The organism is Pseudomonas sp. AMR01 (assembly GCF_041946035.1).
GTDB lineage: Bacteria > Pseudomonadota > Gammaproteobacteria > Pseudomonadales > Pseudomonadaceae > Aquipseudomonas > Aquipseudomonas antarctica_B.
The window spans coordinates 1-55,609 of the sequence record NZ_JAUTYR010000020.1; the positions used below are offsets into that span (position 1 = coordinate 1).

Here is a 55,609-nt window from a genome sequence, read left to right on the forward strand (position 1 = left end):
GCAAGCCCGCTCCCACAGTTTTGACCGAGTACAACTTCAATAGCTGCACAAGTCTGCTCTTCTGTGGGAGCTGGCTTCCACACTGAACCGCGCTGTTGATCCACACCACTCAGGTCGGCTTTCAGGCCGCCGTGCTTTTGATCTGCTTTTGTTTTTGATCTAAGGCGCCCCGTTAACCACGATGGCCGAACGCAGGCTTTGGAGCGTGAGTAACCCGGCAGGACGCCGGGTTAGCCGCGCTGGGCCAAGGATGGCCCATCGCGGCGGCCCACGCTCCAAAGCCGGAGTGAGGGCACACCGAGCCTAAGCGAGGTGCCGAGTGGTGGGGCGAGGACCTTTTGGTTACTTTTGGCTGGGCCGGCTTCCGGTCCTTCCAAAAGTGACCCGCCGTAAGGGCGGAACCATAAGCAGCCGTTACCCCAACAACGGATATGTACGCGGTCTACAAGCTAGCTACCGCGCCCACAACCGCGACCCAACTCCATGCGAAACTGCGTCAGCAACACCCACGCCGCCACCGCCATCTCGCTGAATGCCGGCGCGGCGTATATCTACTCGCTGCGCGCGCTGGAAGCCTACGACACGCTCAACCCGGCGCCGCAAAATTAAGCCGGAATTGTTGCGGCGTCACGCCCAGCCGGCGGTTGAACACACTGCGCATATGCTGGGCGTCACGAAAGCCGCATTGATAGGCCACGGTCTTGAGTGGCGCGGGGCTGCTTTCGAGCATCACCCGCGCCGCGTCCAACCGCGCTCGCTCGACAAACTCCGCTGGCGTAACCCGCGCCTCTCGGGCAAACACCCGGGAGAAATTGCGTGCGCTCATATTGGCCGCCCTGGCCAGGTCGGCGATGGTCAAATCCCCGGTCAAGTTCGCCAGCACGTACAACTGCACCAGCGCTACCGCCGAGGTGGTTTCGGCGTGGGGTGTGAGAAACGGGCTGAACTGCGACTGCCCGCCCGAACGCTGGGTGAACACCACCAGGCGCTTGGCCACGCTTAGCGCGACTTCCGGGCCGTGGTCCTGGGCCAGCAAATACAGCGACAAATCGATGCCCGCCGTGACCCCGGCCGACGTGTAGAGGTTGCCATCCTGCACGTAAAGACGATCAGCTTCGACCTGCGCCGTGGGGCATACACGCGCCAGGGCGGCGGCGTCGTTCCAGTGGGTGGTGACGGTTTTTCCATCGAGCAGCCCGGCACGCGCCAGCATGAAGGCGCCGTTGCAGATTGAACCGAAGCGTTGCGCCCGGGCGGTTGCGCCGCGTAGCCAGTCATCGAACACGGCGCCGAAATTTTCGAAGGGCAATTGCGGGCCGCCGGCGACCAGCAGCAGGTCGTAGGCTTGCAGGGCTTCGCTGTAATGACGGTGGGCCTGGAGCGACAGACCATTGGAGGCCGCCATGCTGCCGTGGCCCAAGCCGATGACGTGCAGTGTGTAGTGATCCTGCGGCGGCAAAAAACGGTTGGCCTCGCAGAACACATCCATGGGGCCGGTCACGTCCAGCGACTGGACGCCGGGGAAGATCAAGATGGCGACGGTTTTGCCCATGGGTGATAAGCCTTGATTAACGGTGTGAACACAAATCCCCTGTGGGAGCGGGCTTGCTCGCGAATGCGGTTGTTCAGTCGACTCCTGTATTAACTGACATACCGCTTTCGCGAGCAAGCCCGCTCCCACATTTGATCTGCTCAGGCTTCAAGAGACTCATTCACTTGGCGCGATGTGAAGGCACATTGGCCGACATCGCACCCTCGCCGCGATAGCCGCTTCGCAGGTGCGCGACCAGACTGGACTCATCGGCGCCACCCCCGGCGCTTTGTTGAGGAGCACGACCATGAGCACCACCATCGCCGGCATCCAGATTCCGGACAGCGCCCTGGCCAAGGCCACCACCGAATACATCCGCGACGTCGAATCCGACCTGCTCTACCACCACTCCCGCCGGGTGTTTTTGTTCGGCGCGTTGAGCGGTGAGCGCAAGCAGCTCGCCTACAACCCGGACCTGCTTTACGTCGGCGCGATGTTCCATGACCTGGGCCTGGTGGAAGGCCATCGCAGTGACAACGAGCGTTTTGAGGTCGACGGCGCCAACGCGGCAGCAGCCTTTCTCAAGCAATACGGACTGAGCGATGACGATATCGAGCAAGTGTGGCTGTCGATTGCCCTGCACACCACGCCGGGCGTGCCGCAGCACTTGCGCCCGACCGTGGCGCTGGTGACCGCCGGCGTTGAAATGGACGTGCTGGGGATGGACTACGCTGCGTTTTCCACCGTGCAGCGCGAAGCCGTGGTGCATGCGCACCCACGCGGTGAAGGGTTCAAGGAGTGCATCATCTGCGCGTTTGCCGACGGCTTGCGCCATCGTCCGCAGACCACGTTTGGCAACGTGAAGACGGATGTGCTGGTAGATCAGGAGCCGGGGTTCAAGCCGATGAACTTTGTTGAAGTCATCCGCAAATCGCCGTGGGCTGCTTAATCAGCCTGAAATGCAATCAACTGTGGGAGCGGGCTTGCTCGCGAATGCGGTGTATCAGTCGCCAAAGATATTGGCTGACATACCGCATTCGCGAGCAAGCCCGCTCCCACATTTTGATCCGGTTTCTTCAGGTAGCCCTGATTAGACCAGTGCAGGCGCGCGGCGCTTGTCGGGCTGTTGCCAGCCATCCGCTGCCGCTTCTTCGATGGCTTGCTGGATGGCTTTCTTGCGCATTTCTTCGGCACGGCGGCTGAAGAACCACACCAGGAAGGTCACCAGCGACACCGCCAACAGAATCAAACTGGCCACGGCGTTGATCTCGGGTTTGACCCCAAGACGCACGGCCGAGAACACTTCCATCGGCAAGGTGGTCGAGCCTGGGCCCGACACGAAGCTGGCCAGAACCAGGTCATCCAGCGACAGCGCGAACGACATCATGCCGCCCGCCGCCAGTGACGGCGCGATCATCGGGATGGTGATCAGGAAGAACACCTTCCACGGCCGCGCGCCCAGGTCCATCGCTGCTTCTTCAATCGACAGGTCCAGCTCACGCAAGCGCGCCGACACCACCACTGCCACATACGCCGCACAGAAGGTGGTGTGGGCGATCCAGATGGTGACAATGCCACGCTCTTGCGGCCAGCCGATCATCTGCGCCATGGCCACGAACAGCAGCAATAACGACAGACCGGTGATCACTTCAGGCATCACCAACGGCGCCGTCACAAGGCCGCCAAACAGCGTGCGGCCCTTGAAGTGGCTGATGCGCGTCAGCACGAAGGCGGCCAGGGTACCCAGCGCCACCGCCGCAACGGCGGTGTAGCAGGCAATTTCCAGCGAGCGCGCCACCGAGCCCATCAACTGAGTGTTGTCCAGCAAGCCCACGTACCACTTGATCGACCAACCGCCCCACACCGTCACCAGTTTGGATTCGTTGAACGAATAGATCACCAGGATCAACATCGGCAGGTAGATGAACAGCAATCCTGCGACCAGCATGAAGCTGGAGAAACGAAAGCGCTTCATATCTTGCCCTCCAGCTCTTTGGCCTGGCTGCGGTTGAACAGGATGATCGGCACGATCAGGATCGCCAGCATCACCACGGCCAGGGCAGACGCCACCGGCCAGTCACGGTTGTTGAAGAATTCTTGCCACAACACTTTACCGATCATCAGGGTTTCCGGACCGCCGAGCAGTTCCGGGATCACGAACTCGCCCACCACCGGGATAAACACCAGCATGCAGCCGGCGATGATGCCGTTCTTGGACAGCGGCACAGTGATTTTCCAGAAGCTGTTGAAGGTGCTCGAACCCAGGTCCGATGCGGCTTCCAGCAGGCTCTGGTCGTGCTTCACCAGATTGGCGTACAGCGGCAGGATCATGAACGGCAGGTACGAATAGACCACACCGATGTACACCGCAATGTTGGTGTTGAGGATCTGCAGCGGTTCGTTGATCAGCCCCATCGACATCAGGAAGCCATTGAGCAACCCGTTGTTGCTGAGGATGCCCATCCACGCATACACGCGAATCAGGATCGCGGTCCAGGTCGGCATCATGATCAGCAGCACCAGCACGGTCTGCATCTCTTTGCGCGCGGTCGCAATGGCATAGGCCATCGGATAGCCGATCAGCAGGCACAGCAGCGTGCTGAAAAACGCCATTTTCAGCGAGCCCAAATACGCAGCGATGTACAACTCGTCGCCGGCCAGCAGCCCGTAGTTGGCCAGGTTCAGCACCAACTGCAGTTTCTGCTCAACGTAGGTGTAGATCTCGGTGTACGGCGGGATCGCTACGTCGGCTTCGGCAAAGCTGATTTTCAGAACGATGAAAAACGGCAGCGCGAAGAACAGAAACAGCCAAATGAATGGAATCCCTATAACAACCTGCTTGCCGCTCGGGACGAGCCGGTGCATGCGCCGCTTGAACTTCTTCATGTTCATGAGCGAAGTACCACGCCGCTGTCGTCTTCCCACCATACATAAACCTGGTCGCCCCAGGTCGGCCGCTGGCCACGGCGCTCGGCGTTGGCGACGAAGGACTGCACCAGCTTGCCGCTCGGCAGTTCGACGTAAAACACCGAGTGGCCGCCCAGGTAGGCGATGTCGTGCACCTTGCCCGTGGACCAGTTGTGTTCGCAGGTCGGCATTTCGGTGGTGACCAGCAGCTTTTCAGGGCGGATGGCGTAGGTCACCGACTTGTCTTCCACCGAGGTGGCGATGCCGTAACCCACGTAGATGTTGCGGTCGAGGTCCGGGCACTGGAGCACCGCGTGGCCTTCGGCGTCGTCGACTACCTGGGTATCGAAGATGTTGACGTTGCCGATGAACTCGCACACCAGGCGGCTGGTAGGCGTTTCGTAGATATCGATCGGGCTGCCGATCTGGGCGATCCAGCCCAGGTGCATGATCGCAATACGCTCGGCCATGGTCATGGCCTCTTCCTGGTCATGGGTCACCATCACGCAGGTCACGCCGACGCGCTCGATGATTTCGACCAGTTCAAGCTGCATCTGCGAACGCAGTTTTTTGTCGAGGGCGCCCATCGGCTCATCGAGCAGCAGCAGTTTCGGGCGTTTGGCCAGGGAACGCGCCAACGCCACGCGCTGGCGTTGCCCGCCGGAGAGTTGGTGCGGCTTGCGCCTGGCGTACTCGCTCATGCGTACCAGCTTGAGCATCTCGGCCACGCGGGCCTCGACCTCGGCCTTGGGAATCTTGTCCTGTTGCAGGCCGAAGGCGATGTTCTGCGCCACGGTCATGTGCGGGAACAAGGCGTAGGACTGGAACATCATGTTGATCGGCCGCTCGTATGGCGGCATGTCGGTGATGTCCACACCGTCGAGGTAAATGCGACCTTCCGTTGGGCGCTCGAAGCCTGCGAGCATGCGCAGCAGGGTGGATTTGCCCGAACCCGAACCGCCGAGCAAGGCGAAAATTTCGCCTTTCTTGATTTCCAGGGACACATCGTCCACGGCAATCGTCTCGTCGAATTTCTTCGTGACCCGGTCGATTTTGACCAGCACCTTTTTCGGTGTCTGGTCGCCCTCGAGGGCTTTCTTATAGGCGCCGGAGGCAACTGCCATTTACGAAACTCCCAAAAACAAAGAGTGCAGCCCGCCCAAAACGGGCAAACCCTGGATAATTTGAGCTTTAAGCCTTACATGCCCGTCTTGACCTTGGTCCAGCTACGGGTCATCAAGCGTTGCACTTTCGGGGGTAACTCGAAGTTGACGAATGTACGGTCGAGAACCGCCTGCGGTGGGTAAACCGCTGCGTTAGTGCGTATCGATTGCTCCATCAGTTTGTCCGCCCCTGGGTTGGGGTTGGCGTAACCGACGTAATCACTGACCTGAGCGATCACCTCAGGCTGCAGTAGATAGTTGATGTAGGCGTGGGCCTCTTTGACGTTGGTGGCGTCCGCCGGGATCGCCAGCACGTCAAACCACAGGTTGCCGCCTTCTTTGGGAATCGCATAGGCGATATTCACGCCTTTACCCGCCTCAGCCGCACGGGCCTTGGCCTGGAACACATCTCCGGAGAAACCGGCCGCCACGCAAATGTTGCCGTTGGCCAGGTCTGAGATGTATTTGGAGGAATGGAAGTAGGTCACGTAAGGCCGCACTTTCAGCAGTTTTTCTTCAGCCTTTTTGTAGTCGTCCGGGTTGGTGCTGTTGGGGTTCAGACCCATGTAGTTGAGCACCGCCGGCAGCATTTCATCCGCCGAGTCCATGAACGACACGCCGCACGTGGCGAGCTTCTTCATGTTTTCCGGTTCGAACAGCACCGCCCAGGAATCGATATGGTCGATGCCCAGCACTTCTTTGACTTTGTCGACGTTGTAACCAATGCCGTTGGTGCCCCACAGGTACGGCACGGAGTATTGGTTACCCGGGTCGTTCTTCTCCAGACGCTTGAGCAGCGCCGGGTCGAGGTTGGAATAGTTCGTCAGCAACGACTTGTCGAGCTTCTGGAACGCCCCGGCCTTGATCTGCTTGCCGAGGAAATGGTTGGACGGCACGACCACGTCGTAACCCGTACGCCCGGCGAGCAACTTGCCTTCCAGGGTTTCATTGGAATCAAACACGTCATAGACCGGCTTGATGCCCGTGGCCTTTTCGAAGTTGGCCAGCGTCTCGGGGCCGATGTAGTCCGACCAGTTATAAATATGCACCGTCGGTGCAGCCTGCACGCTGAGAGCCAGCGTGACACCTGCACCCACCAGCATGGCTTGGCGAAAAAAAGAAATTGGCACGTGGAGGTCCTTTTAACTAGTTGGGCCCGAAGTTGTCTCCCGGCAACAAAACCGGCGCGCAACTTACCCTCGATAAACCGATCCGGCAAAACTTTCTGTCATTTATTGTGTGTGAGGGGCAGTCAAACTGCCCCTCACACAGGTTTTAAGGCTTATTTGCCCGATTTGATTTTGGTCCAGCTGCGTGTCATTTCACGCTGGGTCGCAGCCGGCAAGTCAGCAATGGCGTAGAGCTTGGCCTGCACATCGGCTGGCGGGTAAATGCCCGGGTCGCTGGTGATGTCCTTGTCGACCAATGGAGTGGCTTTCTCGTTACCGTTCGGGAAACGCACGCTGTCGGTGATCGCGGCCATCACTTTTGGCTCAAGCAGGTAGTTCATGAACTTGTAGGCGGCTTCGACGTTTTCGGCATCTTTAGGGATGGCGACCATGTCATAGAAGCTGCCAGCACCTTCTTTCGGAATATCGTAGGCCACTTTGACCTTGCCACCGGCTTCAGCCGCGCGGGACTTGGCCTGCTGGATGTCACCCGAGTAACCCACGGCGACGCAGATGTTGCCGTTGGCCAGGTCGGAGATGTACTTGGACGAGTGGAAGTAGCCAATCGAAGGACGGATCTTGAGGAACAGCGCCTCGGCTTGCTTGAGGTCTTCTTTCTTCTGGCTGTCCGTCGGCAGGCCCAGGTAGTGCAGCGCGATGGGCAGCATTTCGGTTGGCGAATCGAGGAAGCTCACGCCACAGCTTTTCAGCTTGGCAATGTTCTCAGGCTTGAGCAGCACGTCCCACGAGTCGATCTTGTCCACGCCCAGCGCGGCCTTGACCTTTTCCGGGTTGTAGCCGATGCCGATCGAGCCCCACATGTACGGGAAGGCGTGCTTGTTGTCCGGGTCGCTGACCGACACGGCTTTAAGCAGGGATTTGTTCAGGTTGTCGTAGTTGGACAGCTTGGACCTGTCCAGCTCCTGATAGACACCGGCCTTGATCTGCTTGGCGAGAAAGTTGTTCGACGGCACGACAATGTCGTAACCGGACTTGCCTGCCAACAACTTGGCTTCCAGGGTCTCGTTGCTGTCGAACACGTCGTACACCACTTTGATGCCCGACTCTTTTTCAAAGTTGGCGATGGTGTCCGGTGCAATGTAGTCGGACCAGTTGTAGACGTGCAGCACTTTATCGTCTGCCTGGGCCGCGCCCGCCATTGCGCCCATCAGGGACAAGGCGAGGAGGGTCTTGCCAGCGTTCTTCAAACCTAATGCCTTCATTTGGTGATGCTCCAATTCTTTCTTTTTTTGGGCCACGTTCTTTACGTCGTCTCACGGCCCTTTCAAAGGGCAACAAAACAGGGCGACAGTCTGGCAAGTTCGCAGGCCGGCTTTCAACCAAAGCCTGCCTGTATACAACTGCCCGGACGCAGCGCCCGAAGCCGCTGCGCACTGAGCCTAGCATTTAGCCCTGCAATGCCGCCAAAGTAAGGTCCAGGCACTGGCGAGCCTTAGTCACCAGCTCGTCGATTTCAGCCTTGCTGATCACCAGCGGCGGCGAAATGATCATGGTGTCGCCCACGGCGCGCATGATCAGGCCATTCTCGAAGCAGAACGTGCGGCAGATCATGCCAGCGCCCTTCCCTTCGTAACGTTTGCGCGTGGCCTTGTCCTGCACCAGCTCAATCGCCCCAAGCATGCCTACGCCGCGAACTTCACCCACCAGCGGGTGATCAGCCAGTTCCCTCAGACGGTTCTGCAAATAAGGTGCCGTTTCGTCGTGAACGCGGCTGACGATCTTCTCATCGCGCAGAATTCGGATGTTTTCCAGGGCTACCGCTGCCGCCACCGGGTGACCGGAGTAGGTGAAGCCGTGGTTGAAATCCCCGCCTTCATTGAGCACGGCAACCACGTCGTCGCGCACGATCAGGCCACCCATTGGGATGTAGCCCGAAGTCAGGCCCTTGGCGATGGTCATCATGTGCGGCTTGAGGTCGTAGAAGTCGCTGCCGAACCACTCGCCGGTACGGCCGAAACCGCAGATCACTTCATCAGCGACGAACAGAATGTCGTACTTGGCGAGGATTTCCTTGATACGCGGCCAGTAGCTGTCGGGCGGCACGATCACACCACCGGCACCCTGGATAGGCTCGGCAATAAAGGCCCCGACGTTGTCCACGCCGACTTCCAGAATTTTCTCTTCAAGCTGGTTGGCCGCCCACACGCCGAACGCTTCGGGGCTCATGTCGCCACCTTCGCCGTACCAGTACGGCTGGGCAATATGGGTGATGCCCGGAATCGGCAGGTCGCCCTGTTCATGCATATACGTCATGCCGCCCAGGCTGGCGCCAGCCACGGTGGAGCCGTGGTAGCCATTCTTGCGGCTGATGATGGTTTTCTTGTTTGGCTGGCCCTTGATCGCCCAGTAGTGGCGGACCATGCGCAACATGGTGTCGTTGCCTTCGGAGCCGGAACCGGTGAAGAACACGTGGTTCATGCCTGCCGGTGCGACATCGGAAATAGCTTTTGCCAGTTCCAGCACCGGCGGGTGAGCGGTCTGGAAGAACAGGTTGTAATACGGCAGTTCTTTCATCTGTTTGGCGGCGGCGTCTGCCAGTTCATCGCGACCGTAACCGATCGCCACGCACCACAGGCCAGCCATGCCATCGAGGATCTTGTTGCCTTCGCTGTCCCACAGGTAAACGCCGTGGGCTTTGGTGATGATCCGTGGGCCCTTCTCTTTCAATTGCTTGAAATCGCTGAACGGCGCCAAGTGATGATCGCTGCTTAAGGCTTGCCATTCACGGGTTTGCGGGTTGTTGCTGGACATACCAATCTCCTAGATGTTTCAGGTGAGGGCGAGCCATTCCCACGGCCCGCCCGGCGCATCAGACGGCGAAGAGCAGGAATTCCCGCTCCCACGAACTGATCACGCGCTTGAAGTTTTCATGCTCGGCCCGCTTGACCGCGACATAGCCCGTGATGAATTTCTTACCCAGATACTTCTCGATGGTCTTGCTGTTTTCCATGCGTTCCAGCGCGTCTTCGATGGTCAACGGCAAGCGCAGGTTGCGGCGCTCGTAGCCACGGCCCACCACTGGCGCGCTCGGCTCATGGCCTTCAACCATGCCGATATAACCGCACAACAGGCTGGCGGCAATCGCCAGGTACGGGTTGGCATCGGCGCCCGGCAAGCGGTTTTCCACGCGACGGTTCTGCGGGCCGGCATCCGGTACGCGCAGGCCCACGGTGCGGTTTTCTTCGCCCCATTCCACGTTCACCGGCGCCGAGGTGTCGGGCAGGAAGCGGCGGAACGAGTTCACGTTGGGGGCAAACAACGGCAGCAATTCGGGGATGAATTTCTGCAGGCCGCCAATGTGATTAAGGAACAGCTGGCTCATGCTCCCGTCTTCATTGGAGAAGACGTTTTTGCCGGTGGCGATGTCGATGATGCTCTGGTGCAAGTGCATCGCACTGCCCGGCTCGCCGGTCATGGGCTTGGCCATGAAGGTGGCGGCCACGTTGTGCTTGAGCGCGGCTTCGCGCATGGTGCGTTTGAACACCAGAATCTGGTCGGCCAGGGACAAGGCATCGCCGTGACGGAAGTTGATTTCCATCTGCGCCGTGCCGTCCTCGTGGATCAGCGTGTCGAGGTCCAGCTCCTGCAGTTCGCACCAGTCGTAGACGTCTTCGAACAGCGGGTCGAATTCGTTGGCCGCTTCTATAGAGAAGGACTGGCGACCGGTCTCCGGGCGACCGGAACGGCCAATCGGCGGTTGCAGCGGGAAGTCCGGGTCTTCGCAGCGCTTGGTCAGGTAGAACTCCATCTCCGGCGCGACGATAGGCTGCCAGCCTTTCTCGGCGTAGAGCTTGAGCACTTTCTTGAGCACGTTGCGCGGCGACAGCTCGATCGGGTTGCCTTGCTTGTCGTAGGTGTCGTGGATCACCTGGGCGGTCGGCTCGATGGCCCACGGCACCAGGAACACCGCGTTCTGGTCGGGGCGGCAGATCATGTCGATGTCGGCCGGGTCGAGCAGTTCGTAATAGATGTCGTCTTCGACATAGTCGCCGGTCACGGTCTGCAACAGAACGCTCTCGGGCAGGCGCATGCCTTTTTCGGCGATGAACTTGTTGGTCGGCGAGATCTTGCCGCGGGTGATGCCCGTGAGGTCGCCAATCATGCATTCGACTTCTGTGATCTTGTGGTCTTTCAACCAATCGGTGAGCTGGTCGAGGTTGTTACTCATAAATGCCTCTGGGCTGTGTTTCCTGACATCCATTAAAGGTCAGGCGTAAGTTGACGCAGCATCCGCGTCGTTTTGTCGTTCAAGGCAGAAGCTTACCTGCCATTTGTGGTGGTGTTGCATTCATCAAGCAAAAGCCGTGCAGAATCATGAGCAACTGCCTGGACGGGCGCGCTTCGATGGGCAGGTTTGAGGAGGATGACGCGATAAAGAAACCATCGGCTGGGCCGTCAAGAATATTGACCGGTGCCGCAACGCGAATAGATGAGACGGGGACTGAAGGCGAGGCCCGTAAGGCACGGATCGAGACGCCGAGTGGCGGCAGGCGAGACATGAAGCACCCCGGTATTATTGCTGTTATGGGTTTGAATCGAGCTTAGCCTTGTTCATTTTTTTACACAACACCCCCGTAAAAAATACAACACGGCCCGCTCAAGCCTGCTAATCCCAAGGCCTTCAAACCCAAAAATTTGCCCCAAAAAGCCCCAAAAAAGGCCTCGCGGTGCTTTTTTAGGGCAAAAACGGCCTCGCTTGACTTCGGCATGCCGTTCGGGTTGACTGAAACCAGAAAAGATCAATGATTGATATTTTTAACAACAAAGGTGTTGCATCATGTCGGTACCCCCGCGTGCCGTTCAGCTTAACGAAGCGAACGCGTTCCTTAAGGATCATCCTGAGGTTCTGTACGTAGACCTTCTAATTGCGGATATGAATGGTGTGGTGCGCGGCAAGCGCATCGAACGCACCAGCCTCCACAAGGTTTACGAGAAGGGCATTAACCTGCCTGCCTCTTTATTTGCCCTGGATATCAACGGCTCGACGGTGGAAAGCACCGGCCTGGGTCTGGACATCGGCGATGCTGACCGAATCTGTTATCCAATCCCCGACACCCTGTGCAACGAGCCTTGGCAAAAGCGCCCAACCGCGCAACTGCTGATGACCATGCACGAACTGGAAGGTGAACCTTTCTTCGCCGATCCTCGCGAAGTCCTCCGCCAAGTTGTAAGCAAATTTGACGACCTTGGTCTGACCATTTGCGCCGCCTTTGAGCTTGAGTTCTACCTGATCGACCAGGAGAACGTGAACGGCCGCCCACAACCGCCCCGCTCGCCGATCTCCGGCAAACGCCCGCATTCGACTCAGGTTTACCTGATCGACGACCTCGACGAATACGTCGACTGCCTCCAGGACATTCTGGAAGGTGCCAAAGAGCAAGGTATCCCGGCCGACGCCATCGTGAAGGAAAGTGCCCCGGCGCAGTTCGAAGTGAACCTGCACCACGTCGCCGACCCGATCAAGGCCTGCGACTACGCGGTACTGCTCAAGCGCCTGATCAAGAACATCGCCTACGACCATGAGATGGACACCACCTTCATGGCCAAGCCTTACCCGGGCCAGGCAGGCAACGGTTTACACGTACACATTTCGATCCTGGACAAAGACGGCAAAAACATCTTTGCCAGCGAGGATCCCGAGCAGAACGCCGCATTGCGTCACGCGATCGGCGGTGTGCTCGAGACCCTGCCCGCCCAAATGGCGTTCCTGTGCCCCAACGTCAACTCCTACCGTCGTTTCGGCGCACAGTTCTACGTGCCGAACTCGCCGTGCTGGGGCCTGGACAACCGCACCGTGGCGATTCGCGTACCGACCGGCACAGCCGATTCGGTGCGTATCGAACACCGTGTGGCTGGCGCCGACGCCAACCCTTACCTGCTGATGGCTTCGGTGTTGGCAGGCGTGCATCACGGCCTGACCAACAAGATCGAGCCTGGCGCACCGGTAGAAGGCAACAGCTACGAGCAGAACGAACAAAGCCTGCCGAACAACCTGCGCGATGCCCTGCGCGAGTTGGACGACAGCGAGGTGATGGCCAAGTACATCGACCCTAAATACATCGATATCTTCGTCGCCTGTAAGGAAAGTGAGCTGGAAGAGTTCGAACACTCCATCTCCGACCTTGAGTACAACTGGTACCTGCATACCGTGTAAGCGGTTGCAGCATTGAAAAAACGCTACAGGCTTTTAGTCTGTGGCGTTTTTTTATGGGTTTACTCCGGGAGACCGAGGTGGCCCCTTCGCGAGCAAGCCCGCTCCCACATTTGACCGAGTTTTCCTGAAGAAACCGGTTCGAATGTGGGAGCGGGCTTGCTCGCGATGGCGGCCTGGCAGACAACACACCTTCCTGCTCATACAATGCCCGCTGCCTTGTAGGAGACTTCCATGACCACCCGCTCCGCCGCCCCTCGCAAACCCCGCGCTCGCAGCCAGGCCCGGATCGACGCGATCCTCGACGCCGCCCGCACTTTGCTGGCGGCCGAAGGCGTGGCGAGTTTGTCGATCTACAGCGTGGCGGAACGCGCGCAGATACCGCCGTCATCGGTGTACCACTTTTTCGCCAGCGTGCCGGCGTTGCTCGAGGCGCTGACGGCGGCTGTACACGCAGCGTTTCGCGCGGCGATTCAGGCGCCTATCGAGCATGATTCGCTCAAGCAATGGCGCGACCTGTCCTGCATCGTCGAACAGCGCATGCTCGCGATTTACGAGCACGACGCCGCCGCGCGGCAGTTGATCCTGGCGCAGCACGGGCTGACCGAAGTGACCCAGGCGGACCGTCAGCATGATCTGGAGTTGGGGGATTTAATGTTGGCCGTGTTCAGCCGCCACTTTGAAGTGCCGACGTTGCCAAGCGATGTGGATGTGTTTGCGTTGGCGCTGGAGTTGAGCGACCGCGTCTACGCGCGCTCGATACATCAGCACGGGCAGATCACAGCGCGCATGGCCGAGGAAGGCATGCGGGTGTTTGATGCGTATGTGGGGCTTTATTTACCGGCGTATCTGCCCAAGCGGGTGGCTGCGCGCTGAGTCTTGTGTTGACTGTACCGGCCTCTTCGCGAGCAAGCCCGCTCCCACATTTTGAATGTGTTCACACATCAAAATGTGGGAGCGGGCTTGCTCGCGAAGGCGATCTCAGAAGCAACAAAGATCTTCAATCACAACTTGGCAATCGACACCTCGGTGGACTTAACAAAGGCAATCACTTCACTGCCAATCACCAACTCCAACTCTTTCACCGAGCGGGTAGTAATTACCGAAGTCACGATACCGGACGCTGTCTGCACGTCGATTTCCGACAGCACGTCGCCTTCGACGATTTCCTTGATGGTGCCTTTGAATTGGTTACGCACGTTGATGGCTTTAATAGTCATGGTCTTCTTCCTTCAGGGACAAGTGAGTTATTGAGCCCAACGCAATTGCGTAGGCAGCGGTGAAACAGGTTCGGGTTCCGGCGGCGAGCCTGGCAACGACAGCACACGGTTGAGCACTTCAGATTCCAGCGCAGCCAGACGATGTGAGCCTCGGGCGCGTGGGCGCGGCAGGTCGACAGTGAGGTCCAGGCCAATTTCGCCGTCTTCGATCAGGATCACCCGGTCGGCGATGGCCACGGCCTCGCTGACGTCATGGGTGACCAGTAACACGGTGAAGCCGTGCTTCTGCCAGAGGTTTTCAATCAGTTGCTGCATCTCGATGCGGGTCAGGGCATCCAGCGCGCCCAGCGGCTCGTCGAGCAGCAGCAGGCGCGGCTGGTGAATCAATGCGCGCGCAAGCGCCACACGCTGCTTCTGACCACCGGACAAGGCCGCCGGCCACTCATTGGCGCGCTCGACCAGGCCCACCGCCTCCAAAGCTTCCAGCGCTTTTGGGCGCCAGTTGCCTTTAAGGCCCAGGCCGACGTTATCGATGATCTTTTTCCACGGCAGCAAACGCGCTTCCTGGAACATCAAGCGCGTGTCTTCAATTGCGTCACTCAGCGGCGCGGAACCCGCCAGCAACTCGCCGCCGCTGGCTTTGTCCAGGCCCGCCAGCAGGCGCAGCAAGGTACTTTTGCCGCAGCCACTGCGACCGACCACGGCCACGAACTGGCCCGCCGGAATATGCAGATCAATCTCTTTGAGCACTTCCCTCGCACCAAAGGCCTTGCGCAACTTGCGCACCGCCAGCGGGATGCCTTTAAGCAGGCGCGGAGGTTGTTGAGCGGTCATGCCGCACCTCCCTTGTTCACTTGGTAAGCCGGATGCCAGCGCAGCCACACACGCTCAAGGCCACGCGCGGCGAGGTCGGCGAGCTTGCCGAGGATGGCGTACATAACAATGGCGAGGACGACGACGTCGGTTTGCAGGAATTCCCGCGCGTTCATCGCCAGGTAACCGATGCCGGAGCTGGCCGAGATAGTTTCCGCCACGATCAGCGTCAGCCACATGAAGCCCAGCGCAAAGCGCACGCCCACCAGAATCGACGGCAGCGCGCCCGGCAGGATCACCTGACGGAACAGGCTGAAGCCGGACAAGCCGTAGCTGCGCGACATTTCCACCAGCGCCGGGTCGACGTTGCGGATGCCGTGGTAGGTGTTCAGGTAAATCGGGAACAGCGTGCCGAGGGCGACCAGGAAAATCTTTGCGGTTTCGTCGATGCCGAACCACAGGATCACCAGCGGAATCAGCGCCAGGTGCGGCACGTTGCGGATCATCTGCACCGAGCTGTCGAGCAGGCGTTCGCCCCACTTCGACAGGCCGGTGATAAAGCCCAGAATCAGACCAATGCTGCCACCAATCGCAAACCCCAGCCCGGCACGCCAGCCGCTGATGGCCAGGTGCGTCCAGATTTCGCCGGTGCGTACCAGGTTAACCCCGGCTTCAATCACGGCACTGGGCGCCGGCAGAATGCGCGTCGACAACCAGCCTGCCGACACCGACAACTGCCACACCGCCAGCAATAAAATCGGCAGCACCCAGGGCGCTACGCGATGGCTCAGTTTTTCAACATTCATGACAGCGCCTCAGCTCTGTGACGCAGCTTTGGGAAGGATGTCGTTGGCGACCATTTCGCCGAACGGGCTGACGTAGCCCGCGCCTTTTGGCAGCTCCGGGCGTTCGATATCAAGATGGGGGAACAGCAGCTCTGCAACCCGGTACGACTCTTCCAGGTGTGGGTAACCGGAGAAGATAAACGTGTCGATGCCCAGCGCTGCGTATTCATTGACGCGCGCAGCGACGGTTGGGCCATCGCCCACCAGCGCCGTGCCGGCACCGCCGCGCACCAGGCCAACGCCGGCCCACAGGTTGGGGCTGACTTCCAGGTTGTCGCGGCTACCGCCGTGCAAGGCAGCCATACGCTGCTGGCCCACCGAGTCAAAGCGCGACAGCGAGGCCTGGGCGCGGGCGATGGTTTCATCGTCCACATGGGAGATCAGTTTGTCGGCGGCTTGCCAGGCTTCGGCGTTGGTTTCACGCACGATCACGTGCAGGCGGATGCCGAAGCGCACAGTGCGCCCAAGATTTGCGGCCTTGGCGCGCACCTGTGCGATTTTCTCGGCGACGGCGGCCGGTGGCTCGCCCCAGGTCAGCACCATTTCCACCTGTTCGGCAGCCAGGTCCTGGGCCGCTTCGGAGGAACCGCCGAAGTACAGCGGCGGGCGCGGTTGCTGAATCGGCGGGTAGAGTAATTTGGCGCCTTTGACGCTGATGTGCTGGCCGTCGTAGTCCACGGTTTCGCCTTCGAGCACGCGGCGCCAGATGCGGGTGAATTCCACGGAGGCTTGATAACGCTCTTCGTGGCTCAGGAACAAGCCGTCGCCGGCCAGTTCTTCCGGGTCACCGCCGGTCACCAGGTTGAACAGCGCGCGGCCACCAGACAGACGATCAAGGGTCGCGGCCTGACGCGCGGCCACCGTCGGGGAAATGATCCCGGGGCGCAGGGCGACGAGGAATTTCAGACGCTGGGTCACCGGGATCAGCGACGCGGCCACCAGCCACGAGTCTTCGCAGGAGCGCCCGGTGGGGATCAGCACGCCGCCGAAGCCAACGCGGTCAGCCGCCTGGGCGACTTGCTGCAAATAGCCGTGATCGACGGCGCGAGCGCCCTCGGCGGTGCCAAGGTAGTGGCCGTCGCCATGGGTAGGCAGGAACCAGAAAATATTGAGGCTCATGGAGTTGTCTCCTGAAGAAGTCGGATTACGGCGCTGTGGCGACGGCGGCGGGTGGCGTCCAGATCACGTCCTTGATGCTCAAGGGCTTGGGGATCAATTTGAGTTGGTAAAAGCTGTCAGCGATTTTCTGTTGGGCGGCGACCACTTCCGGGGTCAGAAACAGCGCGCCGTAGCCTTGGCGTTTCACCGAGGTCAAAGTGATGTCAGCCGGCAGGCCGAGCAGCGGTGCAACTTGTTCGGTGACTTCCTGCGGATTGGCCTTGGACCATTCGCCCACCGCGCGCACTTCTTCCACCAACGCCTTGATCACTTCAGGGTGTTGTTCGGCGTACGGCTTGGTGGCCAGGTAGAACTGATGGTTGTCGGCGATGCCGGTGCCGTCACGCAGAGTGCGTGCCTGCAGTTGTTTCTCGGCGGCGGCCTGGTACGGGTCCCAGATTACCCACGCGTCGACGCTGCCGCGCTCAAACGCGGCACGGGCATCGGCGGGCGGCAGGAACACCTTCTGCACGTCGGTGTATTGCAGGCCGGCATCTTCCAGCGCACGCACCAGCAGGTAATGCACGTTGGAGCCTTTGTTCAGGACGACTTTCTTGCCTTTGAGCTCGGCCACCGATTTGATCGGCGAGTCTTTCGGCACCAGGATCGCTTCACTGGTCGGCGCTGGCGGCTCGTAGGCCACATACAGCAGGTCGGCGCCGGCGGCCTGGGCGAAGACCGGCGGGGTTTCGCCCGTCACGCCAAAATCGATTGAGCCGACGTTCAGGCCTTCGAGCAATTGCGGGCCGCCGGGGAATTCAGTCCACTGCACTTGCACACCCTGGGCGGCCAGGCGCTTTTCCAGCGAACCCTTGGCCTTGAGCAGCACCAGCGTGCCGTATTTCTGATAACCGATCCGCAGGGTTTCGGCGGCCTGGGCTTGAACAATGGCGCCGAAGGACACAGCCGCAGCAAACAGTGCGACCAGACCACGACGCAAGATGACAGTGCGCATGGCGCTCTCTCCAAATAGTGCGATGAGGGGGTTGGCTGCACCTGCTTGGCCGTTGGCGGCTGAGTAAGGTGAGTGTTTCTCGATGTAGGGGTAGCGCTTAAATGCTCCAGCGGGCACTCAACAAACGTTCATTCAATGCATGCGGGTCCAGCGGTTTCGGGCGACGGGCCATGGCGCTGTAGAAGGTTTCCAGGGCGTCGTGCAAACGGTGTTCAAGCACTGGCACCAGTTGCGCCTGGACACTGCCTTCGCCGTACGCGATCTGGGTGTCTTCGGCAAAAATGCCGTGGAGCAACTCCTCGGCTTTCAGCGCTGACAGCACCGGTTTCAAGGCGTAGTCCACCGCCAGCATGTGGGCGATGCTGCCGCCGGTGGCCATTGGCAGCACGATCTTGTGGGCCAGGGCGCGTTCGGGCAGCAAATCCAGCACGGTTTTCAGCGCCCCGGAAAACGAGGCCTTGTACACCGGCGTGGCGATGACCAGCCCGTCGGCGTTGGCCACTTGTTGCAGCAGGTCGATGACTTTGGGGCTGTCAAAGCGGGCGTGCAGCAAGTCTTCGGCCGGGAAGTCCCGTATCTGATAACTCACCACTTCCACGCCTTTGTCTTGCAGCCACTGACGGGATTTATCCAGCAAGACCCCGGAGCGCGAACGCTGGCTGGGGCTGCCTCCAAGTGTTACGACCAGCATGCAGGTATTCCTTGAGCAAGTGTCAGCGGTTCGCGGTGTGGCGATGGCGCCAGGATGGAGAGACCTTAGCAGCAGATTTATATATCTATAAATCTCATTTTTTCATTTGTTTATTCTTAAAAAGAATATGCGCTTTATAGATCTGCGGGCGAAAAAAAAGGCCGTCGAAACGGCCTGAAAACCCCTGCTGTGTGTCCGTCGAAATCCGCTCAAAAATGTGGGAGGGGGCTTGCTCCCGATTGCAGTGGATCAGCTAATCAGTTGGTGCCTGACACACCGCTACCGGGAGCAAGCCCCCTCCCACATGGATCGGTGTTAACGGTTGGGTTGTGGGGTAAGCCGCAGATACGGCTTCACCGCGCGATATCCCTTGGGAAAGCGCTTCTTGATCTCTTCCTCGTCCTTGAGCGACGGCACGATCACCACTTCATCACCGTCCTGCCAGTTGGCCGGCGTGGCTACCTTGTGGTTGTCGGTCAATTGCAGCGAATCAATGACCCGCAGAATTTCGTGGAAGTTACGGCCGGTGCTGGCCGGGTAGGTGATGGTCAGGCGAATCTTTTTGTTCGGGTCAATCACGAACAACGACCGCACCGTGAGGGTGTCACTGGCGTTCGGGTGGATCAGGTCGTAGAGGTCCGACACTTTGCGATCGGCATCGGCCAGGATCGGGAAGTTGACGACGGTGTTCTGGGTTTCGTTGATGTCTTCGATCCACTTGTGGTGCGAGTCCACCGGGTCGACCGACAGGGCGATCGCCTTGACGCCGCGCTTGGCGAATTCGTCCTTGAGCTTGGCGGTGAAGCCCAGCTCGGTGGTGCACACCGGGGTGAAGTCGGCCGGATGGGAAAACAACACGCCCCAGCTATCGCCCAGCCATTCGTGGAAACGAATGGTGCCGGCGCTGGAATCCTGTTCGAAGTCGGGGGCGATGTCGCCCAATCTTAGGCTCATGATGTGGCTCCTGATGAGTGCTTATGGAGCCCACTGTGCATGGGTTGGAGATTATTTAAAAAGAATAAATATCGATTTATTTAGACGATAAGGGAATATTAAAAATCTGTTCATTGGACGCCGCAACGGCCGAGGAGCACCATTGATTTCAAGGTTCGAGAAGGCCTTGAGACGCTGTACAAAGAGGGGATTCGGGGAGGGCTTGCGGGGGTTGAGCCTGACCTGAAAGCAACATACCTTGCCCGGCATTGCGCCGGGCAAGGCTTAACGCAGTTACTTGAACGCGTAGCTGTAGCTGACGATTACACGGTTTTCGTCTTGATCGCGCGCGGCAGCAACATCGTTGCGCCACATAGCGTTTTTCCAGGCGACACCGAGGTTTTTCAGCGGGCCTTCCGGGATCACGTAGGCAACAGTGATGTCACGTTCCCACTCGGACTGACCAGTGAACTCGGCACGGCTACCGTTGACGGTATCGATATCAGTACCTTTGAGGTACACGACACCGGCGGTCAAGCCAGGCACGCCAACCTTGGCGAAGTCATAAGCGTAACGAGCTTGCCAGGTGCGTTCGCCGGCACGGGCGAACTTGGCAATCTGCATGTCAGTGGTGATGTAGGCAGACGAACCGTCGCCCTGGTTCAACCAAGGGAAGTCGCTGCTACCGTTGCTGACTTGGTAACCGCCACCGAAGGTGTGGCCGGCAACGGTGTACAGGAACAGGCCGCTGTACAGGTTGTTATCGACCTTGCCGCGACCGGAGTTGACGCCGCTGTAGTTGCCCGAAGAGAAGTAGGCGGATTCGTGGCCGTTCTTACCGTCATCGGAGCTGTTGAAGTAACGCAGGTCAGATTTCAGTACACCCGGGCCGATAGCCCAGTTGTGGGTCAAGCCCAGGAAGTGCTGCTTGTAGAAATCTTCCAGGTTGCCGTAGTAGTACTGAGCCGTCAGGTCCTTGGTGATCTTGTAATCACCACCGGCGAAGTAGAACTTGTTGCTGTCACGCCAGTTGGCGCCACGGCTGTTTGCACCCGAAATGGACAGGTTGTCAACGTTGCTGGAGTTACGACCCTTGGCCTTTTCGATCTGACCGGCAACCAGCGTCAGGTCTTTGATATCGTTCGAAGTGATCTGGCCACCCTGGAAGGTCTGCGGCAGCAGACGACCATCGTTGGTCACGATAACCGGCAGCTTGGGTTGCAGAGTACCCAGCTTCAATTCGGTCTGAGAGATCTTGGCTTTGGCAGTCAGGCCCAGGCTCGAGTAGTTATCAACAGCTTCGCCGTTGGACTTGCTCGGGAACACGGTGCCGCCGTAGGAAGTGGCAGTGGCGCCGTTGGTGCCGCCGCCCGAATCCAGACGTACGCCCAACAGGCCGATAGCATCGAGACCGAAACCGACGGTGCCTTGGGTGAAACCGGAGATGAAGCGCAGATCGAAGCCTTGGCCCCATTCTTCTTGCTTGCTCTGAACACCGGCGCGCTTGTTGGCTGCAGTGCCAGCAGCGGAGTCACGGTTATCAGTGTTGATGTAAAAGTTACGCAGCCCCAGCGTAACCTTGCTGTCATCGATAAAACCGGCGGAGTTTGCCTGTTGGGCAATCGCAGCTACAGCCACGGCCAACGCCAATGTTGACTTCTTCATGTACCGCTCCTCTCATTTCTAATTTTTGTATTTCTTAGGTCCCGGGTCTGACGCCCTGGATCCACAGATGCGCGATTAGCGCCAGATAGTGGCTACCAAGTCAATCGTAACTTGGTTTGTCTACTACCTTGGTCTAATCGCAGTTGATTTGGTCCCTGCAGGGTAATGAGTTTTTCATACACCCAAAAAGAATTGTTTCGTCCTTTTTCATACGATTCAGGAATAAGCTTTTCCATGACACGAGCGGCTCAGCGTAGACCCACGCGCACCATAAGCTAATACCTAAACGATATTTGCTTGGCTTTTTTTAGATCGATTAGTGTGGCCGTACTGTTGCATACGTCACCCACGATCAAAAAGGCGACGCCATCATGGCCAGTGGCATATCCTCCCGTCAAATTGTTACAGTTTTTGTGTCACTAATTCTTTCTTTTGGTGTCAGAGCCGCCGGTTCAACAGTGGGCCAAAGGTTGTCACCGCCATCGTCTCCGGCGGAGTACAACTAGACAACCTGGGTTCCAGCCCCTCGCAGCGGCGGCTTCACGCAATCTACCGAGCATGGTGTTTATCGTATCGGCGCAGATCAATACTTCTGAAGCCTTGGTGGTGCGCAAAGATTTTGCGGAAAAACATCCTGACGTGGTGGCCAGGTTTGCCAACGTCACGCTGGATTCTTTTGCCGACTATGCCGCGCGCAAAAACAGCTGGACGGTGGATTCGAAGCCCGTGCAGAAAATCGCTAAATTGACAGACTCCAATGCTGAGCTGTTGGCAGCCACTACGTTCCCGGATGCTCAGGCACAGCAAACCGATGCTCTGCTTAAAGGCGGTACGGCGAAGGCGGTTGGGGAGACGGTGTTGCCGGATTACTCGGCCTTTGTGACCGACAAATTTATCCGCCAATAAAGGCAATCAACTGTGGGAGCTGGCTTGCCTGCGATGCTGACACCTCGGTTTTTCAGTAACACCGAGGTGATGCTATCGCAGGCAAGCCAGCTCCCACATAAGCCAGCTCTTTATTAGGCAGAAGGTTCGGGCTTAAAGCGCCTTTTCGAAGATTTTCGAATTACGCTGATAGTTGTACAGCGACGCCCGCGCCGATGGCAGGCGATCCACGCTGCTCGGCACAAACCCACGCTCGCGGAACCAGTGAGCGGTGCGGGTAGTCAGCACGAACAACGTCTTCAACCCCTGCGCCCGCGCGCGCGTTTCGATACGTTCCAGCAACTCATCACCGCGCCCGCCGTGACGGTATTCCGGGTTCACCGCCAGGCACGCCAACTCACCGGCGTCCGAATCAGCGATCTGGTACAGCGCCGCACAGGCGATGATCATGCCTTCGCGCTCGACCACGCTGAACTGCTCGACCTCGCGCTCCAGCACTTCCCGCGAACGGCGTACCAGAATGCCCTGCTCTTCCAATGGGCTGATCAGGTCGAGCAAGCCGCCGACGTCTTCAATCGCCGCCTCGCGCACCAGTTCGAATTGCTCCTGGGCCACCAGCGTACCGCCGCCGTCCCGGGTGAACAGTTCGGTGAGCAAGGCGCCGTTTTCGGCATAACTCACAATGTGGCTGCGCCCTACCCCGCCACGGCAAGCCTCGGCGGCAGCGTCCAACAGTTCCGCCTGGTAGTTGCTGCCCAGGCGCAACAGGTGCGCCGGCACTTGTTGCGGGCGCAGTTCACGCACCAGTCGGCCATGTTCATCAATCAGGCCAAGGTCGGCGCCAAACAGCAGCAGCTTGTCGGCGCCCAGGTCGATGGCGGCGCGGGTGGCGACGTCTTCGCAGGCCAGGTTGAAGATTTCACCGGTGGGCGAATAGCCCAGCGGCGACAGCAGCACGATGGAGCGCTCGTCCAACAGACGGTTGATGCCTTTGCGGTCGACGCGGCGCACTTCGCCGGTATGGTGATAGTCCACGCCTCCGAGCACGCCGATCGGACGCGCCGTCACCAGGTTGCCGCTGGTCACACGCAGGCGCGAACCCTGCATCGGCGAGGACGCCATGTCCATGGACAAGCGCGCTTCAATGGCGATACGCAAGTGGCCGACGGCGTCGATCACACACTCCAGCGTCGCGGCATCAGTGATGCGCATGCCTTCGTGGTAAACCGGGGTCAAGCCGCGCGCTTCAAGACGGGTTTCAATTTGAGGGCGCGAACCGTGCACCAGCACCAGCCGCACACCCAGGCTGTGCAGCAGCACCAGGTCGTGGACGATATTGCCGAAGTTGGGGTGTTCCACACCGTCGCCGGGCAGCATGACCACAAAGGTGCAGTCCCGGTGAGCATTGATGTAGGGCGAAGCGTGACGAAGCCAATTAACGTATTCGGGCATAAAACCTGGGCCTGTAATAAAAAGCAGCCGAAAAAGGATGATTCGTGAAAGCGCACAACGGGCTGATGGTTATCGTCGGAACAGGCTTGGCGACACGCTCGCTCTCCTTCTATGTACGAATGGGCAGGGGTTAATTTACGCGGGTTTCAGGCAGTAATGCTCAATCAGTTCGCGCAATAGACGCACTGTAGGCGTCAACCGTGACATTTCGAGGTACTCGCCCGGCTGATGGGCGCAGGCGATGTCGCCAGGGCCTAACACCAGGGTTTCGCAACCGAGGCGCTGAAGATAAGGCGCTTCGGTGCCGAACGCTACTGCTTCGGCACGATGACCGGTCAATCGTTCCGCAACCCGCACCAGTTCGGCGTCTTCGGCTTGCTCAAACGGCGGCACTTCGGGGAACAGCGGCGCGTAATCAATCTTCACTTTGTGCCGTTCGGCCAAGGGTTCGAGCTTCTGGCGAATGGCGTTGCGCAGCACCTGCGGGTCCATGCCCGGCAACGGCCGCAGGTCGAACTCCAGGGAACACTGGCCGCAGATGCGGTTGGGGTTATCGCCGCCATGGATGCAGCCGAAGTTCATGGTCGGTTGCGGCACGCTGAATTGCGGGTTGCGGTACTCGCGCTGCCAGGCCAGGCGCAGGCCACGCAGTTCGCCGATGGCGTCGTGCATGGCTTCAAGGGCGCTGTGGCCCAGGCTTGGATCCGATGAATGGCCGCTTTGACCGAGGATATCGATGCGCTCCATCATCACGCCTTTGTGCAGGCGAATCGGCTTGAGCCCGGTCGGCTCGCCGATGACTGCGGCGCGGCCCAACGGGCGCCCCGCTTCGGCCAGCGCACGGGCGCCGGACATCGAGCTTTCTTCATCGCAGGTAGCAAGAATAAGCAGCGGTTGCTTGAACGGTTGGTCCAGCAACGGCAACACAGCTTCAATCGCCAGCGCGAAAAAACCCTTCATGTCGCAGCTGCCCAGTCCTACCCAGCGGCCGTCGACTTCCGTCAACTTAAGCGGATCGGTCTTCCACAACGCGGCGTCATACGGAACGGTATCGCTATGCCCCGCCAGCACCAGCCCGCCGGGCCCGCTGCCGAAACTCGCGAGCAGGTTGAATTTGCCGGGGCTGACTTGTTGAATGTCGATGGCGAAACCCAAATCGCCCAGCCAACTGGCGAGCAAATCAATCACCGGGCGGTTGGTCTGGTCGAGAGACGCTTGGGTGCAACTGACCGAAGGCGCGGCAATCAATGCGGCGAACTGCTCTTTCATGGACGGTAATGGCATGCGCGGTCTCTCAACTTCACGGATGAGCCCCACTATAGAGCCATCTGCACGACACAATAAACCGTTGCGGCACGTTGCCGGGCTCAGTCCTGTACACTGCACGACCTTGGCAGCCACTCTTTTTCCCGGCTGCGCTCCCGATCCTGGATTTTCCGGCCATGCAGAAAGAAACCGAAATCAAGCTCCGCGTCAGCCGCGAAACACTCGCCGCGCTGCGTGAGCACCCGCTACTGAAAAAACGCAACAAAAGTGGCTGGGAACGCCGTGAGTTGATGAACCAGTATTTCGACACCCCCGAGCGCGACCTGGCCCAGGCCAAAGTCGCCCTGCGCCTGCGCAAGGACGGTGACGAGATCATCCAGACCCTCAAGACCCGCGGTCAAAGCATCGCCGGCTTGTCGGAACGTAACGAGTACAACTGGGACTTGCCCAAAGCCAAGCTCGACGTGAAAAAGCTCGACGGCGAATGCTGGCCCGAGCAACTGGCCGAGCTGGACAAAAAGACCCTCAAGCCAATTTTCACTACCGACTTTGTGCGTGAACGCGCTGAAATCGCCTGGGGCCGTGGCAAGGCCAAGGTAGTGATCGAAGCCGCTTTGGACCTGGGCCATGTAGTGGTCGGCAAGCAGAAAGAAGAAATCTGCGAGCTGGAGCTGGAGCTGCGTGAAGGTGAGCCGGCTGCCCTGCTGGAACTCGCCGCCGAACTGGCCGCGACCCTCGCGCTGATGCCCTGCGATATCAGCAAGGCCGAGCGCGGCTACCGCCTGTACGACGCCAGCAGCTACTCCCTGAGCCTGCCGGCACCCGACGTACACGCCGAAATGCCGTTGGACGATACCTTCGCCGCGATCATGTGGCACTTGCTCGGCAGCAGCCAGCGCCTGGCCGAACAGTATCGGTTCAACGGCCACTGGCGCTTGCTGCAAGATTGGGTCGACAACCTTGGCGAATTGCGCGCTCTGATCGGCAGCCTGGGCCAGGCCGCACCGCGTCAATCGACCAGTGAACTGCGCAGCGCACTCGATGCCTTGCTGGAAGACTGGCGCCCGCTGGTACAAGCCGGCGACGACGATGAAGACATCCGCAAAGCCGCGCCGGAACAGTTCATCGAAGAATTGGACGACGTGCGTTGGGGCTTGTTCTCACTGAACGCTTCGCGCTGGTTGCTGGCCCGCACCTGGACCGCCGACCGCAATGTGCGTGGCAACCGCCAGGGCGCCGCGCAAATCACCAACTGGCTGCCGCGCCTGCTGGCCGACGACGCCGTCGCCCTGCAACTGCAGCGCTACCAGCAGCAGCCGGAAGATTTGGCTGAGCAACTGCCGCGCATCGAGCGTATTCAGGCGTGGCTGCACCATGCACGTCAGGTGGTGGACATCCCGGAGCTGGACCGTCTGTACGGCGAGCTGAACAAGTTGGCGCAATTGGCCAACCAGCCGATCACCGATGAGTCGCTGGATGCGCGGATGCATCAGGCGATTGCGGTTTATCAGAACCGCGCCTGGAAGACTTTGCTGCGTCTGTAATCCAACTGACGCCTCGATCAAAATGTGGGAGCGGGCTTGCTCGCGAAAGCGGTGGATCAGACACACATTCAGTGACTGACACTACGCTTTCGCGAGCAAGCCCGCTCCCACACGGTCAGCGCAATACTGGCAGACTGGTGGTGGACTTGATCTCCGACAACGCCACAATCGAATTCACCTCCTGAATCCCCGGCACCATCGACAACTTCTCGAAGAAAAACCGCTCGTACGCCTCGATGTCCGACGTAACAATCCGCAGCAAAAAATCCACCGACCCCATCAACACATAACACTCCAGCACCTCCGGAAAGCCGCGAATCGCGTCGGTGAATTCCGTGAAGTTCGATCGGCCGTGGGCGTTGAGTTTTATCTCGGCAAAAATCTGCGTGTTGAGGCCGATTTTCTTGCGGTCCAGCAGGGTGACCTGCCCGCGAATCACACCCTCCTCCTTGAGCCGCTGGATGCGCCGCCAGCAGGGCGACTGCGACAGGCCAACCTGCTCGGCGATCTGCGCACTGGAGAGCGAGGCGTCTTCTTGCAGCAAGGCCAGAATACGGCGGTCGTAGGCATCTAACTCGCTGCGCATAAAATTACCTTTTTTCGTGTTTTTCTTGAATTGATTGATTCGATGATTCGCCAATCAGGCCCATCTTAGGTAAGAAATCTCCCCTGGCGAATGTAAAAATTTCTCCAGTCGAATCTGGAGAATCAGCATGCACGCCGTCGAAACCGCCCAACCCGCCTCCCGCGTCGATGCGTGGGCCGTCACCAACGCCCATTGTCAGGCGCATTATCGGATCGTCGCCGAGGCAGAACCGGATGTGCTGTGCCGAGTGCTTAACTATTTTGCCCTGCAGTTTTTGACGCCCCAGCACGTCTGCGTGAACCGCGAAGATGACCTGTTGAACATTGATATCGTGATGGACGGATTGAGCTGGCACCGCGCCCAGGTGATCGGTGAAAAGATTCGAAACCTGATCAGCGTGTGCTCGCTGGACCTGTGGCCGGCTGATGCTGCGCGGCCTGAGGCGGTAATGGCCGTCGCTCGGTAAAAGCCTGCAATACACGCCGGGAGGAGGAATGACAGGAGGTAGCTAGCCTGCGATCACACCCATGCTAATCAGGAATTCCAAATGCCCGCCGCCTTGCCAGATCGTCGACTGGACCTGCAACAATTGCTGCCTGTATTGGTCGAGCAAGGGTTGATTGCGGCGGATTTGGCGCGCCGGTTGTCGACGGTCGTCTCGACCCTGCACCCTCTGGAATGCATCGCGGCCGAGGGGCCTTGCCTGGAAACGCTGATGCAATGGCTTGCCCGTGACGCCGGGCAGCCCTATCTGCGCATCGACCCGCTGAAGATCGACGTGGCAACGGTCGTGCCCCTGATGTCCCAGGCATTCGCGCAGCGCCATGCCATTCTTGCGGTGGCCGTGGATGCGCAGACCGTTACCGTTGCCAGCGCACAGCCCTACATCACCGGCTGGGAAAGCGGGTTGGCGCAGGTGCTCAAACGCTCGATTACCCGCGTGGTCGCCAACCCACAGGACATTCAGCGTTGCACCGACGAGTTCTACCGGCTGGCCAAGTCGGTCAGCGGTGCTGATCGAAAGGCCGCGCCACCGGGCCATCCCGAACTGCTCAGCCTCGGCGCCAGCGATAAGGAGCCGGATGCCAATGACGCGCATATCGTCAATATTGTCGACTGGCTATTGCAGTACGCCTTCGGCCAGCGGGCCAGTGATATCCATATCGAGCCGTGTCGTGATCAGGGCCGCGTGCGTTTTCGCATTGATGGGCTGCTGCACGACGTTTATCAGTTTCCACCCCAGGTCACGATGGCGGTTGTCAGCCGCCTGAAAAGCCTGGGCCGGATGAATGTGGCGGAAAAACGCAAACCCCAGGACGGCCGGGTCAAGACCAAGAGCCCTTCCGGCGTCGAAGTGGAACTGCGCCTCTCCACTTTGCCGACGGCATTTGGCGAGAAACTGGTGATGCGAATTTTCGACCCCCAAGTGTTGCTAAAGGATTTTGACCAACTCGGCTTGTCTGCTGAAGACCAGCAGCGCTGGCATGCCATGACCCGTCACAGCAACGGCATCATCCTGGTCACAGGGCCGACCGGCTCGGGCAAAACAAGCACCCTCTACACCACGCTCAAGCAATTGGCGACCCGGGAGGTGAACCTGTGCACGGTGGAAGACCCGATTGAAATGGTCGAGCCCGCCTTCAACCAGATGCAGGTACAGCACAACATCGACCTGACCTTCGCCAGCGGCATTCGCGCACTGTTACGGCAAGATCCGGACATCATTATGATCGGCGAGATTCGCGACCAGGAAACCGCCGAAATGGCGATCCAGGCTGCGCTGACCGGCCACCTGGTGCTGTCGACCCTGCACACCAACGATGCGCCCGGAGCGATCAGCCGTTTGCAGGAACTGGGCATTGCGCATTATTTGATCAAAGCGACGCTGATAGGCGTGATGGCGCAGCGCCTGGTGCGGCTTTTGTGCCCTCACTGCAAACGCGCGGTGGATGCGCTGGAAACTGTCCACGAGGCTATCGGTTGCAACGAGTGTCGTGACAGTGGCTATAGAGGCCGCGCCGGGCTCTACGAAATCATGGTGGTCGACGAGGCGCTCAAGACGCTGATCATCCCCGGTGCGGATGCGCAGGCGTTACGCCATGCGGCGCGGGAGAACGGTATGTGCAGCCTGCGCGCCGCCGGGATCAGCAAAGTGCACGCAGGGCTGACAACCATGGCAGAGGTATTACGGGTGACACCTGGGGATTCAGAAACAAATGCTTTGGTCGTTGGGCCATGAAACCGTTCTTATCCCTGAGCAGACCGTTACACTCGGGCGAACGTCGTTTCACTGACACCATCAGATAGGGAATCGCTATGCAGATCGGAACCGTACTGCTTCTTTTCGTGGGGTTGGCCGTGGCCATCCTGTTCATGGGCTTCAAGGTGGTGCCTCAGGGCTACCAATGGACCGTCGAGCGTTTTGGCCGCTATACCAACACCCTCAAGCCCGGCCTCAACATCATCATTCCGGTCATGGACCGCATCGGTCGCAAGATCAACGTAATGGAAAGCGTGCTGGATATTCCGCCTCAGGAAGTCATCACCGCCGACAACGCCACCGTGCAGATCGACGCCGTGTGCTTCTTCCAGGTGGTCAACACCGCCCAGGCCGCCTATGAGGTGAACAACCTCGAACACGCCATCCGCAACCTGCTGCAAACCAATATTCGTACCGTGCTCGGTTCCATGGAGCTGGATGCCATGTTGAGCCAGCGCGACGGTATTAACGAAAAACTGTTGCGCACCGTCGATGAAGCCACGGCGCCGTGGGGCATCAAGATCACCCGCATCGAAATCAAGGACATCAGCCCGCCTGCCGACCTGATGGCTGCCATGTCCGGCCAGATGAAAGCCGAGCGCATCAAACGCGCGCAAATCCTCGAGGCCGAGGGCCTGCGAGCGTCGGCGATCCTGACGGCCGAGGGCAAGAAACAGGCGCAGATCCTTGAAGCTGAAGGTAGCCGTCAGGCGGCGTTCCTTGAATCCGAAGCCCGTGAGCGCCAAGCCGAAGCAGAGGCGCGTGCCACCAAAGTGGTTTCCGAGGCCATCGCGTCGGGTAACGTTCAGGCGGTCAACTACTTCGTCGCGCAAAAATACATCGATGCCCTGGGCAAACTCGCTTCCGCCAACAACAGCAAGGTCATCCTGATGCCGCTGGAAGCGAGTCAGATGATTGGCTCCATTGGTGGCATTGGCGAGATCGTCAAGGCCACCTTCGACAACAAGAAAGGCTGAGGCAGTCGCCATGTGGGAATTCCTGCAGCATCTGTCGTTCTGGGATTGGCTGGCACTGGGTACGGTGCTGTTGATTCTTGAAGTGTTCGGCGCCGGTGGTTACCTGTTGTGGATGGGCATCGCCGCAGCGGCTGTGGGCGTCATCAAATTCCTGGTGCCGCCACTTGGGCTGGAATGGCAACTGCTGCTGTTCGCCCTGTTGTCGATCCTCACAGCGGTGTACTGGTGGAGGCGCCAGCGCAGCAGCGCGAAGGTCAGCGACCAGCCCGGTTTGAACATGCGCGGGTCCGAGTTAATCGGGCGCACTTTTGTGGTACATCAGGCGATCGTTGATGGTCGGGGCAAGATAAAAGTCGGTGATGGCGTGTGGATGGCAACGGGGCCAGACAGCCCTGTAGGCGCCCAAGTCCGCGTAATTGGGCAGGCTGGGGTCATTTTGCAAGTCGAAACTGTTTAGTCAGGATTGAACTCGATTGGGTTAACTACAATCATAACGTACAGATAACCCACCCGGAGTCACCCATCATGCGTCTCAAATATGCTGTCGCAACCCTTGCTGTGCTTTCCCTCCCTGTCGGTTCAGCGATGGCCGACAGCTTCTGGCGCAATGTCATCTCATCGGGCGCCACCACCGGCTCGACGTACCTGACCTTCAAGGATCACAAGATGGTGGTTGCCGCCCAAGACGACGCGGGCAGTTTTGTCGCCAGCGACGGCGGCATCCGCGGCCCGTACCTTGAAGCTGCCATGCAGAAAGTCCGCGCCGACAACCCTGGCCTGCAGGCCACGGATATGGAACTGGCCAACGCCATTCTCGCGAAAAATGCTGTCACCGAGTAATACTCGGCCCGTAAAAAATGCCGCTGATACAGCGGCATTTTTTTGCCCGCAACATGACGATTCATTCACGGGCGACAGGCTATATTCAGTCGAGCCGTGCAACCATGCGGTACTGATACGTTTAACACTCATCGCCTAACTGAAACGGATGCCTTCGTCGTCATGAGCCAACAGCCTTTTCTGCCGTTCTCCAAACCTACCATTGATGAGGCCACCATCTCGGCGGTCGGCGATGTACTGCGCTCGGGCTGGATTACCAGCGGGCCAAAAGTGCAGGCGTTCGAAGCACAGCTCTCGGAATACTTTGGCGGCCGTCCGGTGCGCACGTTCAACTCCGGCACTTGCACCATGGAGATCGCGTTGCGCATCGCCGGCATCGGGCCTGGTGATGAAGTAATCACCACGCCGATCTCCTGGGTCGCAACGGCCAACGTGATTCTGGAAGTGGGCGCGACGCCGGTGTTTGCCGATATCGACCCGGTCACTCGCAACATTGATCTGGCCCAGGTCGAAGCTGCAATCACCCCGCGTACCAAAGCCATCATCCCGGTGTACCTGGCTGGCTTGCCACTGGACATGCCGATGCTTTACGCACTGGCCAACAAGTACAACCTGCGCATTGTCGAAGACGCCGCTCAGGCCTTGGGCTCCAGCTGGGATGGCGAGCGCATCGGCGCTACGGGTGACTTCGTGTCGTTCAGCTTCCAGGCCAACAAAAACATCACGTCGTCCGAAGGCGGTTGCCTGGTGTTGAACAACGCCGAGGAAGCACGCCTGGCCGAAAAGTATCGCCTGCAAGGCGTTACCCGTACCGGCTTCGACGGCCTGGATGTGGACGTGTTGGGCGGCAAGTTCAACATGACCGATATCGCTGCAGCCATTGGCCTGGGGCAATTTGCGCATATCGAGAAGATCACTGCACACCGCCAGAACCTGGCAAGGCACTACTTCAAGTGCTTCGGCAGTGACTTTGAAGCGCAATACGGCGCGCAACTGCCGCCGGCAGATTTCGAAAACAGTAACTGGCACTTGTTCCAGTTGGTGCTGCCGGAACGTCAGGATGGCCTGCCAGCACGCGCGACATTCATGGAGCAGATGCAGGCCCACGGCGTCGGCATCGGCTATCACTACCCGCCGATCCACTTGCTGAGCCTGTATCGGGCACAAGGGTTCAAGGAAGGCATGTTCCCGGTGGCGGAAAAGGTTGGGCGTTTGATCGTGTCGTTGCCGATGTTTACGGCGATGACAGAGGCGGACGTGGAGCGGTCTGTAGCGGCAGTGAAAGCCGTACTGAAACCCGAGTAAACCCAATCAACTGTGGGAGCTGGCAAGCCAGCTCCCACATTGGTTTGTGCTGTTACTGCTAGCTGCGTTTATTCGCCGATGGCGGCTTTGTAGCCGGCGGCGTCCAGCAGCTTTTCAAGATCAGCAGGGTTGCTTGGCTTGAGTTTGAAGATCCAGGCAGCGTACGGGTCGGAGTTCAGCAGCTCAGGGCTACCGCTCAGTTCCTCGTTGACAGCGATTACTTCGCCAGCAATTGGCGCATAGATATCCGAAGCAGCCTTCACCGACTCAACCACACCCGCCTGTCCTTCAGCCTCAAACTGAGCGCCGACTTCGGCCAACTCAACAAACACCACGTCACCCAAGGCTTCCTGGGCATGGTCGGAGATACCGACGGTCACGGTACCGTCAGCTTCCAGACGGGCCCATTCGTGACTTTGTGCAAAACGCAGGTCGGCAGGGATATTGCTCATAGTCTGTGTCCTCAAGAAGAAATGTCAGCGGCCGCTGGCCTGCCGGAACTGGGTTAGATCAAGGTTTTGCCATGGCGCACGAAGGTCGGTTTGACCACTCGAACCGGGTACCACTTGCCGCGAATTTCCACTTCGGCCCGGTCGGCAGTCGCCATCGGTACGCGTGCCAGGGCAATGGATTTGCTCAGCGTAGGAGAGAAACTACCACTGGTGATCTCCCCTTCGCCAACATTGGCGATACGAACCACCTGGTGAGCGCGCAAAACCCCGCGTTCTTCCAGTACCAGCCCCACCAGTTTGAACTGCACACCCGCCGCTTTTTCCGCTTCCAGCGCGGCGCGGCCGATGAAGTTGCGTTCGGCGGGCTCCCAGGCAATGCTCCAGGCCATATTGGCCGCAAGCGGTGAAACGTCCTGGTGGATATCCTGGCCGTACAGGTTCATGCCGGCTTCCAGGCGCAGGGTATCGCGGGCGCCGAGGCCAATGGGTGAAATGCCGGCACCGACCAGGTCGTTGAAAAAACCTGGGGCCTGATCGGCAGGCAGGACAATTTCCAGGCCGTCTTCGCCGGTGTAACCCGTGCGGGCGATAAACCAGTCGCCGTCGGTCTGGCCCTCAAAGGGCTTGAGCTGGTGGATCAAGGTGCCGCGAGACTGGGTGACCAACTCGGCGATTTTCTGCCGGGCAAGCGGGCCTTGGATGGCGAGCATGGCCAATTCGGACCGCTCAAGCATCTGTACCGAGTAGCCGCCCAGTTGCGCCTGCATCCAGGCCATATCCTGATCGCGCGTAGCGGCGTTGAACACCAGCCGGTACCCGGTCTCGGTACGGTAGACGATCATGTCGTCCACCACGCCGCCCTGCTCATTGAGCATGGCGCTGTAAAGCGCACGGCCGCAGCCATGCAAACGATCGACATCATTGGCCAGCAAGTGCTGGAGCCATTCCTTGGCCTGAAGGCCTGTGACGTCGATCACGGTCATATGAGATACGTCAAACACCCCGCAGTCGCGTCGCACCTGATGGTGTTCTTCAACTTGCGAGCCGTAATGCAGAGGCATATCCCAACCGCCAAAATCGACCATTTTCGCGCCTAGGGCGAGATGCAGGTCATACAGAGGCGTACGCTGTCCCATGGGTTTCTCCTTCCGGGCGTGGCGAAGGTGCGCGGAGCTGCTGTTTGCGGCTGAATGCCTTGAATTACAAGGCCTGCAGCAACGCCCAGCGACCCGCTCCGAAAGACGAAGCGCACCGAATGCCGCGCATTGTAGCCGCAAGCCGTAGGACTGGCACCTAAGCGATTGGCCGCGCGGAGCGTCGAATCAACCCGATCACTGGCAACAGGCCAACCAGCACCAGGGTCAGCGCCGGCAAAGACGCACGCGCCCACTCGCCTTCACTGGTCATTTCAAAGATGCGTACCGCCAGGGTGTCCCAGCCAAATGGGCGCATCAGCAAGGTCGCGGGCATTTCCTTGAGCACATCGACAAACACCAGCAGCGCCGCGCTCAGGGTGCCCGGCAACAACAACGGCAGATACACTTTGCAAAACAGTCGCGGCCCGCTCACGCCCAGGCTGCGCGCCGCTTCCGGCAACGATGGGCGGATTCGCGCCAGGCTGTTTTCCAGCGGCCCATAGGCCACCGCCAGAAAGCGCACCAGATAGGCCAGCACCAGTGCCGACAGGCTGCCCAACAGCAACGGTTTACCTGCGCCACCCAGCAAGCCTGACAGCGGCACCACCAGTTCACGGTCGAGATAACTGAATGCCAGCATGATCGACACCGCCAACACCGAGCCCGGCAAGGCATAGCCGACATTGGCCAGGCTGATGCCGGAGCGAATCGCCCGAGTCGGCGCCAAGCGGTTGGCGAAGGCCAGTATCAGCGCCACGCTGACCGTGATCAGCGCCGCGATACCGCCCAGATAGAGGGTGTGGACGATCAGGCCGGCGTAGCGCTCATCCAGATCGAAGCGACCGCGCTGCCAAAACCAAACGACCAACTGCAGCATCGGAATCACAAAGGCGCAGGCGAATACCAAACCACACCAGCCACTGGCTGCCGCCGCCTTGAACCCACGCAGGTGATACAGCGCCTTGCCCCGTGGCCGCTCATTGCTCGGGCGACTGGCACCGCGGGCGCGCCGCTCGCCGTAGAGCACCAGCATCACCACCAGCAGCAACAGGCTGGCCAACTGCGCAGCGCTCGACAGGCTGAAGAAACCGTACCAAGTCTTGTAGATGGCGGTGGTGAAGGTGTCGAAGTTGAACACCGAGACTGCGCCGAAATCGGCCAGGGTTTCCATCAAGGCCAGTGCCACTCCGGCGCCAATTGCAGGGCGCGCCATGGGCAGCGCCACACGCCAGAACGCTTGCCAGGGCGATTGGCCGAGTACCCGCGCCGCTTCCATCAGGCCTTTGCCCTGCGCCAGAAACGCGGTGCGCGCCAGCAGGTAAACGTAGGGATAGAACACCAGCACCAACACAACCACTACGCCAGCGGTGGAACGTACGCGAGGCAAACGCAGCCCTGTACCGAACCACTCACGCAGCAGGGTCTGCACCGGGCCTGCAAAGTCCAGCAGGCCGACAAACACAAAGGCCAGCACGTAGGCCGGGATAGCGAAGGGCAGCATCAATGCCCAGTCGAGCCAGCGCCGGCCAGGGAATTCGCAGAGGCTGGTCAGCCAGGCCAGGCTTACGCCCAACACGGTCACACCCACACCGACGCCAAGCACCAGCGTCAGGGTATTACCCAACAGACGCGGCATCTGGGTTTCCCAGAGGTGCGACCAGATTTGCGCGTCGATGCTTTGCCAGGACAGTAGCAGCACGCTCAGCGGAAGCAGCACCAGAGCGGCGACGGTGAAGACCGGCAGGTACCAGCGACGTTGGGCGGGATGGGCCAATGTTGTTTCTCAGTGAATGAGTATCTTGAAGTTGCCATAAATCAAGGTGGGAGCTGGCTTGCCTGCGATGGCATCACCTCGGTGTCTCAGTCATACCGAGGTGATGCCATCGCAGGCAAGCCAGCTCCCACATTGGGATTTGCGGCGCTTTTAGTTCCAGCCAGCGCGATCCATCAGGCGAATGGCTTCTGCCTGGCGCTTGCCCGCCACTTCCACCGGCAAGGTATCCGCCACAAACTTGCCCCAGGTCGCGACTTCAGCCGACGGCGGTACCGCCGGGTTGGCCGGGAACTCCTGATTCACATCAGCAAAGATCTTCTGCGCCTCAGGCGTGGTCATCCACTCCACCAATGCTTTGGCGGCTTCCGGGTGCGGTGCAAATTTGGTCAGGCCGATGCCCGAGAGGTTCACGTGCACGCCACGGTCGCCCTGGTTCGGCCAGAACAGCTTAACTGCCAGGTCCGGCTTCTGCTTGTGCAGGCGGCCGTAGTAGTAGGTGTTGACGATGCCCACGTCGCACTGCCCGGCATTGATGGCCTCGATAACCGCAATGTCATCGGAGAACACGTCGGTAGACAGGTTATTGACCCAGCCCTTGACGATTTCTTCGGTCCTGGCCGCGCCATGGGTTTCGATCAGGGTGGCCGTCAGCGATTGGTTGTAGACCTTTTTCGCCGTGCGCAGGCAAAGACGGCCTTCCCACTGTTTGTCGGCCAGGGCTTCGTAAGTGGTCAGGTCACCCGGTTTCACGCGGTCGGTGGAATAGGCAATGGTTCGTGCGCGCAGGCTCAAGCCAGTCCAGGCATGTTTCGAGGAGCGGTATTGCAGGGGAATGTTCTTGTTGATCACCTCGGAGGTGAATGGTTGCAGGATGCCCATTTGCTCGGCCTGCCAGAGGTTGCCGGCGTCGACGGTCAGCAGCAGGTCAGCAGTGGCGTTTTCGCCCTCGGCCTTGATGCGCTGCATCAGCGGGGCTTCCTTGTCGGTGATGAACTTCACCTGCACGCCGGTTTTTTTTGTGTAGGCGTCGAACACTGGCTTGATCAGTTCGTCGATGCGCGAGGAGTAGACCACGACCTCGTCGGCCGCCTGCACGGTGGTGGTGCCGATAAGGGTGAGTGCCAGGGCAGTCAGGAGGCGCTTGGGTGCCAACATGGGTGCGGTCTCTCATTTGCAAGAAGTGGGCAAATGATAAGGACTCACATTTGGTGGCGCTTGGTGGAGGCGTTACCAGATGTTGCATGGCCGAGGTTTGCAGTGGGGCGGCTGGCCCCATCGCGACATAGATATCTACACAATCTTTAGAGGCTGTCGAAACTCCCCGTGGCGAGCGGGCTTGCCCCGCGTTGGGCTGCGTAGCAGCCCCAGTGAAGAAGCATGCGATGTTTCGGACGCACCGTGGAGGCGGTTTGGGGGCTGCTTCGCAGCCCAACGCGGGGCAAGCCCGCTCGCCACAGAGGGGCTGTGTTTGAATCAGGGTTTGGCCAGCTCGGGGAGGTCGCCGGTCAGGCCCAGGGCTTGGCGCACGAATACGGCCTTGGCTTCGGGCATCTGGTTGACCAGCTTCAACCCGGCGTTGCGCAGCCAGCGCAGTGGCAGTTGATCGGCCTGGAACAGCCGCTCGAAACCTTCCATTGCGGCCATCAACGCCAGGTTGTGCGGCATGCGCCGACGCTCGTAACGGCTGAGCACTTTCACATCCGCCAGGCGCTCGCCGCGCTCGTTTGCAGACAACAGCACTTCGGCCAGTGTGGCCGCATCGAGAAAGCCCAAATTCACGCCCTGCCCCGCCAACGGGTGGATCACGTGAGCCGCGTCGCCGATCAACGCCAGGCCTTCAGCCACGTAGCGTTTGGAGTGGCGCTGACGCAACGGCACGCAAACGCGCGGGTCGGCGCTGACCACGGTGCCAAGGCGCCCTTCAAAGGCGCGCTCCAGTTCACGGCAGAAGCTCTCATCATCCAGTGCCATCAGGCGTTCGGACTCAGCCGGCGTGGTCGACCAGACGATCGAACACCAATCCTCCTGCCCGTCCCGTACCAACGGCAGAAACGCCAGCGGGCCGGTGTCGGTAAACCGTTGCCACGCCGTGCGCTGGTGCGGCTGGCTGCTGCGCACGCTGGTAACAATGGCGTTATGCAGGTAATCCCATTCGCGGGTGGCGGTGCCGGTCAGGCGGCGTACGGCAGAATGTGCACCGTCGGCGGCGACCACCAGCGGCGCGCGCAATTTGCGCCCATCCGCCAGGGTCAGCAGCCAATCGTCGCCGGAGCGACGCATCTGTTCCAGACGCGCGTTGGCCAGCAGGCCCAAATCGCAGTCGTGCAGGCGATCCAGCAAGGCATCCTGAACCACACGGTTTTCGACGATATGCCCGAGCACTTCGGCGTGCACACTGGCCGCCGAAAAGTGGATCTGGCCGGTGCCGCTGCCGTCCCACACCTGCATCTCGCCGTACGGGCTGGCGCGCCGTTCGACGATGCCGTCCCATACGCCGAGGCGCTCAAGAATGCGCTGACTGGCCGTCGACAAGGCGCTCACGCGGGGTTCGAACGCCGCATCACGGTCGAACGGCTTGACGCTCAGCGGGCTGCCGTCGAGCAGCAGCACGTGCAGGCCACTGCCCTGCAATGCCAGCGCCAAGGCGCTTCCGACCATTCCGGCCCCGACAATCAGCACATCTGCGCGCATGTCCATGCTTTAAGCCTGCTTTGCTGGCGGCTTGCGCCGCACGTAAAGGGTTTTGTCGACTCGCGCCACCAGAGTGCCGGAGCCGTCATGAATCTCGACCTGGAGCTGGGGCAAATACTTCTCGCCCCCTTCGGTCTGGCGACGCACCTCATCGAGCAAGGCGTCGTCGATGGAAAATTCGGCGTACACCGGGCCTTTGCCCGGCGAGATGAAGTCAATGCTCGCGGCCTTGTCCCACACGATGTAGTCGCCGCCCAGGTTCTCCATCAGCATCAGCATGTAGAACGGGTCGACCATCGAATACAAGCTGCCGCCGAACTGCGTGCCGACGTAATTGCGGTTGTACCAGCCCAGGCCCATGCGCACTTTGACGTGACGAAAGTCGGCGCTCATCTGATGCACGCTGATACCTGCGCCCAGGTACGGCGGGTAGAGGGTCATGATCCAGCGCAACAGCCGCGCCTTGCCCAGCCGCTGGATCAGCCACTTACCCATCGGAGCGCGTACCCAGGCCCATGGCCTGACGAGCAAACCAGCGTTTGGCTGGCGGGAGTAAATCCAGGCCCAGCAGGCCCATGTTGCGGCCCAGCGCGACCAGTGGTTGAGCGCTGCCAAACAGCCGCGTCACTTGGTCGGAGAAGCCCACGGTCAATTTTTGATCCAGACGCTGACGCTCGCGGTAGCGCTGCAAGGTCGCCAGGTCGCCCGGGGTTTGCGGCCCGGCCAGCAAGGCTTCGGCCAAGGCGTTCGCATCGCGCAGGGACAGGTTGAAGCCCTGCCCGGCAATCGGGTGCAAGCTGTGGGCGGCGTTGCCGAGGACGACCAGGTGCGAGCGCACTTGCTCTTCGGCCTCCACCAGCGTCAGCGGATACAAATGCCGGGCGCCGACTTGCTTCAAGGTGCCCAGGCGATAGCCGAACACGCCCTGCAATTCGCTGAGAAAGCTGCGCTCATCGAGATTGGCCAGGCGCTGGGCGTCCATGCCGATGCGCGTCCACACCAGCGCGCAGCGGTTGTCCGGCAGCGGCAGCAACGCCATCGGGCCTTCATCGGTGAAGCGCTCGAACGCTTCGCCGTTATGGGACTCGCTCGGGGTGATGTTGGCGATCAGCGCGCTCTGGTTGTACGGCCGGGTTTTCACGCCAATGCCCAGTTGCTCGCGCAAGCTGGAGCGGCCACCGTCGGCGAGCACCGCCAGATCACACTCCAGAACCGTTTCATCATTGAGCGTAAGGCGATAGCCGTCAGGCAGCGGCTCCATGCGCGTAACTTCCGCCGGGCAGCGCCAACTGACCACTTCCTTATCCAGACCTTGCCACAGACACTGGCCGAGCCAGGCATTTTCCACGACATAACCCAGCGCGGGCACGCCCTCTTCCATCGCCGACAAGCGCGCGGTGGAGAAGCGCCCACGGTCTGACACGTGAATCTGTTTGATCGGCTCGGCGCGGCGGGCGATCTGCTGCCACACGCCCAAACGCTGATAAATCTGACGCGCGCCAAACGACAGCGCCGAGGACCGTGCGTCGTAGCTGGGCTGGTAGCTGTCGCCCGGAGCGAACGGCTCGATCAGCACGATTTTCCAGCCGCGCGCCTTCGCCCCGGCCTGCAACGCCAGCGCCAGGCTGGCGCCTACCAGGCCGCCGCCGATAATGGCCAGGTTGACCCGGCTCATCGGGCCGCCGCCATCAGCGCTTCGATGTCGGCGACGGTCTTGGGCACGCCGCTGGTCAGGATTTCACAGCCTTTTTTGGTCACTACCACGTCGTCCTCGATGCGTACGCCAATGCCACGCCATTTCTTTGCCACGTTCTGGTTGTCCGGTGAGATGTAGATACCCGGTTCCACGGTCAACGCCATGCCGACTTCCAGCACACGCCATTCACCGCCGACTTTGTACTCGCCCACATCGTGCACATCCATGCCCAGCCAATGACCGGCGCGGTGCATATAAAAGGCGCGGTGGGCTTCTTTGGCAATCAACTCGTCGACGTCACCCTGCAACAGCCCCAGCTTGACCAGCCCGGCGGTGATGACCTGCACCGTGGCCTCATGGGCCTGATTCCAATGCTTGTTTGGCGCGATCTCGGCAAACGCGGCTTCCTGTGAGGCCAGCACAATCTCGTAGATAGCCTTCTGTTCCGGCGAAAATTTGCCGTTGACCGGCCAGGTGCGGGTGATGTCGCTGGCGTAGCAGTCGATCTCGCAACCGGCGTCGATCAGCACCAGGTCGCCGTCCTTGAGCACGGCGTCATTCTGCTGGTAATGCAGGATGCAGCTGTTGCGCCCGGCGGCAACGATAGAGCCGTAGGCGGGCATTTTCGCGCCGCCTTTGCGAAATTCGTAGTCCAGTTCGGCTTCGAGGCTGAACTCATGCAACCCGGCACGGCTGGCCTGCATGGCCTTCACGTGGGCAGCGCAGGAAATTCGCGCAGCCTCGCGCATCACCTTCACTTCTGCCGCCGATTTATACAGGCGCATGTCGTGAAGCAGATGATCCAGGGCAACAAACTCGTTCGGCGGCTGGGCGCCGAGGTGCGCTTTAGAGCGGATCACGTTGATCCACTCCATCACGTGACGGTCGAATTCGGCATTGCTGCCCATGGCCGAATACACCCGGTCGCGGCCTTCGATCAGGCCGGGCAGGATGTCGTCAATGTCGGTAATGGGAAAGGCATCGTCGGCGCCGAAGTCGCGGATGGCGCCTTCGGTGCCGGCGCGCAGGCCGTCCCACAATTCGCGTTCGGCATTGCGCTCGCGGCAGAACAGCACGTACTCGCCATGCAGGCGACCGGGCATCAGCACGATCACCGCTTGCGGTTCGGGGAAGCCGCTGAGGTACTGAAAGTCGCTGTCCTGACGGTAGACATGCTCCACATCACGGTTGCGGATCGCCACGGCGGCAGCGGGCAGGATCGCGATGCTGTTGGGTTCCATCTGCGCCATCAGCGCCTTGCGGCGCCGGGTGTATTCCGCTCTGGGGATATGGATCATGGGCAGATGGGTGTCCTTTCTCAGTGCAGCGACGGCTTGGGCGAAGCAGGTTCGGTAGACTTTTTGGTCTCGGTGAACAGCAGCAGCGGCGCGACGCGCAGGTATTCCATGACTTCCATGTAGTCGCCTTCGCCGTCTTCGGACTCTTCCAGAGCGTCTTGCACCTGGGAGATGGCTGCCAGATCCTGCAACACTTCCTTGGCGTCGGTGCTCAGTTCCAGGCCGCCGGCGTTCACGCCGAAACCGTGGAGGAAACCCTGGCACCATTGGCCCAGCGCGGCGGCGCGGTCGGCGAGCGGTGCATCGTCGGTCGGCAACAGCAGGACCACGGTGACGTCATCACCGGTCAGCTCGCCCTTGACCATTTCCTGCAGGCCGATCAGCGCGTTACGCACATTTTCGGTGGGTTCGGTTTCGAGCAGCTCGGCCACATCGGCCAACCAGTTGTCGGCATCAAAGCCAACCCCGGTGCAACTGCGGCCCAGTAGCACGCCGTGCAGTTCAGCAGGCGAGCAAGGGTGACCGCTGGTGCTCAGCAGTTTGGAAAAAGCGTCGTACGGGGAGTTCTGAATAGGCATGGTGAGCTAGGCGCCAGACGGCGCAATGTCTAGAATGGAGCGCTGTATCCTAGCACCGGCAGACGTACCAAGACTATCAAGGGCGTGAGATCGTTTATCCTGCAGTTGCCATTCATCAGACAAATCCAGTGGAACCCAATGGAAGACACCGACCTGCAAGCGCTGATGGCCAGACTCGAACTGCTAATTGATCGGGTCGAGCAACTTAAGAGTCAAAACGGACTCCTATTAGCTCAGGAAAAGACCTGGCGCGAGGAACGCGCGCACCTCATTGAAAAAAACGAAATCGCCCGGCGTAAGGTCGAATCGATGATTTCGCGCCTGAAGGCCCTGGAGCAAGACTCATGAGTTCAAGCAATAGCGTAACCGTGCAGATCCTCGACAAAGAATATTCGATCATCTGCCCCCAGGAAGAGCGCAGCAACCTGGTGAGCGCCGCGCGCTACCTGGACGGCAAGATGCGTGAAATCCGCAGCAGCGGCAAAGTGATCGGCGCCGATCGCATCGCTGTGATGGCCGCGCTGAACATTACTCACGATTTGCTGCATAAGCAGGAACGGCCTGATGTGCAGGCCAGCGGCTCGACGCGTGAGCAGGTTCGCGACCTGCTGGACCGCGTGGATCTGGTACTTTCTACTGATCCAGAACCACCCAAGGGCTGATTGCCGCGACTGTTTAAGGTATACTCGTCTCACTCCCTGGCGTGTTTGCCAGTCGGCGATGTCCCTGAGCCGATTCGCACTACCCTGGAAGTTGCACGTTGGGCTGGTGTGCATGTCCGCTAGACGGAAAGCCTTAAAGCCTACTGCATCTTCCACCTTGAACTTTCGGGTTCAAGGGCTAAGTCGACAGCGGCTCTGTCGGGGAGCCTGAATTCAAAAACTCAATGCCAGTCCTCGGACTGGCATTGTTTTATGAGCCGAAACCATGACCGAACCTGCGCCGCTTTCCCGTCCGCACCTTCGACGCATGCTGCGCAAAGCCCGCCGCGAACTCTCGCCGAGCGAGCAACGCAAGGCCGCCCAGGGCCTGTATCGGCAACTGGCACAGCACCCGCTGTTTCGCCGGGCCAAACATATCTCTTTATACCTGCCGACGGACGGTGAAATCGATCCGCGCTTGCTGCTGCGCGCCGCTCAGCGCCGGGGCAAGGCCACTTACCTGCCGGTACTCAGCGCGTGGCCGCAAACCAAAATGGTGTTCCAGCGCGTGCGGCCTGGGAATAAGTTGCAGCCCAATCGCTTTCGCATTCTTGAACCACGGGTGAACGCCCACCAGCAACGTCAGGTTTGGGCGCTGGATTTGGTGCTGCTGCCGTTGGTGGGGTTCGATGATGCGGGCGGGCGCCTTGGGATGGGCGGCGGCTTTTATGACCGCAGCCTGGCTTACCTGGCTCGACGCAAAAACTGGCGCAAACCCACGTTGCTGGGGTTGGCACATGAATGTCAGAAGGTCGATCGATTGGCACAGGCAAGCTGGGACGTACCGCTGGCGGGCACTGTCACCGATAAGCAATGGTATGTCGCAGAAACGTCGCCGGAGTCGGCGACGCCTTGAAGAAGCGTTAACGCTTGAACGGTTGCGGCTGCTGTTGAGCCAGTTCAACGGGGGCATCGGTCTTGTTCGACCACAAGCTTTGCGCATACCCGGTGGTCACGACGCCCAGACCAAACAAAATAACCAAAATCCATAGTAAATCCGGTTTACGTTGCATCGATTGCCCCCCTTCAGGCACCTCGTACACGATGACAACAACGTTCCAAAGTAGTCCGTTGCAACTGCGTCAAGCTTAAAGGCCGGCATTTTGCGGCAACGTGAACCAACACGCAAACCTTGACGCCAACCGACTGTCGGTTTGTCATGGAATTGCCTGACAACTTGCCCAATACCTTTTTCAGGAGCCGAAAAATGGCCTACTGGTTGATGAAATCCGAGCCCGATGAACTCTCGATCAAAGGCCTGGAAAAGCTCGGCGAAGCCCGCTGGGACGGGGTGCGCAACTACCAGGCGCGCAACTTCCTACGGGCCATGGCGGTGGGTGATGAGTTTTTCTTCTACCACTCCAGTTGCCCGGAGCCCGGCATTGCCGGCATCGGCAAAATAGTCGAGGCGGCCTGCCCGGACCCTACAGCGCTGGAGCCGGAAAGCCACTACTTCGACGCCAAGGCAACCCCGGAGAAAAACCCGTGGAGCGCAATCAATGTGGCGCACGTCAAAACCTTTCCAAAGGTGCTCGGCCTTGGCTATTTGAAGCAGCAAACCGCCCTCGCCGAATTACCCCTGGTGCAAAAAGGCAGCCGGCTTTCAGTGATGCCGGTGACCGCCGAACAGTGGGCGGCCATCATTCAGTTGCGCTGAGAGTATTACTGGATGATCAGGTTGTTGAACAACAGGTCTTCAACCATCGGCTTGCCGGTCTCGTCGTTCATCACTTGCTGGGTCTGTTTCAAGGCTTCCTGACGCAGTTTTTCCTTGCCTTCAACCGTGCTCATCGCCTCGGTAGTCTGTTGGGTGAACAGCGCGACCAATTGGTTACGAATCAACGGGTCGTTGGCTTTGACGGCTGCGGCGGCTTCAGGCCCGGTCACGCGCAGGGCGATGTCGGCCTTGAACACTTTGAGCTTCGCCGTGCCGTCCAGGCCATAGTTGCCCACGAACGGCGGCGTCAGGCTGATATAGCTGACCTTCGGTGGCTCGCCTTCTTTGGCTTCTTTGGCTTCTTCGGCCTGGGCTGCCATCGGCAAGGTCAAGGCCAGCATCAACAGAATCCACGCTTTCACAGTTCATTCCTCACATTCGATTGCCCGGTAGCATAACGCTAGCAAGGCTGAGCACAAGCTTATGGCGGCTTATCAGGCCCGGGCATGCTCGTTGACCCACGGGCGTACCCTCCTACACTTATCGGCCACGATGCCAAAAGGAATAGTCCGATGAAAGCTGTGCTGTGCAAAGCCTTCGGCCCCGCCGAAACCCTGGTGCTGGAAGAGATCGAAAGCCCTGCGATCAAGAAGAACGAAATCCTGCTGGACGTGCACGCCGCCGGGGTCAACTTCCCGGATACCCTGATCATCGAGGGCAAATATCAGTTCAAGCCGCCCTTCCCGTTCTCGCCGGGTGGCGAAGCGGCAGGCGTGGTAAGTGAAGTCGGTGAAAAGGTCAGCCACCTCAAAGTCGGCGACCGCGTCATGGCGCTGACCGGCTGGGGCAGTTTTGCCGAGCAGGTCGCGGTGCCGGGTTACAACGTGCTGCCGATCCCGCCGAGCATGGACTTCAACACCGCCGCCGCCTTCAGCATGACCTACGGCACGTCGATGCACGCTCTGAAACAACGCGCCCACTTGCAACCCGGCGAAACCCTGCTGGTGCTCGGCGCCTCCGGTGGCGTGGGCCTGGCGGCGGTGGAAATCGGCAAAGCCATGGGCGCCCGCGTGATTGCCGCCGCCAGCAGCGCCGAGAAACTCGCCGTGGCGAAAGCAGCCGGCGCCGATGAGTTGATCAACTACAGCGAAGCCAACCTGAAGGATGAGGTAAAGCGCCTGACCGACGGCAACGGCGTGGATGTGATTTACGACCCGGTGGGCGGCGACCTGTTTGACCAGGCCGTGCGCGCCATCGCCTGGAATGGCCGCCTGTTGGTGGTCGGTTTTGCCAGCGGGCGCATTCCCGAGCTGCCGGTGAACCTGGCGCTGCTCAAAGGCGCGTCCGTGGTCGGGGTGTTCTGGGGTTCGTTTGCCCAGCGCCAGCCACAGGACAATGCGGCAAATTTCCAGCAGTTGTTCACGTGGTATGCCGAAGGCAAGTTGAAACCGCTGGTGTCACAGGTTTATCCGCTGGACCAAGCCGCCCAGGCGATCAATGAATTGGGGCAGCGCAAAGCTGTGGGCAAAGTCGTGGTCCAGACCCGCCAGCCGAGTTGAAATGCAATCAATGTGGGAGCGGGCTTGCTCGCGAATGCGGTGGCTCAGGCAGAGCATCTGCCACTGACAGACCGTATTCGCGAGCAAGCCCGCTCCCACATTTAGATCTCCGATGCCCCCGGACTTTAATACCGACCCACACTTTCCTATTCGCGACATGTTCATAAGAGAACATGCAATTGCTCCCATTTCCTGTGTTGGCAAATAAGAGGCGATGCTATTTTCGGTAACGAAACTGTAACATTCGCATCCGCAGTCAAAACAAGAAATTTGGAGCTCTTGAATGTTTGCTTTCTTTCGACCTGCCGCACACCAGGCGCCCCTGCCTGAAGAAAAAATAGACAGTACTTACCGACGGCTGCGCTGGCAGATCTTCGCGGGTATTTTCTTCGGTTACGCCGGGTACTACCTGCTGCGTAAAAACTTCTCGCTGGCCATGCCTTACTTGATCGACGAGGGTTACACCCGTGGTCAGCTGGGCCTGGCGATGTCGGCGATTGCGATTGCCTACGGCCTGTCCAAGTTCCTTATGGGCCTGGTTTCCGACCGCTCCAACCCACGTTACTTCCTGCCCTTCGGCCTGCTGATATCGGCGGGTGTGATGTTCATTTTCGGTTTCGCGCCTTGGGCTACGTCCAGCGTGACCATGATGTTCATTTTGCTGTTCATCAACGGCTGGGCCCAAGGCATGGGCTGGCCGCCAAGTGGGCGGACCATGGTGCACTGGTGGTCGCAGAAAGAACGCGGCGGCGTGGTGTCGGTGTGGAACGTGGCGCACAACGTCGGCGGCGGCCTGATTGGCCCGCTGTTCCTGTTGGGCATGGCCTGGTTCAACGACTGGCACGCAGCCTTCTATGTGCCCGCGACTGTGGCGCTGGCGGTGGCGGCGTTTGCCTTCATCACCATGCGCGACACCCCGCAATCCGTCGGCCTGCCGCCGATCGAGAAGTACAAGAACGATTACCCGGAAGGCTACGACGCCAGCCACGAAGACGAATTCAGCGCCAAGGAAATCTTCGTCAAGTACGTGCTGCGCAACAAAATGCTGTGGTACATCGCCTTCGCCAACGTCTTCGTCTACCTGCTGCGCTACGGCGTGTTGGACTGGGCGCCGACCTACCTCAAGGAAGCCAAACACTTCGACGTGGATAAAACCTCGTGGGCGTACTTCTTTTATGAGTGGGCAGGTATTCCGGGCACGCTGCTGTGCGGCTGGATGTCGGACAAAATCTTCCGTGGCAACCGTGGCCTGACCGGCATCGTGTTCATGGCACTGGTAACCGTGGCGACGCTGGTTTACTGGCTAAACCCGCCGGGCAACCCGATGGTCGACATGATCGCGCTGTTCTCGATCGGCTTCCTGATCTACGGCCCGGTGATGTTGATCGGCCTGCAGGCGCTGGAACTGGCGCCGAAGAAGGCCGCCGGCACCGCTGCGGGTTTCACCGGTTTGTTCGGTTACCTCGGTGGCTCCGTGGCCGCCAGTGCAGCCATGGGCTACACGGTGGACCATTTCGGCTGGGATGGCGGGTTTGTACTGCTGGTAGGCGCGTGCCTGTTGGCGATCGCGTTCCTGATCCCGACGCTGTGGCACACCAACAGCGTCAGCTCCGCGCGTTAATCGCCTGCGCAACCCTTTGCACAACGCTTGAGCCGCGCCTCCAGGTTTTTATCTGGCATGGCGTGGCTACGCAGGGCGTTAACGGTCTGCTCGACATAATCGCGCGTCGTGCCGTAACGCCCGCAAGCGCTTTGCAACACATGGTTGAGCACGATGTCGGGCAAGTTGCCAGCATAGCTAGGCAAGTGCCGCTCCAACACAAACCCCAGTGCCTGTACCTGGCTGCCATCTTCGAGACGGCAGTTGAGCCAGTGCGGCCGGTACGAGGGGTAAGGCATCTCGCGCTGCCACAAGGCGTAAAGCGAGGCCTCCAGCTGATCTTCCGGCAAGCGGTAGGCAAACCCGCTGCAAGAGCCGCCGCGATCCAGACCAAACACCAACCCCGGCAACTCCGGCGTACCGCGATGCTCATGCGACCACAAATACAGGCCGCGGTGATAACCGTGGACCCGCGCGCGCACGCGTTCGGTCGAGGAGCATTCGGGGCGCCAGATCAGCGAACCATAAGCGAATAGCCAGACCGGCCCACCTTTATGCCGAGCCATGGTGGCCTGCATCGAGCTCATCAACTGCTCGTGAGTGAGTTGCGGCCCCAGATCGAGCCGCGGAGGGTAAGCCAATTGCATAAGATCGGATTCGATGGCGGTCATGGCGAAAAGCGGTGTGCCTCCTGAGTGTTACCAGTTGTAAGAGACTTTACCGTAATAAAACGCGCCGCTGTATAGCACAACGGCCCACTCATCAGGATTGGGTGCAGCAATCCCGGTACTTTCAGCCCCGGTTCAGCGTGGGCGCGTGCCGAGCCGTCAAAATAGCGCACGCCACGACCCAACTAGCCGCCTGTCAAACCGACTATCGAGGTCGCACCCATGAAAAAATTTCGACTGCCTGGCCTGTTGTTGCTGGCCCAGGCCACCACCGCACTCGCCGCAGAAACGCCGCCAGCCAATGACGACAAGGGTTTTTGGTACGCGCAGACCAGCGTCTATACCCGGCATTTTTCACCAGACCCGAAACACAACAACCATCAAGACCTGATCGGCCTGGAGCGCAATCAAGCGTCAGGCTTTGTGTATGGCGGGGCGACATTTCGCAATTCGTTCAGCCAGCGCTCGTACTACGCCTATGCGGGCAAGCGTTATGACATGACCGACTATCCGGTGTACTTGAAGGTCTCGGGAGGCGCGATCCAGGGCTATCGCGGCAAGTACCGCGACAAAATCCCGTTGAACCGATTTGGCGTTGCGCCGGTGATTATCCCCTCCGTGGGCACCCACTACGGGCCGGTCGCGGCAGAGCTGGTGTTGCTGGGTTTCAATGCGGCAATGGTGACGACCGGTGTGCGTTTCTAAAAGCGGACACAAATCCTTGTGGGAGCTGGCTTGCCTGCGATGGCGGTGGATCAGTGCAATGTATGCCAGCTGACACAGCCCGTCACGGCGGCCCACGGATTCAAGCCTCAGCGAGGCACCGAGTGGTAGGGCGAGGACCTTTTGGTTACTTTTGGCTGGGCCGGCTTCCGGTCCTTCCAAAAGTGACCCGCTGTAAGAGCCAGCTCTTTCAAGGTCTTTGGAAATCTGTCTGATAGGGCGAACACCATCCCTGTGGCGAGCGGGCTTGCCCCGCGTTGGGTTGCGAAGCGACCCTAAAAGGAGGAGTGCGGTGTGTCAGACACTCTTAGGCTGCTGTTTTTGGGGCTGCTTCGCAACCCAACGCGGGGCAAGCCCGCTCGCCACAGAGTACGTATCGCCTGTTTGGCCTAAAGACCTTGAAAGGGCTGGCTGTAAGAGCGGAACCCTAAGTGGCCGTTACCGCAGCAATGGATATGTACTCATTCCAACCAAGCAAATGGCCAACTCAAAGGACGCTATCGCAGGCAAGCCAGCTCCCACATTTTGAACCGGTTCACATCTGACGATCCAGCGTGGACCTAGGGGCCGCCTTCGCGAGCAAGCCCGCTCCCACAGTTTGATCGATGTATGGCAGTGATTTATTTGATCGGCTTTAGGGCCGAGGCGCGTAGGCGAACACATCGGCGCGCATCTGGTGCGCATCCATCCCGGCTTCCACCAACGCATCCAACGTGCCGTAGATCATCGCCGGTGAACCACTGGCGTAGACGTGCACGGCCTTGAGGTCGCTGATGTCTTCACACACCGCCTCATGCAGCAGCCCGCAGCGCCCTTCCCAGCCGCACAGGTCGCTGACGACTTTGTGCAGGAACAGGTTGGGCAGTTGCCGCCACTGGTCCCAGTGCTCGATCTCGTAGAAATCTTCCGGACGGCGCACGCCCCAGTACAGGTGTACCGGGTGCTTGAAGCCGGAGGCGCGGCAATGCTCGATCAGGCTGTGCATCTGCGCCATGCCGGTACCGGCGGCGATCAGCACCAGCGGCCCGTCCGGCAACTCGGCCAGATGGGTGTCGCCAAACGGCAGCTCGATGCGCGCCATCTGGTTGCGCTGCAATTGTTCGAGCAGGGAACGCGCGCTGTCCTCGCGGGCCAGCACGTGCAACTCCAGCTCACGCCCGGAGTGGGGTGCTGAAGCCAGGGAGAACGCGGATTTCTGGCCGTTTTCCCGCTCGATCATCAGGTATTGCCCGGCGTGGTAACGCACCGCTTTACCGGCCGGGGCAAGCAGGCGCACGCGCCACACATCGCCACCGACTTCCACGCATTCACTCAATTGGCACGACAACTTGCGCAACGGCAACTCTCCCGGCGCCAACACGCCATCCCACAACACAATGCAATCTTCCAGCGGTTCGGCGATGCAGGTGAAAAACTCACCATGGTCGCGCACCTCACCGGCTTGCAGCACACGGCCCTCTACCAACAGCGCGGCACACACGTGGCACACGCCATTGCGACAGGCCTGCGGGCACTCGTAGCCCAGGCGGCGAGCGCCTTCGAGGATTCGCTCGCCAGGGACCAGTTCCAATATGGCGCCGGAAGGTTGCAGGGTTACGCGCATCAATCTATTCCCAATTCTTTCCACATCGCATCGACGCGGGCAGTTACCGCTTCATCCTTGACGATCACCCTGCCCCACTCACGGGTAGTTTCACCCGGCCATTTGTGGGTGGCATCCAGGCCCATTTTCGAGCCCAGGCCCGACACCGGCGAGGCGAAGTCGAGGTAGTCGATCGGCGTGTTGTCGATCATCACCGTATCGCGCTTGGGGTCCATGCGCGTGGTGATGGCCCAGATCACGTCGTTCCAGTCGCGGGCATTGATGTCGTCATCGGTGACAATAACGAACTTGGTGTACATGAACTGTCGCAAAAACGACCACACACCGAGCATTACTCGCTTGGCATGGCCCGGGTACGACTTCTTCATGGTCACGATGGCCATGCGGTACGAGCAGCCCTCGGGCGGCAGGTAGAAGTCGGTAATCTCCGGGAACTGCTTTTGGAGGATCGGCACGAACACTTCGTTCAGCGCCACGCCCAAAATAGCTGGCTCATCCGGCGGCCGGCCGGTGTAGGTGCTGTGGTAGATCGGTTTGATGCGGTGGGTAATGCGCTCGACGGTGAACACCGGGAAGCTGTCGACTTCGTTGTAGTAGCCGGTGTGGTCGCCGTAAGGGCCTTCATCGGCCATTTCACCGGGATGAATCACGCCTTCAAGGATGATTTCAGCGGTGGCTGGCACTTGCAGGTCGTTGCCACGGCACTTCACCAGCTCAGTGCGGTTGCCGCGCAACAGGCCGGCAAACGCGTATTCGGAGAGGCTGTCGGGCACTGGCGTTACGGCACCCAGAATGGTCGCCGGGTCAGCGCCCAGGGCCACCGAAACCGGAAACGGTTTGCCAGGGTGCTTTTCGCACCACTCGCGGAAGTCGAGCGCGCCGCCACGGTGGCTCAGCCAGCGCATGATCACCTTGTTGCGGCCGATCACTTGCTGACGGTAAATACCGAGGTTCTGGCGGTCTTTGTTCGGGCCTTTGGTAACGGTCAGGCCCCAGGTGATCAGCGGGCCAACGTCGCCCGGCCAGCAGGTTTGCACCGGGAGCATACCCAGGTCGACGTCATCACCTTCGATGACCACTTCCTGGCACGCGGCGTCCTTGACCACTTTGGGGGCCATGGCAATGATCTTGCGGAAGATCGGCAGCTTCGACCAGGCGTCTTTCAACCCCTTGGGCGGCTCGGGCTCCTTGAGGAAGGCCAGCAGCTTGCCGATCTCGCGCAATTCGCTGAGTGACTCGGCGCCCATGCCAAAGGCAACCCGGTCGGGCGTGCCGAACAAGTTGCCGAGCACCGGAATATCAAAGCCGGTAGGGTTTTCGAAAAGCAGCGCCGGGCCCTTGTTGCGCAGGGTGCGGTCGCAAATCTCAGTCATTTCCAGTACCGGGGAAACCGGCACATGGATACGTTTCAACTCTCCGCGCTGCTCAAGTTGCTGCACGAAATCCCGAAGATCCTTGAATTTCATTAACTTTGCCACCCGTAAAATAGGCGTACATCCTACCTGCTCTTACGAGCGCTGGCAGCTTATTGCACGTCATTGCGGCTCACACCCGACTCCACGGAGACGTTGCGCAAGGTGTTGAAGAAGGGCTCAAGGAAGCCTTCCACATAATGCGTGCCCACGATAGACAGGTGGTTATCGTCGGTATACAGCGACTGGCCGCCCAGCTCGACCCGGCACCAACCGTTGGCATCACACAGCTTGGGCGCCGGATCCAGCAGTTGAACACCCGAGTCTGCTGCTGCGATCTGCTCAAAAACAGTGCTGATGGTGGCTTGTCGCTGCAGGTGTTCGCTCACCGGCAAGCCTTCCTTATCGGTCGGACGCCCCAGCATCGCCAGTCGGCTCAGGCGGTACGGTACGTTGAAATCCTGCAACGGTACTTCCTTCACCAGCCATACACGGCGGCCACTGGCACGCAGTTGGTGCACCAGCGCATGCATGCCCTCGGAGAATGTACGCTCAGCGACAGCACGGTCATATTTCCCTGTCGCCGGGTCATGAATCGTTGGGCCGGTATCGCCGTTGCGCTGGCCATAAACGTAGAGGCTCCAACGGGCGACCAGCACCACGTCACTGAATGAGTCGCGGCTCAGCAACTGGGTGACGCGCTCATTAAAGGCGTTGCAGCCCGGGGTGTTTTCTTTGCGGTAGAAAGGCAGGCAACCGGCGTAACCGGCCTGTGTGATGCCGAAGTCGTACCTGCCGGCACCGTCTTTCAACGCAGGAATCAACGCCGAGGCGTGGCTGTCACCCCACACCAACGCGCGGGCAGTGCCCTCTTGCGGACCAAAATGACACAGCTCGCGGTGCTTGTTTTTCTTGTCATCCGACAGGCAGTTCATCAGGTTGGGGCTCCAGGTGTGAGCCTTGGCGAATTGCAGGGCCTGGGGCGATAACCGCGAGGCAAAACCATCCGACCACACCAGGCCTTTACCGATCAAACCCAGGCTGACCAGCCCTATGACCGCCGATACCAGCACTGCCCGATTCCCAGCCAACAGGCGCCGCTCACGAAACGGCCCTTCGACAAAGCGCCAGGACGCATACCCCAGCAGCAGGCTCAGGCTGAACAAGGCCGCAAGCTGAACAGGCGCCAGGTCGGCAATATTCGCGTATTTGCCAAACACCAGCACCGGCCAATGCCACAGGTACCAGGAATAGGAAATCAGCCCGATGCCCACCAACACGCGGCTACCCAGCAACTGGCCGACCCACGTGGTGTGTTGGCCGTTGGCCCAAATCAGCCCGACCACGCCCAACACCGGCAACAGAGCCGCCAAACCCGGGAAGGCGGTGCTGTCGTCATAGCCGACGACTGCCACCAGGATCAGCCCCAGGCTGATAGCGCTGACGGCTTGCGCCAACATTGGGCTTATACGCTTGGCGCGCGCAGGCATAACGGCGAGCATGGCGCCGGCCAGCAGCTCCCAGGCACGCATGGGCAGCAGGAAAAACGCCTTGTCCGGCGCATGCGAGACCGCCCACACGCTCGCCGCGAATGACACCAGCAACAACACGAAAAGCGCGCTGCGCCAGTGCTTGAGCCGACTCGACAACAGCGCCAGCAACAGCGGAAACGCAATGTAGAACTGTTCTTCAACCGACAGCGACCAAGTGTGCAGCATCGGCTTCATATCAGAGGCGGTTTCGAAATAGCCGTCCTGACGCATGAAGAATAAATTGGAGATGAAGATCGCCTGGTTATGGATCGATCGGCCCAGCTCGGAATAGTCCTTGGGCGCCATCAGGAACCACCCGGCGACCAACGACACCGACATCATTACCAGCAACGCTGGCAGGATACGCCGGGCCCGGCGCGCCCAAAAATTCAGAAAACTGAAATGCCCACCCTCGCGCTCACGCAGGATGATCGAGGTGATCAGGAAACCTGAAATCACAAAAAAAACATCTACGCCGACAAAGCCGCCGGTGACACCCGGCACCCCAAAGTGGAACAACACTACAGCCAGGACAGCGATAGCGCGCAGGCCATCAATGTCTCTTCGGTAAGCAAGAGCGGTCATAAATCGTAATCAACCTGATACAAATGGAAGAGAGCGTAGGCGTAATCGCCCTTTTTGTTTCTGTACTGACACGCTCCGCACACATACCTCCCTGTTTGGCGCAAAAAAAATGGCACCCTCAAGGGCACCATTTTTCTTCGACCTGAATCGTCGTGTTATTTACGCTTCATCGACAGGAAGAACTCGTCGTTGGTCTTGGTAGCTTTCAACTTGTCGATCAGGAACTCGATGGCTGCGACTTCGTCCATCGGGTGCAGCAGCTTGCGCAGGATCCACATGCGCTGCAGTTCGTCATCGGCGGTCAGCAACTCTTCGCGGCGTGTGCCGGAACGGTTGATGTTGATGGCCGGGAACACACGCTTTTCAGCGATGCGACGGTCCAGGGGCAGTTCCATGTTGCCGGTACCCTTGAACTCTTCGTAGATCACTTCGTCCATCTTCGAGCCGGTTTCAACCAGCGCGGTGGCGATAATGGTCAGCGAACCGCCTTCTTCGATGTTCCGCGCGGCGCCGAAGAAACGTTTTGGTTTCTCCAGGGCGTGGGCATCGACACCACCGGTGAGTACCTTGCCGGAGCTCGGGATCACGGTGTTGTAAGCACGGGCCAGACGGGTGATGGAGTCGAGCAGGATCACCACGTCTTTCTTGTGTTCGACCAGGCGTTTGGCCTTCTCGATCACCATTTCGGCAACCTGCACGTGACGGGTTGGCGGCTCATCGAACGTCGAGGCAACCACTTCGCCGCGCACGGTGCGCTGCATTTCGGTTACTTCTTCCGGACGCTCATCGATCAACAGCACGATCAGGTGAACTTCAGGATTGTTGCGCGCGATGTTCGCTGCAATGTTCTGCAGCATGATGGTCTTACCGGCTTTCGGCGGTGCAACGATCAGGCCGCGCTGGCCTTTACCGATCGGGGCGCACAGGTCGATGACTCGACCGGTCAAGTCTTCGGTGGAACCGTTACCGGCTTCCATCTTCATGCGCACGGTCGGGAACAGCGGCGTCAAGTTCTCGAAGAGAATCTTGTTTTTCGCGTTCTCGGGACGATCAAAGTTGATCGTGTCGACCTTCAGCAGTGCGAAATAACGCTCGCCTTCCTTCGGAGGGCGGATCTTGCCAACGATGGTGTCACCGGTGCGCAAGTTGAAGCGACGGATCTGGCTCGGCGAGACATAGATATCGTCTGGGCCGGCAAGATAGGAAGCGTCTGCAGAGCGGAGGAAGCCGAAGCCGTCCTGGAGAATCTCCAGCACGCCATCACCGGAGATTTCCTCGCCGCTTTTCGCGTGCTTTTTGAGCAGGGAGAAAATCACGTCCTGCTTGCGCGAACGGGCCATATTTTCTATGCCCATTTCTTCGGCCAGCTGGAGCAGGTCGGTAATCGGCTTTTGCTTGAGTTCAGTCAGATTCATATAGGAATGACGTAATCATTTATGGAGGGGGGAAATTAAGCTTTTGGCTTAATGAGGCCGCGCCGCGGAGAAGGCGACAGGATCGCGTACTAATCGAAAAGGAATGCGTCGGCGACGGCTTGCAGGGGGCACTGGAGAAACCAGTGCGGGGCCGAATGTAACACCTGAGTTTCGGAGCGTCTAGCCCTGTTT

The 55,609-nt window shown here is 59.7% G+C and carries 52 protein-coding genes, 1 other RNA gene and 2 pseudogenes; 20 read left to right on the plus strand and 35 right to left on the minus strand.

The annotated features are described in order from the left end of the window. Window positions 1-513 precede the first annotated feature (513 nt). Window positions 514-609 (plus strand): annotated as a pseudogene (locus Q7C20_RS17670) (carboxymuconolactone decarboxylase family protein); the annotation flags it as partial. Here Q7C20_RS17670 and Q7C20_RS17675 read toward each other — a convergent pair. Then, window positions 587-1,552, minus strand: coding sequence for a GlxA family transcriptional regulator (locus Q7C20_RS17675; RefSeq protein ID WP_375069091.1), 966 nt, complete (start codon window positions 1,550-1,552; stop codon window positions 587-589). The pseudogene Q7C20_RS17670 and the gene Q7C20_RS17675 sit on opposite strands and share 23 nt — an antisense overlap. A 286-nt stretch (window positions 1,553-1,838) precedes the next feature. On the opposite strand from Q7C20_RS17675, the gene Q7C20_RS17680 reads away from it, so the two are divergent. Then, complete coding sequence (locus tag Q7C20_RS17680) at window positions 1,839-2,480, plus strand: HD domain-containing protein (RefSeq protein WP_375069093.1); 642 nt, start codon at window positions 1,839-1,841, stop codon at window positions 2,478-2,480. A gap of 141 nt (window positions 2,481-2,621) precedes the next feature. Here Q7C20_RS17680 and Q7C20_RS17685 read toward each other — a convergent pair whose 3' ends face one another. The 7 genes from Q7C20_RS17685 to Q7C20_RS17715 form a co-directional block, all read right to left on the minus strand. Next, a complete protein-coding gene (locus Q7C20_RS17685; protein WP_375069095.1) occupies window positions 2,622-3,506 on the minus strand; it encodes an ABC transporter permease subunit in 885 nt (294 codons plus the stop codon). Further along, window positions 3,503-4,423, minus strand: a complete 921-nt coding sequence (locus Q7C20_RS17690; RefSeq protein ID WP_375069097.1) for an ABC transporter permease subunit — start codon at window positions 4,421-4,423, stop codon at window positions 3,503-3,505. The genes Q7C20_RS17685 and Q7C20_RS17690 overlap by 4 nt, the downstream gene beginning before the upstream one ends. Further along, window positions 4,420-5,562 (minus strand): ABC transporter ATP-binding protein, encoded by a 1,143-nt coding sequence (locus Q7C20_RS17695; RefSeq protein ID WP_375069099.1) that lies wholly within the window; start codon window positions 5,560-5,562, stop codon window positions 4,420-4,422. Before Q7C20_RS17695 ends, Q7C20_RS17690 begins: the two co-directional genes overlap by 4 nt. Before the next feature lie 74 nt (window positions 5,563-5,636). Then, window positions 5,637-6,731 carry a polyamine ABC transporter substrate-binding protein gene (locus Q7C20_RS17700; protein WP_375069101.1) on the minus strand — a complete coding sequence of 365 codons (1,095 nt, stop codon included), beginning with the start codon at window positions 6,729-6,731 and terminating at the stop codon, window positions 5,637-5,639. Between the two features lie 152 nt (window positions 6,732-6,883). Next, window positions 6,884-7,978, minus strand: coding sequence for a polyamine ABC transporter substrate-binding protein (locus Q7C20_RS17705; RefSeq protein WP_375069196.1), 1,095 nt, complete (start codon window positions 7,976-7,978; stop codon window positions 6,884-6,886). 199 nt (window positions 7,979-8,177) lie between these two features. After that, complete coding sequence (locus Q7C20_RS17710; protein WP_375069103.1) at window positions 8,178-9,542, minus strand: aspartate aminotransferase family protein; 1,365 nt, start codon at window positions 9,540-9,542, stop codon at window positions 8,178-8,180. Between the two features lie 58 nt (window positions 9,543-9,600). Continuing rightward, the gene (locus Q7C20_RS17715) at window positions 9,601-10,959 is read right to left on the minus strand and encodes a glutamine synthetase family protein (RefSeq protein WP_375069105.1); all 1,359 of its coding nucleotides are present in this window, start codon (window positions 10,957-10,959) and stop codon (window positions 9,601-9,603) included. A 609-nt stretch (window positions 10,960-11,568) separates the two neighbouring features. On the opposite strand from Q7C20_RS17715, the gene Q7C20_RS17720 reads away from it, so the two are divergent. Both Q7C20_RS17720 and Q7C20_RS17725 read left to right on the plus strand, forming a co-directional pair. Further along, on the plus strand, window positions 11,569-12,945 hold the full coding sequence (locus tag Q7C20_RS17720) for a glutamine synthetase family protein (RefSeq protein ID WP_375069107.1): 1,377 nt from the start codon (window positions 11,569-11,571) through the stop codon (window positions 12,943-12,945). 231 nt (window positions 12,946-13,176) lie between these two features. Beyond that, the gene (locus Q7C20_RS17725; RefSeq protein ID WP_375069109.1) at window positions 13,177-13,818 is read left to right on the plus strand and encodes a TetR/AcrR family transcriptional regulator; all 642 of its coding nucleotides are present in this window, start codon (window positions 13,177-13,179) and stop codon (window positions 13,816-13,818) included. Between the two features lie 128 nt (window positions 13,819-13,946). Here Q7C20_RS17725 and Q7C20_RS17730 read toward each other — a convergent pair whose 3' ends face one another. The 8 genes from Q7C20_RS17730 to Q7C20_RS17765 form a co-directional block, all read right to left on the minus strand. After that, window positions 13,947-14,162, minus strand: a complete 216-nt coding sequence (locus Q7C20_RS17730) for a molybdopterin-binding protein (protein WP_003213899.1) — start codon at window positions 14,160-14,162, stop codon at window positions 13,947-13,949. A 27-nt stretch (window positions 14,163-14,189) separates the two neighbouring features. Beyond that, window positions 14,190-14,996: an aliphatic sulfonates ABC transporter ATP-binding protein gene (gene ssuB, locus Q7C20_RS17735; protein WP_375069112.1), complete on the minus strand. Its 807-nt coding sequence runs from the start codon at window positions 14,994-14,996 to the stop codon at window positions 14,190-14,192. Further along, on the minus strand, window positions 14,993-15,781 hold the full coding sequence (ssuC, locus tag Q7C20_RS17740; RefSeq protein ID WP_375069114.1) for an aliphatic sulfonate ABC transporter permease SsuC: 789 nt from the start codon (window positions 15,779-15,781) through the stop codon (window positions 14,993-14,995). Before ssuC ends, ssuB begins: the two co-directional genes overlap by 4 nt. A 9-nt stretch (window positions 15,782-15,790) precedes the next feature. Next, window positions 15,791-16,939 (minus strand): FMNH2-dependent alkanesulfonate monooxygenase, encoded by a 1,149-nt coding sequence (gene ssuD / locus Q7C20_RS17745; protein WP_375069116.1) that lies wholly within the window; start codon window positions 16,937-16,939, stop codon window positions 15,791-15,793. Between the two features lie 25 nt (window positions 16,940-16,964). Then, window positions 16,965-17,933, minus strand: a complete 969-nt coding sequence (locus tag Q7C20_RS17750; RefSeq protein WP_375069118.1) for a sulfonate ABC transporter substrate-binding protein — start codon at window positions 17,931-17,933, stop codon at window positions 16,965-16,967. Between the two features lie 97 nt (window positions 17,934-18,030). Continuing rightward, window positions 18,031-18,624 (minus strand): NADPH-dependent FMN reductase, encoded by a 594-nt coding sequence (ssuE, locus tag Q7C20_RS17755; protein WP_348061477.1) that lies wholly within the window; start codon window positions 18,622-18,624, stop codon window positions 18,031-18,033. 315 nt (window positions 18,625-18,939) lie between these two features. Beyond that, on the minus strand, window positions 18,940-19,578 hold the full coding sequence (locus Q7C20_RS17760; protein WP_348061479.1) for a peroxiredoxin: 639 nt from the start codon (window positions 19,576-19,578) through the stop codon (window positions 18,940-18,942). A 273-nt stretch (window positions 19,579-19,851) separates the two neighbouring features. Then, a complete protein-coding gene (locus Q7C20_RS17765; RefSeq protein WP_348061481.1) occupies window positions 19,852-21,222 on the minus strand; it encodes an OprD family porin in 1,371 nt (456 codons plus the stop codon). A 371-nt stretch (window positions 21,223-21,593) separates the two neighbouring features. Here Q7C20_RS17765 and Q7C20_RS17770 point away from each other — a divergent pair. Next, window positions 21,594-22,128, plus strand: a pseudogene (locus tag Q7C20_RS17770) (hypothetical protein). Between the two features lie 132 nt (window positions 22,129-22,260). Here Q7C20_RS17770 and argA read toward each other — a convergent pair. After that, window positions 22,261-23,559, minus strand: coding sequence for an amino-acid N-acetyltransferase (argA, locus tag Q7C20_RS17775; RefSeq protein WP_348061483.1), 1,299 nt, complete (start codon window positions 23,557-23,559; stop codon window positions 22,261-22,263). A gap of 135 nt (window positions 23,560-23,694) precedes the next feature. Then, entirely contained in the window at window positions 23,695-24,843 is a 1,149-nt protein-coding gene (gene argE / locus Q7C20_RS17780; protein ID WP_348061485.1) for an acetylornithine deacetylase, read from the minus strand. 158 nt (window positions 24,844-25,001) lie between these two features. Here argE and Q7C20_RS17785 point away from each other — a divergent pair, with 158 nt between their 5' ends. Beyond that, on the plus strand, window positions 25,002-26,369 hold the full coding sequence (locus Q7C20_RS17785) for an inorganic triphosphatase (RefSeq protein WP_375069121.1): 1,368 nt from the start codon (window positions 25,002-25,004) through the stop codon (window positions 26,367-26,369). 115 nt (window positions 26,370-26,484) lie between these two features. Here Q7C20_RS17785 and Q7C20_RS17790 read toward each other — a convergent pair whose 3' ends face one another. After that, window positions 26,485-26,955, minus strand: coding sequence for an Lrp/AsnC family transcriptional regulator (locus Q7C20_RS17790; protein ID WP_375069123.1), 471 nt, complete (start codon window positions 26,953-26,955; stop codon window positions 26,485-26,487). A gap of 127 nt (window positions 26,956-27,082) precedes the next feature. Between Q7C20_RS17790 and Q7C20_RS17795 the strand changes: the two genes are divergently transcribed. The 6 genes from Q7C20_RS17795 (at window position 27,083) to Q7C20_RS17820 (ending at window position 32,337) form a co-directional block, all read left to right on the plus strand. Further along, entirely contained in the window at window positions 27,083-27,421 is a 339-nt protein-coding gene (locus tag Q7C20_RS17795; protein ID WP_375069125.1) for a hypothetical protein, read from the plus strand. Between the two features lie 81 nt (window positions 27,422-27,502). After that, window positions 27,503-29,194 carry a GspE/PulE family protein gene (locus Q7C20_RS17800; protein ID WP_375069126.1) on the plus strand — a complete coding sequence of 564 codons (1,692 nt, stop codon included), beginning with the start codon at window positions 27,503-27,505 and terminating at the stop codon, window positions 29,192-29,194. Between the two features lie 77 nt (window positions 29,195-29,271). Further along, the gene (locus Q7C20_RS17805) at window positions 29,272-30,192 is read left to right on the plus strand and encodes an SPFH domain-containing protein (protein WP_078739672.1); all 921 of its coding nucleotides are present in this window, start codon (window positions 29,272-29,274) and stop codon (window positions 30,190-30,192) included. A 10-nt stretch (window positions 30,193-30,202) separates the two neighbouring features. Continuing rightward, window positions 30,203-30,649, plus strand: a complete 447-nt coding sequence (locus Q7C20_RS17810) for an NfeD family protein (RefSeq protein WP_348062318.1) — start codon at window positions 30,203-30,205, stop codon at window positions 30,647-30,649. A gap of 68 nt (window positions 30,650-30,717) precedes the next feature. Continuing rightward, window positions 30,718-31,032, plus strand: a complete 315-nt coding sequence (locus Q7C20_RS17815; protein ID WP_057723397.1) for a DUF2388 domain-containing protein — start codon at window positions 30,718-30,720, stop codon at window positions 31,030-31,032. Between the two features lie 162 nt (window positions 31,033-31,194). Further along, window positions 31,195-32,337 (plus strand): DegT/DnrJ/EryC1/StrS family aminotransferase, encoded by a 1,143-nt coding sequence (locus Q7C20_RS17820; RefSeq protein WP_375069130.1) that lies wholly within the window; start codon window positions 31,195-31,197, stop codon window positions 32,335-32,337. Window positions 32,338-32,405: 68 nt separating this feature from the next. Here Q7C20_RS17820 and gcvH read toward each other — a convergent pair whose 3' ends face one another. The 9 genes from gcvH to Q7C20_RS17865 all read right to left on the minus strand — a co-directional run bounded on the left by gcvH (window position 32,406) and on the right by Q7C20_RS17865 (window position 41,962). Beyond that, a complete protein-coding gene (gene gcvH / locus Q7C20_RS17825; protein WP_375069131.1) occupies window positions 32,406-32,789 on the minus strand; it encodes a glycine cleavage system protein GcvH in 384 nt (127 codons plus the stop codon). Between the two features lie 53 nt (window positions 32,790-32,842). Next, window positions 32,843-33,925, minus strand: a complete 1,083-nt coding sequence (gcvT, locus tag Q7C20_RS17830; protein WP_375069133.1) for a glycine cleavage system aminomethyltransferase GcvT — start codon at window positions 33,923-33,925, stop codon at window positions 32,843-32,845. A gap of 157 nt (window positions 33,926-34,082) precedes the next feature. Beyond that, window positions 34,083-35,699, minus strand: coding sequence for an iron ABC transporter permease (locus tag Q7C20_RS17835; RefSeq protein WP_348061244.1), 1,617 nt, complete (start codon window positions 35,697-35,699; stop codon window positions 34,083-34,085). A gap of 150 nt (window positions 35,700-35,849) precedes the next feature. Next, entirely contained in the window at window positions 35,850-36,854 is a 1,005-nt protein-coding gene (locus tag Q7C20_RS17840) for an extracellular solute-binding protein (protein ID WP_375069135.1), read from the minus strand. Between the two features lie 318 nt (window positions 36,855-37,172). Next, on the minus strand, window positions 37,173-38,390 hold the full coding sequence (locus Q7C20_RS17845) for a 2-octaprenyl-3-methyl-6-methoxy-1,4-benzoquinol hydroxylase (protein WP_375069197.1): 1,218 nt from the start codon (window positions 38,388-38,390) through the stop codon (window positions 37,173-37,175). Between the two features lie 9 nt (window positions 38,391-38,399). Then, a complete protein-coding gene (locus tag Q7C20_RS17850; RefSeq protein WP_375069137.1) occupies window positions 38,400-38,885 on the minus strand; it encodes a DUF4442 domain-containing protein in 486 nt (161 codons plus the stop codon). Then, window positions 38,878-40,065 (minus strand): 2-octaprenyl-6-methoxyphenyl hydroxylase, encoded by a 1,188-nt coding sequence (gene ubiH / locus Q7C20_RS17855; RefSeq protein ID WP_375069138.1) that lies wholly within the window; start codon window positions 40,063-40,065, stop codon window positions 38,878-38,880. The genes Q7C20_RS17850 and ubiH overlap by 8 nt, the downstream gene beginning before the upstream one ends. Beyond that, window positions 40,062-41,384, minus strand: coding sequence for a Xaa-Pro aminopeptidase (pepP, locus tag Q7C20_RS17860; protein ID WP_375069140.1), 1,323 nt, complete (start codon window positions 41,382-41,384; stop codon window positions 40,062-40,064). The genes ubiH and pepP overlap by 4 nt, the downstream gene beginning before the upstream one ends. A gap of 20 nt (window positions 41,385-41,404) precedes the next feature. Further along, window positions 41,405-41,962: a YecA family protein gene (locus tag Q7C20_RS17865; protein WP_375069142.1), complete on the minus strand. Its 558-nt coding sequence runs from the start codon at window positions 41,960-41,962 to the stop codon at window positions 41,405-41,407. A 138-nt stretch (window positions 41,963-42,100) separates the two neighbouring features. Here Q7C20_RS17865 and Q7C20_RS17870 point away from each other — a divergent pair, with 138 nt between their 5' ends. From Q7C20_RS17870 to Q7C20_RS17885, 4 genes are all read left to right on the plus strand, one after another. Beyond that, the gene (locus Q7C20_RS17870) at window positions 42,101-42,310 is read left to right on the plus strand and encodes a TIGR02449 family protein (RefSeq protein WP_003177365.1); all 210 of its coding nucleotides are present in this window, start codon (window positions 42,101-42,103) and stop codon (window positions 42,308-42,310) included. Continuing rightward, window positions 42,307-42,624 (plus strand): cell division protein ZapA, encoded by a 318-nt coding sequence (locus Q7C20_RS17875; protein WP_375069145.1) that lies wholly within the window; start codon window positions 42,307-42,309, stop codon window positions 42,622-42,624. Before Q7C20_RS17870 ends, Q7C20_RS17875 begins: the two co-directional genes overlap by 4 nt. Window positions 42,625-42,654: 30 nt before the next feature. After that, window positions 42,655-42,833: non-coding RNA, 6S RNA (gene ssrS, locus Q7C20_RS17880), on the plus strand. Window positions 42,834-42,889: 56 nt separating this feature from the next. Beyond that, window positions 42,890-43,519, plus strand: coding sequence for a 5-formyltetrahydrofolate cyclo-ligase (locus tag Q7C20_RS17885; protein ID WP_375069146.1), 630 nt, complete (start codon window positions 42,890-42,892; stop codon window positions 43,517-43,519). A gap of 7 nt (window positions 43,520-43,526) precedes the next feature. On the opposite strand, the gene Q7C20_RS17890 is transcribed toward Q7C20_RS17885, so the two are convergent. Further along, on the minus strand, window positions 43,527-43,676 hold the full coding sequence (locus Q7C20_RS17890; RefSeq protein WP_010207387.1) for a hypothetical protein: 150 nt from the start codon (window positions 43,674-43,676) through the stop codon (window positions 43,527-43,529). A 194-nt stretch (window positions 43,677-43,870) separates the two neighbouring features. Here Q7C20_RS17890 and Q7C20_RS17895 point away from each other — a divergent pair, with 194 nt between their 5' ends. Next, window positions 43,871-44,320: an EVE domain-containing protein gene (locus Q7C20_RS17895; protein ID WP_375069148.1), complete on the plus strand. Its 450-nt coding sequence runs from the start codon at window positions 43,871-43,873 to the stop codon at window positions 44,318-44,320. A gap of 5 nt (window positions 44,321-44,325) precedes the next feature. On the opposite strand, the gene Q7C20_RS17900 is transcribed toward Q7C20_RS17895, so the two are convergent. Further along, the gene (locus tag Q7C20_RS17900; RefSeq protein ID WP_348061226.1) at window positions 44,326-44,742 is read right to left on the minus strand and encodes a flagellar basal body-associated protein FliL; all 417 of its coding nucleotides are present in this window, start codon (window positions 44,740-44,742) and stop codon (window positions 44,326-44,328) included. A gap of 150 nt (window positions 44,743-44,892) precedes the next feature. On the opposite strand from Q7C20_RS17900, the gene Q7C20_RS17905 reads away from it, so the two are divergent. Together Q7C20_RS17905 and glpT are read left to right on the plus strand one after the other, a co-directional pair. After that, window positions 44,893-45,879, plus strand: a complete 987-nt coding sequence (locus Q7C20_RS17905; RefSeq protein WP_375069150.1) for an NADPH:quinone oxidoreductase family protein — start codon at window positions 44,893-44,895, stop codon at window positions 45,877-45,879. Between the two features lie 283 nt (window positions 45,880-46,162). After that, window positions 46,163-47,500, plus strand: coding sequence for a glycerol-3-phosphate transporter (gene glpT / locus Q7C20_RS17910; protein ID WP_375069151.1), 1,338 nt, complete (start codon window positions 46,163-46,165; stop codon window positions 47,498-47,500). Here the strand turns inward: glpT and Q7C20_RS17915 are convergent. Next, entirely contained in the window at window positions 47,497-48,150 is a 654-nt protein-coding gene (locus Q7C20_RS17915; protein WP_375069153.1) for a gamma-glutamylcyclotransferase, read from the minus strand. The two genes, glpT and Q7C20_RS17915, sit on opposite strands and share 4 nt — an antisense overlap. A 219-nt stretch (window positions 48,151-48,369) precedes the next feature. On the opposite strand from Q7C20_RS17915, the gene Q7C20_RS17920 reads away from it, so the two are divergent. Continuing rightward, window positions 48,370-48,852 (plus strand): sn-glycerol-3-phosphate transporter, encoded by a 483-nt coding sequence (locus Q7C20_RS17920; RefSeq protein ID WP_375069155.1) that lies wholly within the window; start codon window positions 48,370-48,372, stop codon window positions 48,850-48,852. 652 nt (window positions 48,853-49,504) lie between these two features. Here the strand turns inward: Q7C20_RS17920 and Q7C20_RS17925 are convergent. The 4 genes from Q7C20_RS17925 to rho form a co-directional block, all read right to left on the minus strand. Next, a complete protein-coding gene (locus tag Q7C20_RS17925; RefSeq protein ID WP_375069157.1) occupies window positions 49,505-50,473 on the minus strand; it encodes a CDP-6-deoxy-delta-3,4-glucoseen reductase in 969 nt (322 codons plus the stop codon). Continuing rightward, on the minus strand, window positions 50,473-51,939 hold the full coding sequence (gene ubiD / locus Q7C20_RS17930; protein WP_375069159.1) for a 4-hydroxy-3-polyprenylbenzoate decarboxylase: 1,467 nt from the start codon (window positions 51,937-51,939) through the stop codon (window positions 50,473-50,475). Before ubiD ends, Q7C20_RS17925 begins: the two co-directional genes overlap by 1 nt. A 59-nt stretch (window positions 51,940-51,998) precedes the next feature. Continuing rightward, complete coding sequence (locus Q7C20_RS17935) at window positions 51,999-54,002, minus strand: acyltransferase family protein (RefSeq protein ID WP_375069160.1); 2,004 nt, start codon at window positions 54,000-54,002, stop codon at window positions 51,999-52,001. Between the two features lie 155 nt (window positions 54,003-54,157). Continuing rightward, window positions 54,158-55,417, minus strand: a complete 1,260-nt coding sequence (rho, locus tag Q7C20_RS17940; RefSeq protein WP_048729328.1) for a transcription termination factor Rho — start codon at window positions 55,415-55,417, stop codon at window positions 54,158-54,160. Window positions 55,418-55,609 lie beyond the last annotated feature (192 nt).

What these genes read in the sequence shown, in the direction of transcription:
- Q7C20_RS17675 (WP_375069091.1), bottom strand. Translation starts at nt 1,552, where the DNA reads ATGGGCAAAACCGTCGCCATCTTGATCTTCCCCGGCGTCCAGTCGCTG.
- Q7C20_RS17680 (WP_375069093.1), top strand. Translation starts at nt 1,839, where the DNA reads ATGAGCACCACCATCGCCGGCATCCAGATTCCGGACAGCGCCCTGGCC.
- Q7C20_RS17685 (WP_375069095.1), bottom strand. Translation starts at nt 3,506, where the DNA reads ATGAAGCGCTTTCGTTTCTCCAGCTTCATGCTGGTCGCAGGATTGCTG.
- Q7C20_RS17690 (WP_375069097.1), bottom strand. Translation starts at nt 4,423, where the DNA reads ATGAACATGAAGAAGTTCAAGCGGCGCATGCACCGGCTCGTCCCGAGC.
- Q7C20_RS17695 (WP_375069099.1), bottom strand. Translation starts at nt 5,562, where the DNA reads ATGGCAGTTGCCTCCGGCGCCTATAAGAAAGCCCTCGAGGGCGACCAG.
- Q7C20_RS17710 (WP_375069103.1), bottom strand. Translation starts at nt 9,542, where the DNA reads ATGTCCAGCAACAACCCGCAAACCCGTGAATGGCAAGCCTTAAGCAGC.
- Q7C20_RS17715 (WP_375069105.1), bottom strand. Translation starts at nt 10,959, where the DNA reads ATGAGTAACAACCTCGACCAGCTCACCGATTGGTTGAAAGACCACAAG.
- Q7C20_RS17720 (WP_375069107.1), top strand. Translation starts at nt 11,569, where the DNA reads ATGTCGGTACCCCCGCGTGCCGTTCAGCTTAACGAAGCGAACGCGTTC.
- Q7C20_RS17725 (WP_375069109.1), top strand. Translation starts at nt 13,177, where the DNA reads ATGACCACCCGCTCCGCCGCCCCTCGCAAACCCCGCGCTCGCAGCCAG.
- Q7C20_RS17730 (WP_003213899.1), bottom strand. Translation starts at nt 14,162, where the DNA reads ATGACTATTAAAGCCATCAACGTGCGTAACCAATTCAAAGGCACCATC.
- ssuB (WP_375069112.1), bottom strand. Translation starts at nt 14,996, where the DNA reads ATGACCGCTCAACAACCTCCGCGCCTGCTTAAAGGCATCCCGCTGGCG.
- ssuC (WP_375069114.1), bottom strand. Translation starts at nt 15,781, where the DNA reads ATGAATGTTGAAAAACTGAGCCATCGCGTAGCGCCCTGGGTGCTGCCG.
- ssuD (WP_375069116.1), bottom strand. Translation starts at nt 16,939, where the DNA reads ATGAGCCTCAATATTTTCTGGTTCCTGCCTACCCATGGCGACGGCCAC.
- Q7C20_RS17750 (WP_375069118.1), bottom strand. Translation starts at nt 17,933, where the DNA reads ATGCGCACTGTCATCTTGCGTCGTGGTCTGGTCGCACTGTTTGCTGCG.
- ssuE (WP_348061477.1), bottom strand. Translation starts at nt 18,624, where the DNA reads ATGCTGGTCGTAACACTTGGAGGCAGCCCCAGCCAGCGTTCGCGCTCC.
- Q7C20_RS17760 (WP_348061479.1), bottom strand. Translation starts at nt 19,578, where the DNA reads ATGAGCCTAAGATTGGGCGACATCGCCCCCGACTTCGAACAGGATTCC.
- Q7C20_RS17765 (WP_348061481.1), bottom strand. Translation starts at nt 21,222, where the DNA reads ATGAAGAAGTCAACATTGGCGTTGGCCGTGGCTGTAGCTGCGATTGCC.
- argA (WP_348061483.1), bottom strand. Translation starts at nt 23,559, where the DNA reads ATGCCCGAATACGTTAATTGGCTTCGTCACGCTTCGCCCTACATCAAT.
- argE (WP_348061485.1), bottom strand. Translation starts at nt 24,843, where the DNA reads ATGCCATTACCGTCCATGAAAGAGCAGTTCGCCGCATTGATTGCCGCG.
- Q7C20_RS17785 (WP_375069121.1), top strand. Translation starts at nt 25,002, where the DNA reads ATGCAGAAAGAAACCGAAATCAAGCTCCGCGTCAGCCGCGAAACACTC.
- Q7C20_RS17790 (WP_375069123.1), bottom strand. Translation starts at nt 26,955, where the DNA reads ATGCGCAGCGAGTTAGATGCCTACGACCGCCGTATTCTGGCCTTGCTG.
- Q7C20_RS17795 (WP_375069125.1), top strand. Translation starts at nt 27,083, where the DNA reads ATGCACGCCGTCGAAACCGCCCAACCCGCCTCCCGCGTCGATGCGTGG.
- Q7C20_RS17800 (WP_375069126.1), top strand. Translation starts at nt 27,503, where the DNA reads ATGCCCGCCGCCTTGCCAGATCGTCGACTGGACCTGCAACAATTGCTG.
- Q7C20_RS17805 (WP_078739672.1), top strand. Translation starts at nt 29,272, where the DNA reads ATGCAGATCGGAACCGTACTGCTTCTTTTCGTGGGGTTGGCCGTGGCC.
- Q7C20_RS17810 (WP_348062318.1), top strand. Translation starts at nt 30,203, where the DNA reads ATGTGGGAATTCCTGCAGCATCTGTCGTTCTGGGATTGGCTGGCACTG.
- Q7C20_RS17815 (WP_057723397.1), top strand. Translation starts at nt 30,718, where the DNA reads ATGCGTCTCAAATATGCTGTCGCAACCCTTGCTGTGCTTTCCCTCCCT.
- Q7C20_RS17820 (WP_375069130.1), top strand. Translation starts at nt 31,195, where the DNA reads ATGAGCCAACAGCCTTTTCTGCCGTTCTCCAAACCTACCATTGATGAG.
- gcvH (WP_375069131.1), bottom strand. Translation starts at nt 32,789, where the DNA reads ATGAGCAATATCCCTGCCGACCTGCGTTTTGCACAAAGTCACGAATGG.
- gcvT (WP_375069133.1), bottom strand. Translation starts at nt 33,925, where the DNA reads ATGGGACAGCGTACGCCTCTGTATGACCTGCATCTCGCCCTAGGCGCG.
- Q7C20_RS17840 (WP_375069135.1), bottom strand. Translation starts at nt 36,854, where the DNA reads ATGTTGGCACCCAAGCGCCTCCTGACTGCCCTGGCACTCACCCTTATC.
- Q7C20_RS17845 (WP_375069197.1), bottom strand. Translation starts at nt 38,390, where the DNA reads ATGCGCGCAGATGTGCTGATTGTCGGGGCCGGAATGGTCGGAAGCGCC.
- Q7C20_RS17850 (WP_375069137.1), bottom strand. Translation starts at nt 38,885, where the DNA reads ATGGGTAAGTGGCTGATCCAGCGGCTGGGCAAGGCGCGGCTGTTGCGC.
- ubiH (WP_375069138.1), bottom strand. Translation starts at nt 40,065, where the DNA reads ATGAGCCGGGTCAACCTGGCCATTATCGGCGGCGGCCTGGTAGGCGCC.
- pepP (WP_375069140.1), bottom strand. Translation starts at nt 41,384, where the DNA reads ATGATCCATATCCCCAGAGCGGAATACACCCGGCGCCGCAAGGCGCTG.
- Q7C20_RS17865 (WP_375069142.1), bottom strand. Translation starts at nt 41,962, where the DNA reads ATGCCTATTCAGAACTCCCCGTACGACGCTTTTTCCAAACTGCTGAGC.
- Q7C20_RS17870 (WP_003177365.1), top strand. Translation starts at nt 42,101, where the DNA reads ATGGAAGACACCGACCTGCAAGCGCTGATGGCCAGACTCGAACTGCTA.
- Q7C20_RS17875 (WP_375069145.1), top strand. Translation starts at nt 42,307, where the DNA reads ATGAGTTCAAGCAATAGCGTAACCGTGCAGATCCTCGACAAAGAATAT.
- Q7C20_RS17885 (WP_375069146.1), top strand. Translation starts at nt 42,890, where the DNA reads ATGACCGAACCTGCGCCGCTTTCCCGTCCGCACCTTCGACGCATGCTG.
- Q7C20_RS17890 (WP_010207387.1), bottom strand. Translation starts at nt 43,676, where the DNA reads ATGCAACGTAAACCGGATTTACTATGGATTTTGGTTATTTTGTTTGGT.
- Q7C20_RS17895 (WP_375069148.1), top strand. Translation starts at nt 43,871, where the DNA reads ATGGCCTACTGGTTGATGAAATCCGAGCCCGATGAACTCTCGATCAAA.
- Q7C20_RS17905 (WP_375069150.1), top strand. Translation starts at nt 44,893, where the DNA reads ATGAAAGCTGTGCTGTGCAAAGCCTTCGGCCCCGCCGAAACCCTGGTG.
- glpT (WP_375069151.1), top strand. Translation starts at nt 46,163, where the DNA reads ATGTTTGCTTTCTTTCGACCTGCCGCACACCAGGCGCCCCTGCCTGAA.
- Q7C20_RS17915 (WP_375069153.1), bottom strand. Translation starts at nt 48,150, where the DNA reads ATGACCGCCATCGAATCCGATCTTATGCAATTGGCTTACCCTCCGCGG.
- Q7C20_RS17920 (WP_375069155.1), top strand. Translation starts at nt 48,370, where the DNA reads ATGAAAAAATTTCGACTGCCTGGCCTGTTGTTGCTGGCCCAGGCCACC.
- Q7C20_RS17925 (WP_375069157.1), bottom strand. Translation starts at nt 50,473, where the DNA reads ATGCGCGTAACCCTGCAACCTTCCGGCGCCATATTGGAACTGGTCCCT.
- ubiD (WP_375069159.1), bottom strand. Translation starts at nt 51,939, where the DNA reads ATGAAATTCAAGGATCTTCGGGATTTCGTGCAGCAACTTGAGCAGCGC.
- Q7C20_RS17935 (WP_375069160.1), bottom strand. Translation starts at nt 54,002, where the DNA reads ATGACCGCTCTTGCTTACCGAAGAGACATTGATGGCCTGCGCGCTATC.
- rho (WP_048729328.1), bottom strand. Translation starts at nt 55,417, where the DNA reads ATGAATCTGACTGAACTCAAGCAAAAGCCGATTACCGACCTGCTCCAG.